Source organism: Tolypothrix sp. PCC 7601, from assembly GCF_025677855.1.
Taxonomy (GTDB): Bacteria; Cyanobacteriota; Cyanobacteriia; order Cyanobacteriales; family Nostocaceae; genus Aulosira; species Aulosira diplosiphon.
This window is the reverse complement of record NZ_CP064879.1, coordinates 7,843,323-7,900,993: the sequence shown is the minus strand read 5'-3', so window position 1 is coordinate 7,900,993 and position 57,671 is coordinate 7,843,323. Positions and strand designations below refer to the sequence as shown.

At 42.0% G+C, this 57,671-nt stretch carries 40 protein-coding genes and 1 pseudogene (2 of these 41 cut by a window edge); 11 read left to right on the top strand and 30 right to left on the bottom strand.

Features of this window, described 5'->3' with window-relative positions; all coding sequences use genetic code 11:
* On the top strand, positions 1 to 487 hold the end of the coding sequence (locus HG267_RS31970) for a DNA cytosine methyltransferase (protein ID WP_045873085.1). Its footprint begins 947 nt before the window's first position; the window shows 487 of its 1,434 coding nt (coding positions 948-1,434); the start codon falls outside the window, past its left edge; its stop codon occupies positions 485 to 487.
* A 14-nt stretch (positions 488 to 501) separates the two neighbouring features.
* Here HG267_RS31970 and HG267_RS31965 read toward each other — a convergent pair whose 3' ends face one another.
* A complete protein-coding gene (locus HG267_RS31965) occupies positions 502 to 1,191 on the bottom strand; it encodes a SinI family restriction endonuclease (RefSeq protein ID WP_071989461.1) in 690 nt (229 codons plus the stop codon).
* A gap of 595 nt (positions 1,192 to 1,786) precedes the next feature.
* Between HG267_RS31965 and HG267_RS31960 the strand changes: the two genes are divergently transcribed.
* Positions 1,787 to 3,343, top strand: coding sequence for a sensor histidine kinase (locus HG267_RS31960; protein ID WP_096621755.1), 1,557 nt, complete (start codon positions 1,787 to 1,789; stop codon positions 3,341 to 3,343).
* 796 nt (positions 3,344 to 4,139) lie between these two features.
* Here HG267_RS31960 and HG267_RS31955 read toward each other — a convergent pair.
* The 3 genes from HG267_RS31955 to cobU form a co-directional block, all read right to left on the bottom strand.
* The gene (locus HG267_RS31955) at positions 4,140 to 4,790 is read right to left on the bottom strand and encodes a response regulator transcription factor (RefSeq protein ID WP_045874231.1); all 651 of its coding nucleotides are present in this window, start codon (positions 4,788 to 4,790) and stop codon (positions 4,140 to 4,142) included.
* A gap of 272 nt (positions 4,791 to 5,062) precedes the next feature.
* Positions 5,063 to 5,500 carry a hypothetical protein gene (locus HG267_RS31950; protein ID WP_045874230.1) on the bottom strand — a complete coding sequence of 146 codons (438 nt, stop codon included), beginning with the start codon at positions 5,498 to 5,500 and terminating at the stop codon, positions 5,063 to 5,065.
* A 165-nt stretch (positions 5,501 to 5,665) separates the two neighbouring features.
* On the bottom strand, positions 5,666 to 6,214 hold the full coding sequence (gene cobU, locus HG267_RS31945) for a bifunctional adenosylcobinamide kinase/adenosylcobinamide-phosphate guanylyltransferase (RefSeq protein WP_045874229.1): 549 nt from the start codon (positions 6,212 to 6,214) through the stop codon (positions 5,666 to 5,668).
* A gap of 211 nt (positions 6,215 to 6,425) precedes the next feature.
* Between cobU and HG267_RS31940 the strand changes: the two genes are divergently transcribed.
* The 4 genes from HG267_RS31940 to hpsU all read left to right on the top strand — a co-directional run bounded on the left by HG267_RS31940 (position 6,426) and on the right by hpsU (position 10,051).
* A complete protein-coding gene (locus tag HG267_RS31940; protein WP_045874228.1) occupies positions 6,426 to 7,244 on the top strand; it encodes a hypothetical protein in 819 nt (272 codons plus the stop codon).
* A 217-nt stretch (positions 7,245 to 7,461) separates the two neighbouring features.
* Positions 7,462 to 8,394, top strand: a complete 933-nt coding sequence (locus HG267_RS31935) for a glycosyltransferase (protein ID WP_045874227.1) — start codon at positions 7,462 to 7,464, stop codon at positions 8,392 to 8,394.
* A 27-nt stretch (positions 8,395 to 8,421) separates the two neighbouring features.
* The gene (locus HG267_RS31930; RefSeq protein ID WP_045874226.1) at positions 8,422 to 9,312 is read left to right on the top strand and encodes a glycosyltransferase family 2 protein; all 891 of its coding nucleotides are present in this window, start codon (positions 8,422 to 8,424) and stop codon (positions 9,310 to 9,312) included.
* Between the two features lie 130 nt (positions 9,313 to 9,442).
* Positions 9,443 to 10,051, top strand: a complete 609-nt coding sequence (gene hpsU, locus HG267_RS31925) for a hormogonium polysaccharide biosynthesis acetyltransferase HpsU (protein WP_369792193.1) — start codon at positions 9,443 to 9,445, stop codon at positions 10,049 to 10,051.
* Between the two features lie 153 nt (positions 10,052 to 10,204).
* On the opposite strand, the gene HG267_RS31920 is transcribed toward hpsU, so the two are convergent.
* The 7 genes from HG267_RS31920 to petC form a co-directional block, all read right to left on the bottom strand.
* The gene (locus tag HG267_RS31920; protein ID WP_045874224.1) at positions 10,205 to 11,170 is read right to left on the bottom strand and encodes a 2-hydroxyacid dehydrogenase; all 966 of its coding nucleotides are present in this window, start codon (positions 11,168 to 11,170) and stop codon (positions 10,205 to 10,207) included.
* Between the two features lie 149 nt (positions 11,171 to 11,319).
* A complete protein-coding gene (locus HG267_RS31915; protein WP_045874223.1) occupies positions 11,320 to 12,516 on the bottom strand; it encodes a hypothetical protein in 1,197 nt (398 codons plus the stop codon).
* The gene (locus HG267_RS31910) at positions 12,429 to 18,236 is read right to left on the bottom strand and encodes a HEAT repeat domain-containing protein (RefSeq protein ID WP_081584153.1); all 5,808 of its coding nucleotides are present in this window, start codon (positions 18,234 to 18,236) and stop codon (positions 12,429 to 12,431) included. The genes HG267_RS31915 and HG267_RS31910 overlap by 88 nt, the downstream gene beginning before the upstream one ends.
* A gap of 125 nt (positions 18,237 to 18,361) precedes the next feature.
* Positions 18,362 to 18,571, bottom strand: coding sequence for a hypothetical protein (locus HG267_RS31905; protein ID WP_155539635.1), 210 nt, complete (start codon positions 18,569 to 18,571; stop codon positions 18,362 to 18,364).
* Between the two features lie 740 nt (positions 18,572 to 19,311).
* On the bottom strand, positions 19,312 to 29,982 hold the full coding sequence (locus tag HG267_RS31900) for a hybrid non-ribosomal peptide synthetase/type I polyketide synthase (protein WP_052335421.1): 10,671 nt from the start codon (positions 29,980 to 29,982) through the stop codon (positions 19,312 to 19,314).
* 1,203 nt (positions 29,983 to 31,185) lie between these two features.
* The gene (gene petA / locus HG267_RS31895; RefSeq protein ID WP_045874222.1) at positions 31,186 to 32,187 is read right to left on the bottom strand and encodes a cytochrome f; all 1,002 of its coding nucleotides are present in this window, start codon (positions 32,185 to 32,187) and stop codon (positions 31,186 to 31,188) included.
* Between the two features lie 113 nt (positions 32,188 to 32,300).
* On the bottom strand, positions 32,301 to 32,840 hold the full coding sequence (gene petC / locus HG267_RS31890) for a cytochrome b6-f complex iron-sulfur subunit (RefSeq protein ID WP_045874221.1): 540 nt from the start codon (positions 32,838 to 32,840) through the stop codon (positions 32,301 to 32,303).
* A 229-nt stretch (positions 32,841 to 33,069) separates the two neighbouring features.
* Here petC and HG267_RS31885 point away from each other — a divergent pair, with 229 nt between their 5' ends.
* Both HG267_RS31885 and HG267_RS31880 read left to right on the top strand, forming a co-directional pair.
* Positions 33,070 to 33,378 (top strand): DUF3067 family protein, encoded by a 309-nt coding sequence (locus HG267_RS31885; RefSeq protein WP_045874220.1) that lies wholly within the window; start codon positions 33,070 to 33,072, stop codon positions 33,376 to 33,378.
* Positions 33,379 to 33,567: 189 nt separating this feature from the next.
* Positions 33,568 to 34,179 carry a 2OG-Fe(II) oxygenase gene (locus HG267_RS31880; RefSeq protein WP_045874219.1) on the top strand — a complete coding sequence of 204 codons (612 nt, stop codon included), beginning with the start codon at positions 33,568 to 33,570 and terminating at the stop codon, positions 34,177 to 34,179.
* A gap of 249 nt (positions 34,180 to 34,428) precedes the next feature.
* Here the strand turns inward: HG267_RS31880 and HG267_RS31875 are convergent, their stop codons facing one another.
* The 8 genes from HG267_RS31875 to HG267_RS31840 all read right to left on the bottom strand — a co-directional run bounded on the left by HG267_RS31875 (position 34,429) and on the right by HG267_RS31840 (position 46,991).
* Positions 34,429 to 34,722, bottom strand: coding sequence for a hypothetical protein (locus HG267_RS31875; RefSeq protein WP_045874218.1), 294 nt, complete (start codon positions 34,720 to 34,722; stop codon positions 34,429 to 34,431).
* Between the two features lie 159 nt (positions 34,723 to 34,881).
* Complete coding sequence (locus HG267_RS31870; protein ID WP_052335420.1) at positions 34,882 to 35,670, bottom strand: GAF domain-containing protein; 789 nt, start codon at positions 35,668 to 35,670, stop codon at positions 34,882 to 34,884.
* A 956-nt stretch (positions 35,671 to 36,626) separates the two neighbouring features.
* A complete protein-coding gene (locus HG267_RS31865) occupies positions 36,627 to 39,155 on the bottom strand; it encodes an ATP-dependent helicase (RefSeq protein WP_045874217.1) in 2,529 nt (842 codons plus the stop codon).
* A 289-nt stretch (positions 39,156 to 39,444) separates the two neighbouring features.
* Positions 39,445 to 41,031 carry a DHA2 family efflux MFS transporter permease subunit gene (locus HG267_RS31860; protein WP_045874216.1) on the bottom strand — a complete coding sequence of 529 codons (1,587 nt, stop codon included), beginning with the start codon at positions 41,029 to 41,031 and terminating at the stop codon, positions 39,445 to 39,447.
* A 263-nt stretch (positions 41,032 to 41,294) separates the two neighbouring features.
* On the bottom strand, positions 41,295 to 42,566 hold the full coding sequence (locus HG267_RS31855) for an MFS transporter (RefSeq protein ID WP_045874215.1): 1,272 nt from the start codon (positions 42,564 to 42,566) through the stop codon (positions 41,295 to 41,297).
* Positions 42,567 to 42,799: 233 nt separating this feature from the next.
* A complete protein-coding gene (locus tag HG267_RS31850; RefSeq protein WP_045874214.1) occupies positions 42,800 to 44,314 on the bottom strand; it encodes an HlyD family secretion protein in 1,515 nt (504 codons plus the stop codon).
* Between the two features lie 330 nt (positions 44,315 to 44,644).
* Entirely contained in the window at positions 44,645 to 45,112 is a 468-nt protein-coding gene (locus tag HG267_RS31845; protein WP_045874213.1) for a MarR family winged helix-turn-helix transcriptional regulator, read from the bottom strand.
* Between the two features lie 79 nt (positions 45,113 to 45,191).
* Positions 45,192 to 46,991 (bottom strand): ArnT family glycosyltransferase, encoded by a 1,800-nt coding sequence (locus tag HG267_RS31840; RefSeq protein ID WP_045874212.1) that lies wholly within the window; start codon positions 46,989 to 46,991, stop codon positions 45,192 to 45,194.
* 153 nt (positions 46,992 to 47,144) lie between these two features.
* On the opposite strand from HG267_RS31840, the gene HG267_RS31835 reads away from it, so the two are divergent.
* Together HG267_RS31835 and HG267_RS31830 are read left to right on the top strand one after the other, a co-directional pair.
* The gene (locus tag HG267_RS31835) at positions 47,145 to 47,789 is read left to right on the top strand and encodes a class I SAM-dependent methyltransferase (protein WP_045874211.1); all 645 of its coding nucleotides are present in this window, start codon (positions 47,145 to 47,147) and stop codon (positions 47,787 to 47,789) included.
* Positions 47,790 to 47,799: 10 nt separating this feature from the next.
* Positions 47,800 to 47,970 (top strand): hypothetical protein, encoded by a 171-nt coding sequence (locus HG267_RS31830; protein ID WP_155539633.1) that lies wholly within the window; start codon positions 47,800 to 47,802, stop codon positions 47,968 to 47,970.
* Here HG267_RS31830 and HG267_RS31825 read toward each other — a convergent pair.
* The 6 genes from HG267_RS31825 to HG267_RS31800 all read right to left on the bottom strand — a co-directional run bounded on the left by HG267_RS31825 (position 47,930) and on the right by HG267_RS31800 (position 51,348).
* The gene (locus HG267_RS31825) at positions 47,930 to 48,301 is read right to left on the bottom strand and encodes a hypothetical protein (RefSeq protein ID WP_045874210.1); all 372 of its coding nucleotides are present in this window, start codon (positions 48,299 to 48,301) and stop codon (positions 47,930 to 47,932) included. The genes HG267_RS31830 and HG267_RS31825 overlap by 41 nt on opposite strands.
* Positions 48,294 to 49,295 (bottom strand): LLM class flavin-dependent oxidoreductase, encoded by a 1,002-nt coding sequence (locus HG267_RS31820; protein WP_045874209.1) that lies wholly within the window; start codon positions 49,293 to 49,295, stop codon positions 48,294 to 48,296. The genes HG267_RS31825 and HG267_RS31820 overlap by 8 nt, the downstream gene beginning before the upstream one ends.
* 56 nt (positions 49,296 to 49,351) lie before the next feature.
* A complete protein-coding gene (locus HG267_RS31815; RefSeq protein WP_045874208.1) occupies positions 49,352 to 49,717 on the bottom strand; it encodes a hypothetical protein in 366 nt (121 codons plus the stop codon).
* A gap of 569 nt (positions 49,718 to 50,286) precedes the next feature.
* On the bottom strand, positions 50,287 to 50,598 hold the full coding sequence (locus HG267_RS31810) for a hypothetical protein (protein ID WP_045874207.1): 312 nt from the start codon (positions 50,596 to 50,598) through the stop codon (positions 50,287 to 50,289).
* 2 nt (positions 50,599 to 50,600) lie between these two features.
* Positions 50,601 to 50,879, bottom strand: coding sequence for a hypothetical protein (locus tag HG267_RS31805; protein ID WP_045874206.1), 279 nt, complete (start codon positions 50,877 to 50,879; stop codon positions 50,601 to 50,603).
* Positions 50,880 to 50,919: 40 nt separating this feature from the next.
* Positions 50,920 to 51,348 carry a hypothetical protein gene (locus HG267_RS31800; protein WP_045874205.1) on the bottom strand — a complete coding sequence of 143 codons (429 nt, stop codon included), beginning with the start codon at positions 51,346 to 51,348 and terminating at the stop codon, positions 50,920 to 50,922.
* Positions 51,349 to 52,528: 1,180 nt separating this feature from the next.
* Here HG267_RS31800 and cysK point away from each other — a divergent pair.
* Positions 52,529 to 53,488, top strand: a complete 960-nt coding sequence (gene cysK / locus HG267_RS31795; protein ID WP_045874204.1) for a cysteine synthase A — start codon at positions 52,529 to 52,531, stop codon at positions 53,486 to 53,488.
* Positions 53,489 to 53,912: 424 nt separating this feature from the next.
* Here the strand turns inward: cysK and HG267_RS31790 are convergent.
* From HG267_RS31790 to HG267_RS31770, 5 genes and pseudogenes are all read right to left on the bottom strand, one after another.
* Positions 53,913 to 54,245, bottom strand: a pseudogene (locus tag HG267_RS31790) (IS4 family transposase); the annotation flags it as partial.
* A 47-nt stretch (positions 54,246 to 54,292) separates the two neighbouring features.
* Entirely contained in the window at positions 54,293 to 55,414 is a 1,122-nt protein-coding gene (locus HG267_RS31785) for a Gfo/Idh/MocA family protein (RefSeq protein WP_045874203.1), read from the bottom strand.
* A gap of 69 nt (positions 55,415 to 55,483) precedes the next feature.
* On the bottom strand, positions 55,484 to 55,951 hold the full coding sequence (locus HG267_RS31780) for a DUF4870 domain-containing protein (RefSeq protein ID WP_045874202.1): 468 nt from the start codon (positions 55,949 to 55,951) through the stop codon (positions 55,484 to 55,486).
* Positions 55,952 to 56,024: 73 nt separating this feature from the next.
* Positions 56,025 to 57,185, bottom strand: coding sequence for a DUF1822 family protein (locus HG267_RS31775; RefSeq protein ID WP_045874201.1), 1,161 nt, complete (start codon positions 57,183 to 57,185; stop codon positions 56,025 to 56,027).
* Between the two features lie 129 nt (positions 57,186 to 57,314).
* Positions 57,315 to 57,671: the 3' end of a sigma-70 family RNA polymerase sigma factor gene (locus HG267_RS31770; RefSeq protein ID WP_045874200.1), read on the bottom strand. Its footprint extends 810 nt past the window's final position; 357 of the gene's 1,167 nt are visible here — the last part of the coding sequence; the start codon falls outside the window, past its right edge; it ends in the stop codon at positions 57,315 to 57,317.

Sequence of the window (57,671 nt, the reverse complement as noted above, 5' to 3'; positions counted from 1 at the left end):
TCAAGAAGGACAGTACTGGAAACACCTTCCTCTTGAGATGCAGAAGAAAGCACTGGGAAAATCCTACTATGCTGGAGGAGGTAAAACTGGGTTTTTGAGAAGGCTTTCCTGGGACAAGCCGAGTTGTACCCTAGTCACCCATCCGGCTATGCCTGCAACAGATATTTGCCATCCAGTACTCAATCGACCTTTAAGCGTCCAAGAATATAAGCGTATTCAACAATTTCCTGATAACTGGATAGTATATGGCTCAATCATCGACCAATATCGGCAAATTGGTAACGCCGTTCCTGTGGGTTTAGGAGAAGCAATAGGTAAAACAATTCTCACTCATATGAGTGGGCAATTCCAGCATCCTCCACAAGACTTTCCATTTTCAAGATATAAAAATAATGATGATATCTCCTGGGAGAAAAAAACCTCTACCACCATCATCAAACATAATTTAGAGGATAAACCGTTGTCAGGCATCGAGTGTTTTAAATAAATTACATAAATCGTTCAATCGTTAGACATGATATTTTTCAGATTTTGCAAATAATTTTCGACAAACTTTTGGAAATTTTCTTCCGATAAGTTATGTGGTGTTGTTAATGGAAAATTTTTCCAATTGTCCCCTTGCTTTTTAGAAAACGTTCTATGCCATTTCTTGATAGGTGTTCCGTTTCTAATTGCTGATGATGAGGAGTTTTCAGAATTATCTCGGTTTTTTACTTGTAACGATTGCCATTGTCTTTGTTCGTCACGATAGATGAAATCTACAGATCTAACTACCGAACCTGAACACCATACCCAACCTTCATCTTCTAGAGTATGTGCTATGTATCTTTCCAGAAGGTCACCAACTAAATTTTCAGCACCCATAGAAAGGAGATGCCATTCTTTTGCTTTTTGAATTTCATCCGCAGGAACATTAAAATACTGATTTAATATAATTCCCACCATTTCATCAGGAATAGTTTTTGGTGGTTCGGGAGTTTTCTGCTCTCGACCTTTTTTAAAATTCCAAGCTTGCGCCTTTATATAATTAAGGGTTCCAATTTCGGAACTGTCTTTACTACGTCCAGCAGCAGCCATATTTGGGTTATCACAGAGAAATTCAATCACGGTTGCATACTTAACAGATAACCTTGGATCGATCTGATCCATGACTTCTTTGGCAGCAGAGTTTGCATTTTCAATGAAAGACACCGTACTAACCTCTATGACACAAGCATCCTTTCATATCATGTCTGATTAGACAAAATGCTACCAGTAATAAAAGATGTGATAGCCTGCCGCCACTAGCCTCATTGGTGTCAACTTAAGCTAAAAGCAATATAGGGCGGGCGTTGTACAAATACCTCGCGCCCTCATCCCCTAACCCCTTCTCCCGCAGGAGAAGGGGAACTAAATCTCTGGCTCCCCTCAACCTGTGGGAGAGGGGCTGGGGGTGAGGGCGAAACCTTGCACAAGAGCGGGTTTCACGTTAAGTTGACACCCACTAGCCTACACTCCTGCAAGCCTCTACATCAAGCAAAAGTTATCAAGGCAACAAATTGATTGACCTAACAATACTCAAAGTGCGATCGCCTGAACGCAAATCTATCTCCTCTGCGGCTGATGTCGGCAATAAATATTTACACTGAGTATATTTAAACCAATGTTTAATAATAGTATTTAGCTACTGCTTTTTGCATTCAGCAACGCTAAGTAAACAATAGTTACAGAAATCAGGAAAATGCGCTGTAGCCACTGATGCAAGTATGTAGCCTGTCACCATATATTATTGCAGTGGGTGGATACCGTGGTATCTGAGAATCATAGCGATATATCAATAGCCCGTGAGCAAATGCTGCAAAATCTCCTGCAAATAGAAGACTTAGCAGCAGTGCAAGAACGTAAACGCATTGCTCGTGAAATTCATGATTCCTTGGGGAACGCCCTGACAACTCTCAATGTGCAGCTACAAACAGCGCACAAACTTTGGAATATCGATCATACCCTAGCGGAAAAGTATTTACTAGAAGCTCAACGACTAGGTGCGATCGCTATTCAAGAAGTGCGCCAAACTGTCAAAAGTATGCGCGAGGTTGTACCTCTAGAACAGCCGTTAACCGAGCTGATCGATTCTTTAATTCAAAATTTTTATCACGTTACAGGTATTGTACCTGCTACCAATATTGACATACCTGCATCTTTAGCCCCAGAAGTAGCTAAAACTCTCTACAGAATCATCCAAGAAGCTTTGACAAATATTTGTAAATATGCAGAAGCCACAAAAGTAGAGATTAATCTCACTCACACCTGGGAAAATTTGTCCCTGATCATCCAAGACAACGGCAAAGGATTCAAAATTTCGCAAAACCGCAGTGGATTTGGACTGCAAGGAATGCAAGAACGGGTATCAGCTTTAAAAGGTAATTTTAATATTGATACAGAACCGGGATATGGCTGTTGGATTGTGGTTAATTTGCCTTTGGAACAGGAGAAAGTTCATAGACAGCCAAGCCCAGAACCAGAATATAGTTTACAAACTGCCAATCAAACTTCAATTGCAGAGGCTTACGTCACAGAAGAATTTAATTTACAAATCACTGAGACAACTCGAATTCAAGAACTTTCTGCATTAGAGTTTGATTTAAAATCACTGGATACAACTTTACTGCGAATAATTCCCCAACAAAATTTAAATTTAGAGTTACCTGATACAGTTCCCATTGCAGAGAATGAAGGACAGGAAAGCTTTGATTGGGAACAAAAAATCATGTTTCCATCTCCGTTGTCAATTGATGAGGCAGAAATTGAGCCGGAGCATTCACTCTGCAATCACAAATTTATTATTCAAGTTGTACAGGCTTTGGCTGAATTCATCGGCCCAATAGCTGATTTCTTAGTTCACAAGCTGTTGCAATCTTACCCTGATATTTCTCAAGAAGAACTTATCGAAATATTGGCATCAGAATTATCTGAAAATAATTCAATATTACCAATGTTTAATCATCAGGAAGTTATAGATAAACTATCTGTACATCGTGAGCCAGATAATTCAATTGAGTTAAACCAGCAACCAAACTTGGTAATCAAGAAATCTTGGGTTCAATCTGAAGTTCAATCCACACCAAAGAATTTACCTGTCAATTCTTCAGATACAGATGAACAATCTATTTCTGCAAGCTTTTTATGTCAATGCGAACATAAATTAGCTGAAATTATTGGGCCAATAGCTACTTTTATTGTGAAAAAAGTTGCCAAATCTTCTGAAAGAATTTCTCGTGCGGAACTCATAAAAATGTTAGCGGCAGAAATCCCCGAACCAAGCAAAGCCAAGCAATTTCAGCAGCGTCTACTGTCTCAAATTTGAGTATTACTTGTGATGTAATTTTGCAATGTAGGATGCGTTATTAACGCATCCTACCTTAGGGATTTACAAGAAATAAATTATTCCATCTTGTGGGGCGGGCATCTTGCCCGCCACATAATCTGGGCGGACAAGATGTCCACCCCACAATAAATACTGGGATATTTTTTGATTTGGAAGTCCCTTATACAAAAAATGTGAAAGATTGTAGGGGCAAGGCAATGCCCATTGGTGTCAACTTAACGTGAAACCCGCTCTTGTGCAAGGTTTCGCCCTCACCCCCAGCCCCTCTCCCACCAGGAGAGGGGAGCAAGAGATTTAGTTCCCCTTCTCCTGCGGGAGAAGGGGTTAGGGGATGAGGGCGCGAGGTATTTGTACAACACGCGCCGTATATAGCTTTTAGCTTAAGTTGATACGTATGGGCATTGCCTTGCCCTCTAGAATATATTGATGTGTCGCAAACATTATTTGATTTAGTATTTTCTTTGATTTTGCAATATGAAATGTAGTAGCGTGTCTAGACTAAAATAGTGCGTTAGATTAGAAAAAATTAACCGCAGATAAACAAGGCAGTGCGTTGGGCGGGTTTCCCGACTTGTACCCCTACGGGGAAGCAAGCTACGCGTAGCGTCTCCCCTTGGGAGAAGCAACTGCCGTGCGGATAAAATTAATCTTTAGTGCAACATTTAAGGTTAGACACGCCAGTAGGATGCGTTACGCTGGCGCTAACGCATCCTACAATTGAGATTTTTTGAGGATTCAAATCAGATTATTAAATATAAATCGCTATATATGAATATTATTTATTCAAAATAGAATTAGCATAAATTGCCAATTGTGAGCGATTTTTCACATTTAAACGATTAAATAAATTGGTGACGTGGGTTTTAACTGTACCTTCGGAAATATACAGTTTCTCGGCAATTTCGCGATTAGTTGCACCCATACCAATCAATTGCAAAACTTCTTGTTCTCGATTTGTGATTCCACCCAAATTCTGCTGTGGTGTTTTTTCTTGGCTAACTGGTTCTGAAGCTGGTGCTTTACCTAGCATTTTCTCAAATAACCCTGGTGCCATTTGGGTAAAACCTTTATACACAAACCGAATCGCCTGCGCTAGTTCCTCCGATCGCATATCTTTGAGTAAATAGCCTTTAGCCCCGGCGCGCATAGCCTCAGCGATATTTTCATCATCATCAAATGTTGTGAGGACTAATACTTTCATCCCAGGAAAGCGCTGACAAATAATGCGTGTGGCAGCTTTACCATCCATCACAGGCATTTGAATATCCATCAAAATCACATCAGGTTGCAAAACTGTAGCTTGCTCAATAGCCGTTTCACCGTTATCAGCAGTTCCCACTACTTCCAAGTCTGACTCTAAGTTGAGCATAACTTTAATTCCGTCTCGGATGAGAGATTGGTCTTCTACTAATAACAGCCGAATCATGATGAACACCTCTGAAAGTGCTACTGAGTGCTGAGTTGGAGAGACGCGATTAATCGCGTCTGTAAATGAGTGCTGAGTAAAAATTTTATTGTGACTTTTGTCAATGGTGGGGAAATTTTTTTATTGAGACTGCCTAAATGAAGGCTGATGAGACTTTGATTATAGTTAGGATACCAAAAACCGCGATCGCTTCTCTATAGCGACAACACCCAGCCCCCGAATTACTCCGTGGGATGATTAATTTAAATTAAGAATTATCTGTAGGGGTTGACTTAATCTGCAACAGTGCTTGATGAATGCACCTTCTGCCAAAGGCGATCGCGAATTATCTGAAGTTGCTCTTGGGTACTGATAGGGTTACGTGGTTGCGGTAGTTCGCTATTAGGCCAGTTTGGTAAAGTATTGCAGGGACAAGACAAAGCTGGCATACCAAGGTTCCGCATTGGTACTGGCATTTCGCAACGACTACAAGGCAGCATTTCCCATGCTGGTGTTAGCAGTTCCGCAATTGTTTCATCAGTTCCTTCTAGATGACACTCATCGGCTTGATGACAAATTTGTTGCCAGATGCCTTCAAATTCTTCACTATAGCGATCGCCTTGCAGCACTTGTTGAGGCAATAACTCTGCCTTGCCATTGCCAACCATAACCTTCCTGCCTAACTGAAACCAGTAGGCCAGATATCTTTTAACGTCTTGTTCGTTTGCCATATAACTAATTCTAGATTGTAAATTTGACACTTTGATTATTCAATGTTGAATAAACAATTAAGAGATTTAGTCAACACTTGTAGAGACGCGATTCATCGCGTCTGAGATTCATCGCATCTGCACTCAACAATGAACACTTAAGTATATTGCTTAATTGTAAATCGCTTATCTTTCTGGGGGCGGTAATGGCACACCAAGAATGCTGAGATTTAATACATGACCCCCAGTTACTAAATAAACACTATCGCAAATAACTCCTAATTGGCGGACTAACATACCCAAGCGATCGCGGAATTGACGGCCACTAGGATAAGCAGGTACAACTCCCCAACCCACTTCTTCTGCAACAAATAACATATCTGCCGCAACTAGTTGTACAGTCTCTAAAAATTCTGTTATTGTATTCTCCCAGCTAATTTCGTCTTGTTCAAGCAAATTAGCTACCCAAGTTCCTAACGAGTCAACTAAAAGGCAGGTGTTTGGTTTGGCATCAGCTAAAGTAGCAGTAAGTTCTATAGGTACTGATAAAGTTAACCAATCTTGAGGACGGCGTTGCTGATGTTTTTGAATGCGTTTTTGCCATTCTTCATCAGCTGGGTCTGACACAGCTGTTGCTACGTAAACAACAGTCTTTCCTGACTGCATCGCTAGAGTTTCTGCCCATTCACTTTTACCAGATCTCGCTGGCCCTGTGATTAAGATCACTTTACCCAAAGCCTTTTCCTTAATATTTTTAATTGATTCAGGTTAGAATTTCTGAACTGAATTTTCCCGTTAGGGCTGAGATTGTTGGTTTTAAATATCTCTAAAGAGATAAAATTAGCACCAGCATCATTGATGCACAAATGGCATAAGCCAAAAATCCCAACAACCCCATTGTGAATTATTCAACACTACTGGGGACAGCAAATTTCAGGATATCTTTATGAAAACAGGCTGGAAACGCATTGAGGCAACTCTACACGATTTAGGGAATAAAGGTAGCGCCGATACTCCAGAAACAGGTGATCCGCAAAAGCGGCCTTTCTCTTTTAGAATCAGCGTTGGGACAACTGAATCTACAGATAGTGTGCTGAATCCTTCACCAGAGGAACTAGAGAAAGAGGGAAAAACAATTGACCTCAGTCCCGATGCTGAAGGTAGCTTTTCTGACTCAGAGGAATTATTTGCCCACCATCCTGGTGTACAGGCTTTTTCGACACAAGATAGCGGTGGTAAAACACCTAGCCTACCGAAATTTAAAACACCCAGCTTCAGCAACCATCGCCACGGTGCAAATCCGGGATTGGCAATGAATTTGTTAAAGGATATTGAGGAAACCGTTGTAGGTTGGGAGAAGGAACTACATACGATCCTCAAGCAAATTCAAGATGTTTATTTAGAAGGGCCAATAGTCAATGGCTGGTTAGAATCCAACACCAAAGAACCAGACCAAGGCGGAAAAGCGACATTACGCCATGCAGAAGTTGAGCAGCTGATGGATTATGTAGAAGAAATTTGTGCGGCGGGTGCTAAAGTTTCTTATCAATCTTCCCGTACAGGCTACCGTCTATGCGGTGTAGATGCTTCCGGCCAAGTTTGGACACGTCCCTGTCCACCCGATCAGGTTCCATCGGTAAGTATGGCGATCGCACGTTATCAAAAATTACGCCAACTTTTAGGACGCAAACAATACCTGGAAACTCGCCTTAGTCAATTAGCTGAAACACTGGTAATATTACACAGCCACGTTCAGCAAGCTTAAAGTTCTCAAGATTATTTCCGAAGAAACTCGGTTGGTAGGAGTAAATTTTTGGTATAGATTAGCGGCATTAGGTTACGGTTGGATGTTGTCATGAGTCATTGGTCATTAGTCATTAGTTATTAGTCAAAGCTTTATAGACTTTGTATAACTTGCGACTGTTGGCTTGAGACTTTTGACCACAGACAACTAGTAACAATAAACACCATAACTAATGCCTATGCCAGATATCCAAATCTCTGCCATTATTTGTACTCACAATCGAGACACCTATTTAGGTGCGGCGATTGATAGTCTGTTGGCACAGAATTTTGCGGCTGAGTTTGAAGTTTTGGTAGTTGATAATAACTCCAGCGATCGCACTAAGGAAGTTGTAGCACAAAGAGCCAGCAATCCTAGGTTAAAGTATGTCTTTGAGCCAACTACTGGTTTATCTGTAGCGCGCAATACGGGTGCAAAACTAGCGAGTGGAGAGATTCTCGCTTATTTAGATGATGATGCAGTCGCAAGCGATCGCTGGCTTTCAGTATTTTATGATGCCTATAAAAATAACTCGCAACTAGCGATCGCTGGTGGTAAAGTTACTCTTTTATGGCCCCAAGATGTACAACAACCACGCTGGCTATCCCCTGGATTAGCCGCAAATTTGGGTGCATACGACTTGGGTGACAGCACAACTTATATTGATAAACCGAGTTTCACACCCAGAGGTTTAAATTACTGTATACGCCGTTCCTTCTTGGAAGAAATTGGCGGTTTTGATCCGCATCTTGGTCGAGTCGGCAAAAATTTATTATCCAATGAAGAACTACAAATGACAGAATTTGCCCTGCAAAAAGGTTGGCAAGTTGCTTATCTTCCCGCAGCTTTAGTGGCACACAACGTTGCACCAGAACGCCTAAAACGTTCTTGGTTTTTAAACCGCGGCTGGTGGCAAGGTATTAGTGAATGTTACCGCGAACAGCTAGCAGGGAAAGCCGGAATTAGCCAATTACAACGAGGTGGCGAACGCTTTATTCGCGGTTTATATAAAGCATTGCAATACTTTTCCGATCCAGCAGAACGCTTTGACAAGCTTGTTTATGCTTATGGTCAGATTGGTTATTTAAATGCTGCTATTCAAGGGCTGCTATCAACAGCAAATAAAAAATAATATCTAAAAATCTATTTTAAATCTTATATGTCATCTAAAATTCCTGTTTCTGTACTTATTCCCGCTAAAAATGAGCAAGCTAATTTACCAGCCTGTCTCACTAGCTTGCAAATGGCTGATGAAGTATTTCTAGTTGATTCTCAAAGTACAGATAACAGCGTCGCTATTGCAGAAAGCTTTGGCGCTCATATCGTCCAATTTAAATTTAATGGTAGCTGGCCGAAGAAGAAGAATTGGTCTTTAGAGAATCTGCCATTTCGCAATGAATGGGTGTTAATTGTCGATTGCGACGAGCGGATTACATCGGAATTATGGGCAGAAATTGCTCAAGTAATTGAAGATGATGAATATGCAGGTTATTATCTCAATCGTCGGGTCTTTTTCCTAGGAAAATGGATTCGCCACGGTGGTAAATATCCCGATTGGAATTTGCGGTTATTTAAGCATAAACAAGGGCGTTACGAAAACCTGCATACCGAAGATATTCCCAATACTGGCGACAATGAAGTTCACGAACATGTAGTTTTAGATGGTAAAGTCGGCTATCTCAAAAACGATATGTTGCATGAAGATTTCCGCGACCTTTACCACTGGTTAGAAAGACACAATCGTTATTCCAATTGGGAAGCCCGCGTTTATTACAATCTGCTCACCAATCAAGATGAAGGTGGCACAATTGGCGGACATTTATTTGGTGATGCAGTCCAACGCAAACGCTTCTTAAAAAAAGTCTGGGTACGTCTACCATTTAAACCTTTATTACGGTTTATTTTGTTCTACATTATTCAGCGCGGCTTTTTAGATGGCAAAGCTGGCTATGTTTATGCCTGTTTATTAAGCCAATACGAATATCAAATCGGAGCCAAACTCTACGAATTACGCGACTGCGGCGGAACGCTGAATACGGCGAAATCGTAGTGAGGGGGATGAGGGAGATGAGGGGGATGAGGGGGATGAGGGAGATGAGGGGGATAAGGAGGATGAGGGAGATGAAGAGAAATCCCAATTACCAATTACCCATTACCAATTACCAATTACCCATTACCAAATGACAAATAACAAATACCCAATGCCCAATGCCCCATGCCCCATGCCCCATGCCCCATTTGCCGATTTACGCAAGTATGACCAATCCTGGTTTGATAGAGGGCGACCGGGTTGGTATATTTTGTTGTGGTGGTTGGTGCAGGCGATCGCGTTTCCTTTGACTATACAACCGTTAAATCAGCTGCGTTGTATGTTGCTGCGCTTGTTTGGGGCGCGGATTGGTAAAGGTGTATTGATTCGCCCGACTGCACGCTTTACCTATCCTTGGAAAGTTACTATCGGTGACTATAGCTGGATTGGTGATGATGTCGTGTTCTATAGTCTGGATGAGATTCACGTCGGGGATCACTGCGTAATTTCCCATAAAAGTTATCTCTGTACTGGTAGCCATGATATGCGCGATCCGGCTTTTGGCTTGAAGACAGCGAAGATTACTATTAATAATGGCGTTTGGGTAGCAGCTGATTGTTTTGTCGCCCCTGGTGTGGAAATCGGCGCAAATGCTGTGATTGGTGCGCGTAGTAGTGTTTTTACTTCCATGCCATCTGGACAAGTTTGTTTAGGTAGTCCTTGCCGTCCGCAATATCCTAGGATAGTTGATAATTCGTAGTTCGTAATTGATGGAGTAAGGGACTTCCAAATAAAAAAATATCCCAGTATTTATTGTGGGGTGGACATCTTGTCCGCCCAGATTACGTGGCGGGCAAGATGCCCGCCCCACAAGATGGAATAATTTATTTCTTGTAAATCCCTAAGGATTGGTTTAGCGGTAGACTTCTGGGTTGACGCAATAGGGAAGACGATCGCCTTTTAAGCCGGCGATTAAGTTTGCGATCGCAATGTCTGCCATTTTTGCTCTTGTTTGACGGCTGGCGCTGCCGATGTGGGGTGTGATAATCAGGTTGTCTAAGGTTAGCAAGGGGCTATCCATTGGTAGCGGTTCGGGATCGGTGACATCTAAAGCGGCGGCGGCGATTTGCTTTTGGGAAAGTGCCCGATACAATGCCTCTTGGTCGATAATCGTTCCCCGTGCGGTATTAATTAAGATAGCCGATGGCTTCATTAAAGCAAATTGGCGATCGCTTAATAAATGATATGTCTCTTGATTCCCTGGGGTATGGATACTGATAAAGTCAGATGTTTGCAATAACGTGTCTAACGTTACAAACTCCGCACCATAACACTTTTCTACTTCTGGCTGACATTTACGGTTGCTGGTATATAGTATTCTCATATCAAAACCTTGGGCACGACGCGCTACAGCTTGTCCAATCCGTCCCCAGCCGATAATACCCAAGGTAGCACCTGCAACATTCGGCCCTAATAATAAATCTGGTTCCCAAGTGCGCCACAAACCTGCACGGGTAAATCTATCAGCCTCCACAACTCGCCGTGCAGTAGCCATGATTAATGCCCAAGTTAAATCTGCGGTGGCATCAGTTAATACACCGGGCGTATGTCCCACCGGAATTTTCTGTGCAGTCGCTGCGGCGATATCGATGTTATCGAACCCCACAGCCATTTGACTAATAACTTTCAGCGAGGAACTAGCAATTAACTGTTGGTCGATTCTATCAGTCAACAGACACAACAACCCATCTACAGCCTTCACCTTAGCCAGCAACACCTCATAAGGCGGCGGCTGACGTTCCGGCCAAACTTCCACAGATGCATAGGCATTGAGTGGTGCTAAATCAGTTGGTAGATTGCGAGTAATGAAGATTTTCATTTGTCATTAGTCAATTGGTAATGGGTAATGGGTAATGGGTAATGGGTAATTGGGATTTCTGCTCATCCCCCTCATCTCCCTCATCCCCCTCATCCCCCTCATCCCCCTCATCTCCCTCATCTCCCTCATCTCCCTCATCCCCAATCCCCTCACTGCTGCCTCACCCATTCCTCAAACAGGCGGGAGCCGACTGTATAATATTCATCATCACTGCTGCTAATTACACCAGTACCAGCGATGACTTCTAGGGCTTCTGTGACTTTGGCGCGGCTGAAGTTGGTATATTGTGCTAACTCTAGGGGTGTGGTTGTACGGGTATGGATGAGGGCAGAATAAACTGTGCGTTCGTCTTGGCTAAAACAGCCGGAGAGGTTTTCGTCGTTCCACCAGGCGGAAAAGTCTTTGTCGTGGTGCTGGAGTAATTTGTCGATGAGATAATCGCGGAAGTCTTGCTGGTTGGAGTCAAAAATCAGGTTGAGTGATTGTTGGGTGAGGTAGGGGTGACATCCTGACCATTCTAGGATTGCGGTGATGGTATCGTCATTTAAAGTGATGTTTTCTTGTTCGGCGCGATCGCCTATCAATTTTTTGGTATCTTCTGCAGTTAAAGCCCCTAACCATTCGATTTCGGCGATGTTTAATAATGGCGAACCAACGCGCTGCTGATATTCCTTTAAGTTGCGGTAACCGGAGAGTAATAAACCTAAGCTAGATTTGATGGCGGTGTCGGTATCTTTTAAGCCCCGCAGGTAAGCCCAAGCGTCATTCGCCCAATCTTCGTTGACAATGTACTCAGCGCCATCGATGAGGAAGCAAACGCCTTGAAACTTCAGCTTCCGCAGTTCTTCTGTGGTTTTTAAGAATGCTAACCGGAAGTTATCGTTATCTAAACGCTTTTCTGTATCGGCATTAGTAAAATTTAATTTAATATCTGCTTGGCTGAGGAACTTTAAGGTTACTTCTCCACCTGTGATTTTACCGAGAAAGTCGCGGTACATTTGGCGAATTTCGGTTAAAGGAACTTGTCGCCACCTTTCTATGGCTTCCCGCAGTCTGGCGATGAGGAGGTAACGCAGGTTGTCTAAGTCTTTGGGTTGTTCTAACTGGAGGTTAATTAATACGGGGAAGGCGCGCCGGGGATAACTGCTAGTAGGATTAAGTAAATTCCATTCCACAGCCCGTAAAGCGCTGGTTTTACCTAAACGCCTTCCGCCTAACAAAATCCGCACTTGAAAGGGGGATTTGAGCATGGTATTAATTAAGTCGCTGCGTCCGAAGAAGTGGGAGGGATCTGTAATGGCGACGCGGTAGTTATCGAAGGGACGTTCTCCACCAAAATCCGACATTGTTCGCTTTCCTCTACTGTCATTTGCATCTGTATCCAATGTGATAATAGAGGAATTCGGAGATGGTAGAAATCCTGATGCTCAATTTCCTCTTGATACAACAATCCAACATTTGTGAGCCAATTACAAGCATCTAGGCATTGGTTGGCGGTAAAGCGGCTTTGCAGGTGGTGGAGTAGGGCTGCTTGGGGGATTTTGTCGTGGAATGGTTCGTTACAGGCGATAACGCGCAAAATTGAGATTGCAACTTGAAAGTTGCGTTTTTCTAAGTCTTCCCAAATGCTTTTTTCCAGGTAATTCTTTAATTCGCCTTTCTGGGTTAAGGTTCTGGCTAAATAAGGTTCTACCATTGCCCAGGTAATTAGCAGATTACCATTTTGATTGAGCTTGGTATTATTATCTTTAATCTTCTCTGTTAAAAAGCGAGCTAATTGACGAGATACAAAGGGATGTCCGCCGCTTTGGTTGTGGATTTGTTGGGGCGTATCTGTGTCAAATTCTAAGCCCATTAACTTACCCAGATTCACCAGCATATCTTGGGTTTCATCGGTGGAGAAAGGAGCTAAAAAGATTTCTTTGAAGAAGCTATAGACTGGATTTGTGGCAACTCCTGGTTGTGACCAATAATTAATGCGATTACAATCGGGATGCACATCAGCAATGAGTAATGAGATTTGCCGTTGTTGTTGGCATAATACTCGCAACGCACCAAAAACAGCATTAAATTCTTCGGCTTTTTCGCGGCTGTCTGCTGGGGTGGGAATAATCCTTTCGACTTCATCTAAAAAGCAGAGAATCGGCAATTTATATTGATTATTTTTCTGAATGGCGCTTGCAAGTTGATTTACTCGTTGAATAAATTCACTCGCTAATTCGCTGGCTGGTTTATCGGTGGCGAAAGGTGGAAATTGGGGGAGTGGTTCGGCACTTTCTAGAGTTGAGAGACATTGGATAAACTTGTTAAATAAATTCGCACCGTAGCGAGAATTGCTATAACTTTGTAAATCGATGCGGACTATAGGATATTCCCGCAGCATAAAGTCTAATTGAAATAACACTGAGGTTTTACCTGACTTGCGTAAGCCAAATAAACCCACACCTTGATATCTGATTAATTCTTCGCCTAAGCGTTGTAGTAATTCTGTGCGCCCGAAAAATGATAAGGTATCGGTGATGGCGTTTCTATCATCAAAGAAATCAGCCCGTTGCAGGTATCTATCAGTATATTCTTCCAGCAAGCCGATACAGTCATATTTATTGCTTAATGCCTTTTCTACAGATGATAATGGCATGGGAATCAGCAGAAAAGCATCGCGTAACCGTACCTTAGCAATTTCCATTCTGGCTGTAGTATCTGGCGGGAGTTTGTAGATTAATAAGCCAGCTTTTTGGGTTTGTTCTGTAGGTAATTGCTGGGCAAGTTCTACCAATTGGATAATATCTTTATCGGTGGGGGTATCAACAGTAATTAAAACCGGGAAAGGGGCATAACTGCTGAGACTACTGGTAATAGATTCGATAATTAGATATTCTTTTTCCCGCTTTACCTGAGCATCAACTTGTTCTAAAAACTTGGCTACTAAATCTAAATATTCAGTTTTCTGTTCGTGTTGTTGTAGGAATTGCTTAAATGTCTCGGCTTGAGTCCATTGAGAAGGTAAGCGTAACTGTACTAACTGGAAAAACTTATCACTTAAAGTATGGTCTTTGCTGTTAGCTGCATATTCAATAATATGTTCTCGCAGTTCCACAGCCGCATCTAAAGGCAGTAAATTAGCTAATAACAGATAGACACCGCGAAATCTGGGATCGTTAATGTGTTGATTAACTCGTTCTTGAACTGCTTCACCTTCACCCAGAAAGTTTTGCACCAAGAAGAATTCCATGATTTTATCGTGGCGGAAATACCAGATTTTCTCGGCTTCGCCCTTGTCATTTTCCCATTGACGGCTGATGACCATTTTATATTTTTCATCTTCCAAGCTGGTTAATTCCCGTTGAAATTCCTGGGCGGGTATGATGGTTTGATCATTGAGCCGCATTTGGTAAACAGCTTGAGAGAATCGCTTTAAAGGGAATACCTGATGCCATTCTCGCTGGTATTCCGCCGACATTAGCTGATATTGCTGTTCTTGCAAGCGAAATAAATTAGGTTGCTGTCCCTGTGATAGCATCAACGCCACCAGCGTTAAATCCATCGGGTTAGAAAGAATGCGCTTGGCTGCGGCTAAATCTTCCGGCGATTGTTGTTCGTTAAAGGCTTCCGCGAGGTAGTTGGTACAAGCTTGCGCGTATTTACTCTGCGTAGGGTGCGTTATGGACGATAGTCCTAACGCACCAGAAGCGTCGCTGGGTACGCCAGCCTCGGATGGTGCGTTAGCCTGCGGCGTAACACACCCTACATCATTTTGCGTAGGGTGTGTTATGGACGATAGTCCTAACGCACCGGAAATCTCGCTGGGTACGTCAGTCTCCGATGGTGCGTTAGCCTGCGGCGTAACACACCCTACATCATTTTGTGTAGGGTGGGTTATGGATGATAGTCCTAACGCACCGGAAATCTCGCTGGGTACGTCAGTCTCCGATGGTGCGTTAGCCTGCGGCGTAACACACCCTACATTTTCCCCATTCCCCAATCCCCGTTCCCCAGTCCCCAGTCCCCAGTCCCCAATCCCCAGTCCCCTCGTCAGCAAAAACCGCTCAATCTGCTCTCGCTGCAATGGCTGCAATTCATATTTCTTCGCTGTGGAAGGGGGTACCCAATCTAGGGGCTGGGTGGTCATAATGATATTGCCACCAAAAAAGCTTTCGGCAAACTGGGAGACTTTCGCCCTGGTGTCGGCGGTGACTTCGTTGAGTCCGTCGATGCAGATATCTAAGGCTCGGTTGTAAATCAGGTTTTTGAGGAATTTGGTATCGTCTACCTGTCCCCGTAGCTTGGCATAAATTGCTTCTAGTACGCCTTTGTCACACTTTTGGGCGGGGAGGTAAACAAATAAGCGCTGGGAGTTGTTCGCTAAATGGCGGAGAAACATTGATTTACCTAAACCAGATTCGCCTTCTAAGACGATTTGCCCTTGCAGTGTGGGGATTGCTTGGGTAATTGGTTGAATTTCTGGTGTTATGTTGTCCGTGAAATCTGTCTTTGGCTGTACCCCTTTTCGCAAAATCCTACTTGTCATTGCGAACGGAGCGACAGCGTAGTGAAGCAATCGCAAGATCCGGAGATTGCTTCGCTCCACTGCGTTACGCTCGCAATGACGGCTGATAAATTTCGCTAGAAAATTTTGCTTTCTTCCCCATTCCCCCTTCCCCTGTCCCTTTCCCCCTCCCCCCCGTGGAACCTTGACAAAAGACTCACCAAAATAAGCTTGCTCAACGAAATTATCTAACCCCGCATCTGCTAGCAGCAAAGGTTGAAATGGTTCTAACAATCTTTGACGCAGCCAAGGAACCCAAGTTAAGAGTAAGCCAATGTAACCAAAACCGAGAATTCGCCTTGCCCAAGGATTCCAGAATAAAGGTGCGAGAATTTGGGTAAATTTAGGGTAGGCAAGGATGAGGGTAAGCCAAATGGCAAGGTGAATGAGGATGATGTTTCTGGCGAGGAAAAACCACTTCCAAAATGCTAGATTATCAATGACACGCTGCAAAGTATCAGCTTCGTTATATCCACCTTTTTTAAGGTTTTCATGGTGACGTTGAAGTAACGCGATATCCCATACTTGCCAATGAACTAGTTTAGCAACTACAGCAATTCGTTGTGCCAATTCAACCCGCAATTCTGGAAGATAATCACTAAGTTTCCAGGCTTGATCAAACAATTCCATGATTTCTCTACCCTTGTCAGGAGTCAAATCATTTGGTTTGGTCTTAGGCTTGCCAATCCATTGCATCAAAGTTTCTACATTTTCGTCGCCACCACCGATGAAATGCGCCAGAAATCTTAATTGACTTACGCCAGAAGGATATTTTTGCACTATATCCAGAACTTGCACTAAAACGGGCAAACCTTGCTTACCTAGTTTTAATAAAGCTTCCAGTGTCGCACTAAGGACATCGGAGTCAGAATCTTTGAGGAGTGCAGCGACGTTGGCGGCAAAGTCTTTGGCTTGTATCTGCCCCAGTGCAGAAGCTGCGGCACTACGGACATATGATTGAGAATCTTTGAGGAGTGTGGCGACATTGGCAGCAATATCTTTGGCTTGCATCTGCCCCAGTGCCGAGGCTGCGGCACTACGGACATATGATTCAGAATCTTTGAGGAGTGCGGCGACATTCGCGGCAAAGTCTTTGGCTTGCATCTGCCCCAGTGCAGAGGCTGCGGCACTACGGACATATGATTCAGAATCTTTGAGGAGTGCGGCGACATTCGCGGCAAAGTCTTTGGCTTGCATCTGCCCCAGTACAGAGGCTGCGGCACTACGAGCATCAGAGTCAGAATCTTTGAGGAGTGCGGCAACGTTGGCGGCAAAGTCTTTGGCTTGCATCTGCCCCAGTGCCGAGGCTGCGGCACTACGGACATATGATTGAGAATCTTTGAGGAGTGCGGCAACGTTGGCGGCAAAGTCTTTGGCTTGCATCTGCCCCAGTGCAGAGGCTGCGGCACTACGAGCATCAGAGTCAGAATCTTTGAGGAGTGCGGCGACGTTGGCGGCAAAGTCTTTGGCTTGCATCTGCCCCAGTGCCGAGGCTGCGGCACTACGAGCATCAGAGTCAGAATCTTTGAGGAGTGTGGCGACATTGGCAGCAATATCTTTGGCTTGTATCTGCCCCAGTGCCGAGGCTGCGGCACTACGAGCATCAGAGTCAGAATCTTTGAGGAGTGCGGCGACCTTGGCGGCAATGTCTTTGGCTTGCATCTGCCCCAGTGCTTTGGCTGCGGCACTACGGACATATGATTCAGAATCTTTGAGGAGTGCGGCGACGTTGGGGGCAAAGTCTTTGGCTTGCATCTGCCCCAGTGCTTTGGCTGCGGCACTACGGACATTCCAGTTAGAATCTTTGAGGAGTGCGGCGACGTTGGCGGCAAAGTCTTTGGCTTGCATCTGCGCCAATGCATCGGCTGCGGCACTACGAGCATCAGAGTCAGAATCTTTGAGGAGTGCGGCGACGTTGGCGGCAAAGTCTTTGGCTTGCATCTGCGCCAATGCATCGGCTGCGGCTCTACGAGCATCAGAGTCAGAATCTTTGAGGAGTGCGGCGATGTTGGCGGCATAGTCTTTAGCTTGCAGCTGCCCCAGTGCCGAGGCTGCGGCTCTACGAACATATGATTCAGAATCTTTGAGGAGTGCGGCGACGTTGGCGGCAAAGTCTTTGGCTTGCATCTGCCCCAGTGCCGAGGCTGCGGCTCTACGAGAAAGGCTCTTTTCTTCTTTTTCTTCTGTGTCTGGTGGCAATAGCTGCTTAACAAGCAGATTTACAACATCTTGATAGTTGGGAATTTGCTTTTTGGGATTATCTAGCTTGTATTCTCCCAATTTATTTACCGCTTCTAGCCTCACTCCAGCATAGGGGTCTGCCAGGGCTGCGAGAATGCCTTTAATTTCCCAATCTTGAGGCTTGGGTTTGGGTTCTTCTTCGGCATTTACCCAACTCAGGGAAAAGATAACAGTTAGTACACAAGTAAAAATAAACAGGAAAATCCGCGATAACCTGCGACGGTTGCCGGCATTTTTGGGCATGATGGGGAGACAGAACAAAAGGCTCTTAGTTGTCATTTGTTCTTGGTCATTTGTCCTTTGTCCAATTAAGTTAGTGTAGCAGTGGGATTGGCTGGGTGGGAAGAAGGGGGAAAGGGGAAGGGGGAAGGGGGAAGGGGGAAAATTAAGGGATTCACAACCAATTAGATCTGGTTGTTTACCAATGAGCGCTCATCCATAGAGAACATCGGTTCCTTCATGACCAACGTGATCGGGTTGTCTATCAATGAGCGCTCATCCATAGAGAACATCGGTTCCTTCACAACCAACGTGATCGGGTTGTCTATCAATGAGCGCTCATCCATAGAGAACATCGGTTCCTTCACAACCAACGTGATCGGGTTGTCTATCAATGAGCGCTCCTTCGTTCACAACCAGCGCTCATTCACAACCAATGAGGTCTCATTTATTGAAAAGGCGATCGCTTTGTCTATGAATAAGGGATTTCCAAGAAATAAATTATTCCATCTTGTGGGGCGGGCATCTTGCCCGCGACATAATCTGGGCGGACAAGATGTCCACCCCACAATAAATACTGGGATATTTTTTTATTTGGAAGTCCCTAAGGGATTTCCAAGAAATAAATTATTCTATCTTGTGGGGCGGGCATCTTGCCAGTGGTGTCAACTTAAGGTGAAACCCGCTTGGGTACTAGGTTTCGCCCTCACCCCCAGCCCCTCTCCCAGAGAGCTACGGTGTACACACAAGTCTTAAAATTCCCCCTAGTACTTGGTTTCGTCATCTAACTAATGGTTGTGCGATCGCTCTGGAAGCCTGTCATTGCGTTCGCGTAGCGTCTCGTAGAGAGGAGGAACGACGTTCGCGGAGCGTTCTCGAAGAGTAGCAATCGCAAAAACCACGGGATTATGTGATTACTTCGCTCCGCTATCGCTGCGCTCGTAATGACATTTTAAGGGGACTATAACGCCTGAAACCCTTGTAGATAGTACTTGTGTGTACACCATAGCTCCCAGAGAGAGAAGGGAGCAAGAGATTTAATTCCCCTTCTCCCGCAGGAGAAGGGGTTAGGGGATGAGGGCGCGAGGTATTTGTACAAGGCAGTGCCTTGCCCTTAATTCCTCTACCTCACAAATTAATTTGCTTGCTTTAGACAACGCTGCAGAATTTCCGCCAAAATTTGCACCCGAGGTTCTCTTAACATCCCATAGTGTTCACCAGGAATATCAAGAATTTCTACATTCCCAGCTACTAAATTGCTCCAACCGAAATCAGCCGAGAGCGTTTCTTGTGGACGTTGAATTTTACAACGGTAAAGAGAGACGTTACCTGGATAAATTCCCTGAGGTTTGTAATCTTCGGCTGCTTGTTCGTTACAGTCAATCAAATTTAAGTATTGGGGAGTGAGAGTTTGTAGTTCAGATAATCCCTCTAGTAATCCTTGCTTATAATTTACTTGACCAGAGCGGTAGAGTACCCGAGCTTTGATGTAATTCCACCTGTCTTTATGCTCAAGTTGCCAGATATTATTTAAATGAATCTGGATACATTGAAGCAAAGATGGACGAATACTGACAAAATTGGGAGCGCTACGATCAAACAATGCTAAGTGTGCAACATTCTGTCCTTGAGCATTTAATTGTCGTGCCATTTCAAAAGCAACTAGTCCACCAAAAGAATAACCAGCTAGAAAATAAGGGCCATTGGGCTGAACAGAGCGAATGGCTTCGACATAGTGTTGAGCCATATCTTCAACCCGTCGTAGCGGCTGTTGTTTCCCATCTAAGCCTACAGCTTGTATGCCATAAACTGGCTGATCTGGGTCAAGATAACGTGCCACCGCCTGATACTCTAAAATGTTGCCACCAACAGGATGAACACAGAATAAAGGTGGTTTTTGTTCGCCGGGTTTAATTAGTACTAAAGATGACCAAGGTGCTGACCAGCCGGATTCGCGGAGCACACCAGCTAGCTGCTCAATTGTCTGTGCCTGGAAGAGAGTAGCCAAAGGCAATTTTTGATCGCACATCTTCTCTATTTCGGCAAACAAGCGTACAGCTAATAGCGAATGACCACCTAATTCAAAAAAGTTATCTTTAATGCCGATAGGTCGCACATTTAGAATATCTTCCCAAATTTTCGTCAGCCGCACTTCTAATTCTTCTTGGGGAGCGACAAAAGTAGCTTCTGTCCCTTGTCTTATGTTGTCTATTGCAGGTAAGGCGCGGCGATCCACTTTGCCACTGGGAGTTAGTGGTAAAGACTCTAGCATCACAAAAGCAGCAGGCAGCATATAATCTGGTAATTTTTGCTGTAAGAAGTGCCGTAATTCGCTGCTAGTAGGCGCAGGTTCTTGATGAGGAACAAAATAAGCTACTAAGCGTTTATCACCAGGAATATCTTCACGCACAATGATGCTTACCTGAGCTATGGCTGGGTGTTGGCTCAGTAAAGCTTCTATCTCTCCCAATTCGATGCGGAAGCCGCGGACTTTGACTTGATTATCTATGCGTCCCAGATATTCAATGTTGCCGTCATTCAAATAACGGCACAAGTCCCCAGTTTTATAAAGCCGTGCATTTGGATCATTGCTCAAGGGATTGGGAATAAATCTTGCTGATGTTAAATCGTCGCGATTGAGATAACCTCTAGCTAGACAATCACCGCCAATATACAACTCCCCAGCTACACCGATGGGCACTGGTTGCATACGAGAGTCAAGAATATATATCTGAGTATTGGCGATCGCTTTCCCAATTGGTGGTAATTTTGGCCAATTCTGGACTGAATTATCTAAGGTAAAAGTAGTGACTACATGGCTTTCCGATGGGCCATAGTGATTGTGTAAAGTGCAATTTGTGACCTGCGTAAAAAATTCCTGAATGGCAGGGGTAATCTGCAATTGTTCACCAGCAGTAATCACTTCTCGCAGATGTTGGGGGAATAATTTAGCTGTAACTGCTACTTCTGCTAGTTGTTGTAAGGCTACAAAGGGGAGAAATAGTCTATTAACAGCTTTTTGGTTGAGTAAGTTTAATAAAGCTAATGGATCGCGGCGTAATTCCTCTGCAATCAATACTAATGTTCCGCCTGAACACCAAGTAGAGAACATTTCTTGGAAGGAAACATCAAAGCTGATGGGCGAAAATTGCAGAGTTTTTGCTTCACCTAGAACGGTGGTATTTTCTAGTTGCCACAAGATGAGATTACAAAGGGCCATTTGAGTCATCGCTACCCCTTTTGGCATCCCTGTGGAACCTGATGTATGGATTACATAAGCGAGATTTTCTGGTTTAACCCCAGTGACTAAATTCTCGTGACTTTCTTGGTTAATATCACTCCAGTTACTATCTAAACAAACAACTTTTGTTTCATCTGCTGGCAATTCTGCCACTAAATTTTTTGTCGTCACCAGCACCATTGCTTGCGAGTTTTTGAGCATAAAACTCAATCTATCTTTGGGATAAGCCGGATCTAAAGGTACATAAGCTCCCCCGGCTTTGAGAATGCCTAATAATCCGACTACCATCTCTAAGGAGCGTTCTACACATATACCTACTCCTACATCTGGTTGCACTCCCAGCTTGCTCAAATAATGTGCTAGTTGATTTGCCCGATTATTTAACTCTCGATAGGTAAGTTTTTGCTCTTCAAAGACGACTGCTACTGCATTTGGAGTGCGCTCTACTTGCTCTGCAAATAACTGAGGCAAACATTTATCTTGGGGATAATCTATCTGAGTGTCGTTCCAGTCTACCAATAACTTTTGTTTTTCTGGTGCTGTTAGTAGCGGTAACTCAGAAATTGCTTGTTGGGGATTAGCTACGATTGCTGTCAGCAACACTTCAAAATTTGCTGCCATGCGGCTAATTGTGTCGCTATCAAACAAATCGGTATTATATTCCCATTCACACCGCAAGCCTTCTTCGTTCTTGGATGTGATTAAGAATAAAGTCAAATCAAACTGTGCTGTGTTCTTTTCTACAGAATACTCACTTAACTTTAAACCAGGAAGCTCTTGATTTTGTAAGAAAGGATTATCAGCAAAGACTAAAAGTACTTGAAATAATGGTGAATAACTTAAGTCTCGTTGCGGATGTAATTCTGCTACAAGTTTCTCAAAGGGCAAGTCAGAATGAGTATAAGCTCCCAAAGTCACTTCTTTGACCCGACCCAATAATTCCTGAACACTCAGTTCCCCAGACAAAGGAGTCCGCATCGCTAAAGTATTCACAAAAAAGCCTACTAAGCCGCTTATTTCCTGGCGATTTCTGTTAGCAAAAGGTACACCTACTACAATATCTTCGCTATTTGTATAGCGATAAAGCAAGATGTCAAATGCTGCTAACAGAGTCATGAATAAGGTCACCCCTTCCTTCTGACTCAATAAACTCAAACCTTGGATGAGTTCATGGGATAGCGTAAAATAGTGCGAACTACCTCGGTATGTTTGGACTGCTGGTCTTGGTCTATCTGTCGGTAATGGTAATAAGGCTGGTGCGCCTACCATTTGTTTTTGCCAATACCCCAGTAAGGATTCTAAAACTTCTCCCTGCAACCATTCTTGCTGCCACACAGCAAAGTCCCCATACTGGATAGGTAACTCTGCTAATTTTGGCGACTCTCCGTTACAAAATGCCGTATACAGTGCTTTCAATTCTTTGGAGATTACCGCCATTGATTCGCCATCTGTGGCTATGTGCTGCGTGACTAACAGCAGGATATGCTCCTCTGCGGCTATTTTCAGCAAGCAACCCCGCAGCATTAAGTCTTCTGATAAGTGGAAAATTCGCTGAGTTTCCTGGTTTAAATACTCTTTTACTGCGGTTTCTTGCTCTGATGGCGGATAGTTTTGTAAGTCAATGATTTGTAATTCTACTGGTCTTGGAGGACTAATTACCTGAATAGGTTCGCCATTTTCACTGATATAGTTTGTTCTTAATACTTCATGACGAGCGACTATGGCATCTAGAGATTGTTGTAATGCTTCTACATTCAATCTCCCAGTGAGGTGTACGGCTTGGAAAATATGATAATCTGACCTATTTGGTTCTAATTGGTGCAAAAACCACAAACTTTGTTGGGGATAAGATAACAAAGCTGAGTCTCTATTTGCTCTAGGGCGAATTGTCAACGCTTGAGAGTCTGTAGAAGCTGGTTCATCAGTTTTGGCAATGCTTAGAGTTCCCAGAAGTTCAGCTATGGTTGGTGTTTTAAATAGCTGATCTAAAGATAGTTCTAGTCCAGAATATGCTTTGAGGTCAATATTTTTTCTGAGCTTAGACAGCAGTTGAACTGCAACTAAAGAATCACCGCCTAATTCAAAGAAATTATCATCAAGTCCAATGTTATCAACGCCCAAAACCTGTTGCCAGATGTTGATAATAGTCTTCTCTAGCTGTTTTTGGGGTGTTTGAATTAGTTCAGTTTGGGATGATAATTGCTCAGAGACAGTCTCAGCTTCATCAAAAATATCTAGTGCTTTTGTTGCTGAGAGTTGAATTTTTTGTGTTGGCTTTGATGGTTCAACCCAATAGCGTTTCCTTTCAAAAGGATAAGTAGGTAAAGGAAGACGATAATGTGGCTGTTCACTATAAAAAGCTGACCAATTTATTTCTAAACCAGCTAACCACATTTGACCGAGATTATTTAGCAAGAAACTCACATCAGAATATTCATCTTGAGGATGACGAACTGAAGTCAGAGTAATTTGCTCTTTTGGTTTATCGGGATGGCGTTGAGCTAAAGTACTTAATGTCCTTCCTGGCCCGACTTCTAATAAAATTTGCTCTGGGTTATCAAAGAATTGTTTGATACCATCAGCAAAACGTACAGCTTGACGCAGATGTTGAGCGTAATAATTGGGGTTGGTAGCATCTTCAACCGTTATCCAAGTTCCAGTTACATTAGAAACAAAGGGAATGTTTGGCACATTCAGGCGAATTTGTTTCACCTTATCTGTAAACGGTTCTAATATTTCTGCCATCATTTGCGAATGGAAGGCATGGGAAGTATGCAAAAACCGTCCTTCAATTTCTTTTTCTGCTAACTGTTTAGCTAATGCTTCTATTGCTGCTGTGGTTCCTGAAACTACACAATTAGAAGGACTGTTAATCACTGCAATTTGTAGCGAAGTTCCTGCTAATAATGGTTGGACTTCATGTTCAGGTAGAGGCACAGCTAACATTGAACCAGGAGGCATAGACTCCATGAGTTGACCTCTGGTTGCAACTAAGGCTAAAGCATCTTCTAAAGTAAAGACTCCGGCTAATGTTGCTGCTACATATTCGCCAATACTATGACCAATCATGGCTACAGGGATGATTCCCCATTTCATCCATAATTTAGCAATGGCATATTCAATTACAAATAATGCAGGTTGGGTAGTAGCTGTTTGAGTTAGTTTGGCTGTGGCGGTGGCAATTTCTGCTACATTGGGATACAAAACATCGCGTAAATTAAAACCTAAATGTGGTTGTAAAATTTCACAACACAAGTCAACTTGTTCTTGGAAATAAGCTTCTGTTTCATAGAGTTCCCGTGCCATATTTACATATTGAGAACCCTGTCCAGAGAACATGAAGACTACAGAACGCGGTTTAATTTTACCGGAATTAGTAAAAACTCGTTTTTTGTCTCTATTATTTAGAGCATTAACAGCATCTTCAATATCACTAACCGCAACGATGCGCCTGTGGTTAAAGCCTACACGACCAATACTTAAAGTATAGGCAACATCAGCTAAATTTACTTCTGGGTTTTGTTGTAAGTAATTAGCTAAATTGAGAGTTGCTGTATCTAAAGCCGAAGCAGTCTTAGCTGATAAAACTAATAATTCTTGGGAGTTTTTCGCTTTGACTTTGGACTTGCTTGTAGTGTGATCCCACTCTTCCAACACTACATGAGCATTTGTCCCACCAAAACCAAAGGCACTGACTCCTGCACGACGGGGAGAACCATTGCGTTCCCATGCAGAAAGTTTAGTGTTGACATAGAAAGGACTATGAGCAAAATCAATCTCCGGGTTAGGTTTTTCAAAGTTGAGGCTAGGCGGTATCTGTTGATGTTTCAGTGCCAAAGCTGTTTTGATAAAACCAGCCACACCTGCGGCTGTGTTCAAATGTCCAACATTAGTTTTGACTGAACCGATAGCACAGTAGCCTGTTTTATCTGTTTTAAGACGAAAGGCTTGAGTCAGTCCAGCCACTTCAATGGGGTCTCCCAATGGAGTACCAGTACCATGCGTTTCTATGTAAGTAATAGTTTCCGGTTCAATTCTGGCATCTCTGTGTGCAGCCGCAATTACTGTAGCTTGACCATCAACACCAGGAGCAGTAAAGCCAACTTTTAAGTTACCATCATTATTGATGGCACTACCTTTGATGGTGGCGTAAATATGATCTCCATCTGCGATCGCCTGTTGTAATGGTTTAAGGACGACAATCCCCACACCATCGCCAGCAACCATACCTTGAGCCGACGCATCAAATGCATGACAATGACCGTCGGGAGAGAAAACCATCCCTTGTTCATATACATAACCAGTCTTTTGCTGTAGGGAAACACCACCAGCTAGCGCTATGTCACATTCTCCCCTTAATAAGCTTTGACAAGCCATGTGGATAGCCACTAAGGAAGTAGAACAGCCTGTTTGCAGATTAATTGCTGGCCCTGTGAGATTCAGTTTATAAGCTACCCGCGTGTTGAGAAAATCTGTACTATTGCCGATAAATGCTTGTAACCATGAGGCTGACTCTACCAAACGACCTTCGGCCAGATCGTCATTCTGTAAAATATTATTTAATAAATAAGTGCTGGGAGCTACACCTCCATAAATACCGATGGTGTAACGATGACTATCTGGTTGATAACCAGCATCTTCTAGCGCTGACCAAGCACACTCTAGGTAAATTCTTTGCTGAGGATCTATAACTTGGGCTTCTCTAGGAGAATAACCAAAGAAAGCAGCATCAAATTCTGCAATTTTAGGAATAATCGCTGCGGCTCTGATATAGTTCGGATTGTTTAATAAGCTAGAATCTACCCCTAAAGCTCTTAACTCCTCATCTGACAATTGAGCAATAGATTCCACTCCATCCCGAAGATTTTGCCAAAATTCATTGATATTGGTAGCACCAGGGAAACGACCAGCCATACCGATAATTGCAATATCTTTGTGCAACTTTGTTGATACTACTGGCTCTATTACGTCAGAGTTAGACTTGTGTTGATTCTCTTGTGCCGTGCTTGGTGTTGAAGCTTGAGTCCGCTCTAATAGACATTGGGCTAAACTGCGGATAGTTGAATATTGAAATACATCAACGATAGAGATTTGGATTCCTAATACTTCTACTATTTTGTTTCTCAATTTAGCTATGAGTAAAGAATGACCTCCTAGCTCAAAGAAATTATCATCAATGCCAATTTCATCAATGGTTAAAACTTCTTGCCAGATAGTAGTGAGGGTTTTCTCAATTTCATTTTGGGGTTTTGGACTGACTGGAAGAAATTGCGATCGCTCACTTGTGGGAGTAGTGTGATCTTGACGTTCTATCTTTCTATTGGGTGCAGGTAAAGCTTTGCGGTCAACTTTGCCGTTGGATGTGAGTGGTAGAGTCTCCAGCATGACAAAAGCTGAAGGAATCATATAATCTGGCAATTGTTGGGAAAGGAAATCCCGCAGGTCATTAATTGTTGGTTGTTGCTCCTGATTAGGAACTAGGTAAGCTACTAAGCGCTTATCTCCTGGCCTATCTTCATAAACTGTAACTACTGTTTGATTGATAGCAGGGTGTTGGCTTAATGCAGACTCTATTTCTCCCAACTCAATCCGAAATCCCCGAATTTTGACTTGATTATCTATGCGCCCAATGTACTCAAGGCTACCATCACTCAAATAACGCGCTAAATCTCCAGTTTTATAAAGACGGGCATGAGAGTCATCACTAAAGGGATGTTTGATGAATCTTTCTTTAGTTAATTCATCGCGCTGCCAATATCCTTGTGCTACTCCCGCACCACCAACATACATTTCTGCCCACACACCAATAGGTACAGGTTGGAGATATTGATCCAAAAGGTAAACTTGTAAATCAGGAATCGGACGACCAATTAAACTACTTGTGGCTTGAGCATCCGCTAAAGTTAAAGGACGATAGGTAACATGAACGGTAGTTTCTGTAATTCCGTACATATTCACTAACTGGGGAGATTGATCTCCATGTCGCTCAAACCAAGGCTGCAAGTTAGACAAGTTGAGTGCTTCACCACCAAAAATCACAAACCGTAAACTCAATTCATCTCTGGATTTGGCAAGTTTATCGGCTTCAATTAACTGATAAAAAGCTGATGGTGTTTGGTTAAGGACAGTAACTTGTTCAGAAACTAATAAATTGTAGAATGCTTCTGTGTCTCTACTTACTAAATAGGGAACAACGACAACACGCCCTCCATAGAGTAAAGCGCCCCATATTTCCCACACAGAAAAATCAAAGGCGAAGGAGTGAAATAGAGTCCATACATCCCTTTCATTAAAGTGATACCAAGATTCTGTGGCTGTGAATAAACGCACCACATTGTAATGGCTGACTAATACCCCTTTGGGCTTGCCTGTAGAGCCAGAAGTATAAATAATGTAAGCGATATTATGACTCTGGACACTGACGATAGGGTTGTTGTCAGAATATTGAGCAATTTTCTCGTTGTCAGTATCTAAGCAAATCATCTGTTCGCAAACAGGAAAAATATTTACTAGCGCTGACTGCGTTACTAAGATTTGCACTTGGGCATTAGTCAAAATATATTCCAAGCGGTCTTGGGGATTTTTGGGATCTAAAGGTACATAAGCCCCACCTGCCTTTAAGATGCCTAAAATCCCTACCATCATATCTAGGGAACGCTCTACACAGATGCCGACAAAAGTATCTGCTTTGACTCCCAAAGTAATTAAATAATTTGCTAATCGATTAGCCTGGCTATTTAATTGCCGATAGGTCAGTTGCTGTTGTTCAAATACTACTGCAACTGCATCAGGTGTACGTTCAACTTGTTCCTCAAACCAGCGATGAATACATTTATCTTGGGGATATACTATTTGAGTATTGTTCCATTCAAATAATAATTTTTGTCGCTCCTTCTCTGCCAGTATATTTAACTCATAAATAGGCTTTTGGGGATTAGCAACAATGCTCTCCAGTAAATTTTGGAAATGCACGTTTATTCTTTCAATGGTATTGCTATCAAATAAATCTGTGTTATATACCCACTTCCCTGCTAATCCATTGTTGGTTGGTTTTAAAAATAAAATTAAATCAAACTTTCCAGCATTATTTTCTAATACCCAAGGACAGGCAGTTAAGCTAGAAAGCTCAATCTTTTCTAAGGAAACATCTTCCTGAATAATAAACAGTACCTGGAATAAGGGTGAGTAGCTTAAGTCTGATTGGGGCTGCAATTCCTCTACCAGGATCTCAAAAGGCACTTCTTGATGTTTTTGAGCTAACAAAGCTACTTCTCTGACTCGTTGCAGTAATTCTAGAAATTTGGGTTTTCCAGATATATCAGTGCGGAGGGGTAAAGCGTTAACAAAGATTTCTGAATTAACGCGGCCAGTAATTGGGGAACCTACTACTATGTCCTCTGTCCCCGTGTAGCGGTATAGCAAGCTCTTAAAGGCTGTTAAGAGGGTCACAAATAAGGTGACATTTTGCTGTTGACTTAATGAGCTGAGTGCTGCTGTTAATTCATGGGAGATTACAAAGGATTGTTCAGAACCTTGAAAGTTTTGCTCTGCTGGTCGTGGTCGGTCGGTTGGTAGTGATAATAAAGGTGCTACTCCTGCTAGTTGTTGTTTCCAGTAAGCTAGGGAGGATTCAATAGTTACTTTTTGTAATTGTGAGCGCAGAGATTGATATGCTAATTTGTAAATTTCTTGATCAATAAGTTTTAATTGAGGATCGTAATTTAATATCAATCGTAAATAGCCTAAAGCCTCAAGCCACTGCCCAGCTTGAGCATATCTCATGATTTCATAGGGCATTCTTTCTATGAAAAGCTTAATCCAAGCTTGCTTGCCCTGTTCATAAGCTACTGCATATTCTTTATTCCCAGATTGTTCAATGTAGCTCCATTGCAAACTATGGACGCGTATTACATTGATAATATAAGTCGGATTTCCTGACATATTACCGCTATTATAGCGATATTCAAGAACTGTTTGGCCGTGGAAGTGGATAGGAAATTGACGAGCAACTCGTAGAAATAAATTATAATCTTCCCCTCCTTTTGAATTTGGGTCAAACGCTCCTACAGACTCAACAGCAGTACGTCGAAAAAGAACACTAGCAACTTGGAGTTTTAGTTTGCCAGCTAGAATATTTTCATAGTTAGCTGCTACCTTTTGATTGTCATATATTTCTTCTGTTGTATATGAGCCATCAGGGTTCATTAATTGAAAAACATAATTACCAAAGACAAAGCCTGCTTCTGGATAGGCATTTATGCAATTCACTCCGGCTTCTACAGCGTTAGGTAAAAGGCAGTCATCACTATCAAAAAAGAGGATATATTCTCCTTTACTGGCGTAAAATCCCGTATTACGCGCTCCAATGAGTCCTTGATTGCTTTGGTAAATATATTTTATGGTTGGGTAGCGATCGCAAACTTGTTTCGTCTCATCAGTTGAACCATCATCTACTACGATGATCTCGAACACAGGGTAAGTTTGTTTGAGTACACTCTCAATTGCTTCTGGTAAAAAATTAGCGCTGTTGTATGAAGGGATGATGACTGATACGCGGTTTAACATTTGATTGTTGGAAATTATTGGTTAATTTAATATGTTGGCAAAAAGGAAATTGTTGACCTGGGACGAAATATATAAATCCGTTTTGATGACTGAAATTATTTGCGTAGAAGAAGACAAGGAAGCAAGAAAAAACTTCATGATTTTTTTATATGAATCTAATACATCCAAAAAAATCATGATGTATTGAGACAAAGTGTCAAACCCTTGTCTTAATTCATCCAAACAGCATCAATATCTGGAATAAAAACTCCAAATATATAGGAATTTGTGCTTGCATTTTTCCTACAAGGAAGAGACAAGCGTATATTATGCTTATTCAGTTAATTCCAGAATAGATTTTTAGCTCAAAATTTATAGGTAATGCTAGGCAAATTTCTGCGCTAAAACATAGACGTTATAAAATAACGCCTATGATGATTTACAATAAGCTTTTAAAATTTAATTTACAGCCATTGTAGTCATCAGTACAGAAAAGCCTAAATTATATCTGTTTTTCCTCAGATACTCTGCGGAAATTGGTTAATTTAAAATGCTATCTTTCGCCAATAATTAAGTATTTGGTTCAATCAGGTTTAGCAGAATTTAGCAATCTTATTTTCGTTGTGAAAAATATCAGTTTTGAATGTTGACTGTCAACGGTTAACAAACCTATCTGTTAAGATTTCACAAATCATTTATGATTCCTATATATTTCTACCAGTTAACTGAAAAACACAGTATTGCTTTCTCTATGTAAAGTACAATAAAAACCAAAGAAATCATCTTTGAGTTCTCAGTATTTACACTAAATTTACTCAAAATTTATAATTTCCCTGATACTTATAAAAATTAGATGAAAATCTCCATCCCCTTGTGGGTGGAGATTTTGGGCATTGGGCATGGGGAAGAGATCACCAATGCAATACTTGTCGGTTAAGGGCAAAAGGGGCAAGAAAAAACCTTTAACCGTTCGGCTGACGCTCACGGCGAAGCCCTTACCCTTTCTCCTGCAAAGACGCTACGCGTAGCTTGCTGAAGCGCAGGGGTACACCTTTTCGCCAAACCAAATTTCAACTTGAAAATCCTTAACCGAGCAAATGCCCTATGCCTCAAGCGGCGGGGCGCTCACCCTACGCACCTTCAAGGGTATGGAATTATCCCGTCGCTTTAAATAAAAAAGACAGGCAAATTGCCTGTCTTTAAATAAGTAAGTTAGCAAAGAATTTAGAAATTCATTTCTGCGGCTTGGACTTTCTCAACCTGCTTCTTCTTCAACACGAGCATAACTTGAGCCAACATCACAAGCGCGATGAATGCAATCAACCACTTGACGCGACTAGCATCTTGTAATACGATTTCTGCATCTTTTTGACCAAATCCACCAACGTTGGGATTATTGGTTAAAGCATCACCAGCTTTTACAGTTTGCCCTTCAGAAACAATGAGTTCGGGGCCTAAAGGAATCGTATCAGAGACAACTTCACCAGCGTCGGTTTTGATGCTCAATACATATTTGACGTTGCCGTCTCCATCTTCTTCTTTGGCAATCTTGGTGATTGTACCAGCAGCAGAAGCATTGTAAACAGAGTTGTTGCTCTTTTCACCAGTTGGGTAAACTTGTCCGCGTCCCCGGTTACCACCTACGTGAACTGAATATTTACCAAAGTGGATGTTTTTATCAGTTGCGGGGTTGGGAGACAGAACTGGGAAGATTATTTCCTGATACTGTTCACCAGGGAGAGGGCCAACGATGACGACGTTTTCTTGATCTTCGCTGTAAGTTTGGAAGTAAGTATCGCCGACTTCTTCTTTGAGTTCTTCAGAAATGCGGTCTTCAGGAGCAATCTTGAAGCCTTCGGGTAGCATCAATACAGCGCCAACATTCAAACCGGTTTTAGAGCCATCAGCACCTACTTGCTGCACGCTAGTATCGTAGGGGATTTTCACCACGGCTTTAAACACGGTGTCAGGTAGCACTGATTGCGGAACTTCCACTTCTGTCGGCTTTGCAGCTAAGTGACAGTTGGCGCAAACAATCCGCCCTGTTGGTTCGCGGGGGGTTTCTGGATAGGTTTGCTGTGCCCAAAAAGGGTAGGCAGCAGCCGATTGTGGCAGAGCTAAATCGCTGGTGAAGTAGAATGTCACCGTAGCGATCGCTATGAGCAATGTTTTGACGATTGCTCTAGTACTGCGAGTGAACCTCGCTGTTATCGAAGCATTTCTCATCTCTATAAGGGCAACGATTCTCTCGTGAATTAGTCATTGGTCATTTGTCATTCGTCATTTGTCTGTGGAAAGTAAATAACTGACCACTGATCGCTGACTGCTGACAAAGATAATTAAGCCCACCAAGGTTCTTCGCCGGTACGGAAATCGGTTTCAGTCCAAGGAGTAACTACAACTTTGTCGTCTTCTACTTTGGTATGGGCCAAAGCCAAAGAAAGCGGCGCGGGGCCACGAACAACCTTACCAGTTGCGTCGTATTGGGAACCATGACAAGGACATTTAAACTTGTTCTCAGCCACGTTCCAGGGCACAACACAACCCAGGTGGGTGCAGATGGCATTAATGCCGTAATCGCCAATCGCCTCTTTGCTTTCTACTACAAGATAAGTTGGGTCGCCCTTGAGTCCCTGAACGAGGGAGCGATCGCCTACATTATGGCTTGCTAGAAACTTGCTGACGCTAACATCGTTGCCCAGCTCATCTTTTGCCGTTGCACCGCCACCAGCGCCACCTGCAGCAGGTGGAATAAAATAATTGACAACGGGATACAATGCACCCAGAGCCACTCCAGTGACGGTTCCAAAAGTGAGCAGATTCATGAATTGACGACGCCCCATATCGGGCACGTCTGCTGATTCAGAAAATTGAGCCATAATCTACGCGCTCTTTGTGTATTTTGTTAAGCATTTTGATAAGAGTACTAGTAGGTGAGCAACTCTTATCTAAGTCGAAATGCTAACGCCCACAAAAATGCCATACTTCTTTGTTCCAAGATATATCTAGCATCTTTTCTGTTAGCATTACATTTCTTTATATCCTTATCATACTTGAGTTACGGAACTTAACATCATAACTAAATGTAAAATCTAATTGAGACAACCTATGACAGGACAGCAATTACGTCAACTGTTGCTTGAAAAGTGGGGACGCTCTTACGATGTGCAGCTGCGGCGATCCCAGGGAAAAATTTTTTTGCAAGTCATGTGGAAGTATGTTGAGCAAGCTTCTTTTCCCTTAAGCGAAGAGGAATATCAAGCCCATCTTGATAGCATTGCCAATTATCTTAATGCTTTAGGTGGAACGACTCAAGTCCAAACATTTATCACTCAAACACGCGATCGCCCTCGTTTGGGCAAAGCTGTGAGTATTCCCCTCGATTTGGGCGAGCGTTCTTCGGAATGGATCTTATGATCTATCTTGACAATTTGCTCTTTTAAAGATATGTGCAGTCATTTATGAAATGACTTGTAAACAGAGGTAACAGGAAAGAAAAAGTGTAGAGATGCATAAACTGGGAAAAATCAAACAGGAATCTCATAAACCGGGAAGTATTGTAACTAACCCTACAGTTAAAAATTTGGTAAATCCCCTCGCCGTACTGTGAAAAACTATCAACAACAATCAAACGCTTTCCCCAGTGATTATCTCAATAAATTATGGGGAGAAATCCATGCTTGTCCTTACTTTTCTGTTAATAACCTCAACCGCGATTTTGTTGGTACGAAGGGATTTTCTGTAGTGTTTCAAAAATCATACATAGCACAAGTAGAGCAACAATTTCCCTATTTCAAGCCTTATTTAGATTTAGCTCTTTTACCTAACTGTAATGCTTTTTACCTTAATCCTTTATTGCTCAAAGAAGGCTCTCGTGTCGATCCGCATATCGATCGTTCTTTGCGTTCATACTGTAAAACTATAGAACCGCCTTTAGTTGTTAGCGTTCTGTATGTGCGCGTACCTCCCGATATGCAGGGGGGAGAATTGGTACTGCGATCGCACAAACGCCAACTTGGGCAAATTAAGCCACAAATGAATACTTTAGTTCACTTTCAAGGCGATTTAACACATTCTGTCAATGCAGTCCAAACTCCTGGAAACCGTCTGAGTTTAGTTTGCGAACAGTATAGTTTGAATGAGGTAGAACTCGCAGAAATACCAGAATTTACTATTGAGTCGAGAGTGGCTAAATCTACACAGAAAAAGCGGAAGTAATGGGTAATTGGTAATTGGTAATGGGTAATTGGTAATTGGGGTTTGGTGTTGGTAATTTCTCCCTAGGACTTACGCAAGTGTCATATTTTTTTCGTTTGGGTTTGTCCAGGGTCAAAGGTCAAGAGTCCAAAAAACCTAAATTTTTGACCCTTGACTCTTGACTCTTGACTCTTATCCCAGAGGATCACTGTGCCAGTTGCGTAAGTCCTGCTCCCTTATCCCCAATCCCCAGTCCCTTATCCCCAATCCCTAACTCCCAATCGCTACATCATAAAGAAACTGCTCGACTATTTCCCCTGCAAAATTCCGGGTTAAAAGTCTGCATTGTTGAATTTGGAAATCTTGTGCGATTTTACATAAAACTCCACAAGTCCAATCTTTAGGGTGAGTTTGCCATTCCAAAGTTATCCAAACTTCTCTACAACCATCAGCTAATATTGGAGATATTTGCCAAAAGTATTGTTTTTCTGGGTATTTTTCCCCTGATATCCCCAATTTAGATATTTGTACCAAACAGGTATGAATTATTATTTCTTCATGCATTTATTATTTAATTTTTCCATTTAAATACACCGAATATACTTAGTTTCGGTTTATGGGGAATTTATATTTATTCAATATTTTATATAACCTATTTTTTCTTCCCTCCGCCTTGTCTATAAGAATATTTTCAGAATCAATTTTGATGCTTAGATGAGATATCTACTTTTTATCCCAAGTAATGATTCCTTGATAAGCTTTATCTAAACTTTCTTCTACTATTGCTGGCAAGTTTTCCCAACAAATATCTTCTCGTTGCAGCAGAAGTTGGAGTTTTTGGAGAGCATTTATAGCTGAATTTTCTTGTGGATTACCATTAACACTATAATGTTGTACTTGAGCTTGCAGCTGTTCATAAAGATGTGCCTGTTGAATTGCGATCGCTAATTGAACACTCAGCTGCTTAAGTAGCTCAATCTCCCACTCTTCCCATTTTCTAGGGTTCTGGCAATGATGAGCAATTAAAAGACCCCATAAAAAATCTTGACGGATCACCGGAATTACTAAATTTGCTTTTACTTGTATTTCAGCTAGTAATTGAACATGACAACCAGCTAATCCTTCTAGATAAATATTGTTAATTGCTCTAATTCGACCATCGCGGTAGAGGACTGCATGTTCTTTGGAAAAGCAGGTATCATTAATGTTCATGTCTAAAATAGACATATAATCTGGGTTAACAGATTCTACTACTACTGAACCACTCAAATCATTGGCAAACTGATATAAAACTACTCTATCTGTTGCTAGTAATTGCCTAACTTCTTCTACAGATGTTTGCAGTACTTCTTCTAATTTTAATGTTTCCCGAATCTTCAGCGATATTCTACTGAGTAACTTTTCTTGACGCAATTTTTGTCGTAGTAAATATTCATAATTACTAGCATCATATAAGCTTAATTGCTTGGTCTGAGAGATATTGCTATCGGCTTCATCTTGACGATATGACATTAGTGTATAACCACCTTTTCTTCTGGGATATGGATGAATTAAAACTAAATATTTTTAATAACAAAATACAAGATTTTTACATTGACTTTGACTTAGCGATAGTGCCAGTAAGAAGTAGGCATAAAATATAGCGTATTTCATAAGTCGGTAGGGACATGGCAGTGTCATGCCCTTACAATTATCTGTACTTAACCAGCAATTTGCTGTACATGTATCGTTATTTAAGACATAGAATAAATCTCTAAAATAATAGAATGCCCTAAATTGATATTAAATACAAACCGTGACAATACTTAATATCGCTATGAGAAATTCCATAAAGGAAATTTATAAATTGAAGCTTAAATGTAGTTTGTCATAAGAAAGTTATCAGGCAGCGCCAGGTAGTGTGTTGAGTCAGGCAATGCCCTCGTTTTTAGTAAACATATCATAATGGACAATATACACCTATAACACACTGATGTAATTAATTTTTAACTTTATAAATAAGCGACAATCTGGTTTGTTGCAGGTTTCATCATGTGTAGATTGGGCTGGCGACCATTGTTAAGCAATTTTCAATAAAAATGTTAACTAAATATGTAATATATATCACTCAAATACTTTAAACCGAATTAATCAAGAGAGTCATATTGTAATTGTTTATGAAAATGGGATTAAAGTTGTTTAAACAAATGCAGTTATATTTGAAATCTATTAATAATCCTGGAAATAGCACTTAATTCAGCAAAATTTGTTGGACAAATCCCCAACTTTTCAAAAAGTCAGGGATCTAAATCTTGCTCAAGTAAGTGACATTCAACCGTATTGTGCTTTAACTACTCAATAGACCTCTTGCACGAATGCAAAACTTGTCCTCATCCCCTAACCCCTTCTCCCAATATTGGGAGAAGGGGAGCAACTTTCAAAGTCCCTCACCCATGCATGGGTGAGGGCTTTTGATTTATGCAAGAAGTCTAATGAACCATCGTTGCTAAAGAAAGCACATAATCAGGAAATTGACGTTTTAAAGCAGGAAATACAGGACAAGGTGATTGTTCTTGCAAATTCTCTGGTTTACTCCAAGTAAATGGGGCTTTCTGCGCTGCAGACATCCACAATAAGCGCTTGGCTCTGGTCATGGCAACATAGAGTAAGCGATACTCTTCCGCAGTTTTCAGATGTTTTGCTACTTCCCAAGCTTGGGAGACATCGGGTATCTGTGATTCATTATGCAAAGCAGCACGTACTTGGGCGCGGGCGACTTCTGATAAGGTGAAGTCGCCTAAAAATTGGCTTTGAGGTGGAACCCAAAAGCGACCGGGAATTAAATTTTCGTGGAGAAAGGGAATAAAAACATAGTCCCAATCTAGCCCTTTGGCTTTGTGCATGGTAATAATTGTCAGTTGACCGTTACGGGTGTAACGTGCTTCCAAATCTTCTGTTTCTACGGCTTCAAAGCGTTCGGAACTGACAATTTCACTTAAGGCTGACAGCATTGCGCCCATGGAACTATTACCAGAAATTTGCTGATTTACTCGTTCTGCGAGTTTGTCAGCCGTTGCGAGTTCGGCTTGGTCGTAATTCAAAGCCAAAGCTAAAAAGGAAATTAGCTGATATATTGGCAGTTCTAAGCGGGCGCGTAGTAAACTCCGACACAAGTGTGAAGCTTTTTGGACTGTTTCTGATTGCGGTGCGGCTAAGGGGCCAGGATATAAAAAATCTTCTGGTAAACTTGCTAGTGCGTTCAAGTCTTGGGTGGGTATTAGTTGGCGTTCCACTAATACTTCTAAAGCCGCTTTTAGGTAATCTGGGGAATGGGGGCGATCGCAAAATTGGAGTAAGGCTAAAATTTCTTGGGGAATTTGGGAACGGCGATCGCGTTCTCCCACATCATAAAGTGTAATTTTATGCTCTTTACATATTGGTTCTAGGGCTTCAGCTAGCCATCTTCCTTGGCGGTTTTCCCGCACTAACACCGCAGCACTAATTTTGCTAGGGTCATCAGCAAATAATTCAATAACTCGCTGGGAAAGCAATTCAACAGTGTGATGAATATCACGTGGAGTATATAGTTCTAATCCCCTTCCTACTGGTGCTGGGTTCGCATCTGCTTGCGGGTCGCCAGTATCCACAGCCCGAATTTTCTGGGAACGGAAGGGAAGAGAAATCACGGAGTCATGCGACGATTGTTGCATCTTCACTCCGTAAAAACTATTAATCCATTCCAGCGCAAAGTTAGCCGCTTCAATGATAATTCTCGTACTGCGCCCAGCTTGATCCATTGTCGCCAATCGGCTCATGCGATCGCACTCAATACAAAATTCTCGAAAGTAAATCGGATCGGCTGGGGTAAAAGTTGAGTTAATTGCTTGGTTGGGGTCGCCTACGCGGACTAGGTTGATTGGGGATTGGGGGTTGGGGATTGGGGACTGGGGACTGGGGAACTCGGGGCCCCCTCTGGGGATAAGGGGTAATGGGGACTGGGTAATTGGTAATTGGTAATTGGTAATGGGATTAATTCCATCATCTCCCTTATCTCCCTTATCTCCCTCATCTCCCTTATCCCCCTCCGCATTACTCGCCAAAATTTCCAGCAACTTCGTCTGTAATGGGCTGGAATCTTGGGCTTCGTCTTCAAAGACGGCAAAAACTTGATTTTGCTCGATGCGGCGGGCACTTTCGTTTTCGAGGACGCGCAGGGCGGCTAAAATCATGTCGTCGTAGTCAATGAATTCACGCGATCGCATTAACTTCTGATATTGCTCGTACAAACCTGCGGCTATATTTAAAATGGCGTAGGGGTCTGTGGTGTGTTTACTCCACTGGCGTAAGTCTTCGGGGGATAAACCAGAACTTTTGGCTTCGTGAATAACTGTTGTTGCTAAGTCTGGTAAAACTTCCGTTCGCAGCACTGATTGACGACGTAATCTTTCTGTTTCTTCGCCGTCAAATTGGCTACCTTCGAGTAAGCGTAAATAAAGGCTGGGATGATTCGCAATCCACTGTTCTACAGCAGTTCGGATGAAGCGGTGGCTTTGATTTGGGGTAATTAATGTGACGTTTTCTAACTGCAACCCCGATAATTCAGGATGGCGGCTGGCGATATTTAATGCCAAACCATGCAAGGTATAAACCACAAAACCTGTCTGAGGCAAAGATAAATCATCGCGTAAATATTTGCGGATTTTCGCTTTAATATTAGCCGCCGCAGAACGGGTAAAGGTAACCACTACCAACTGACGACGAGAAGCAGGGCGCGACTGGGCTGCAAGTTCATATTGACGCGCAACTGCGATCGCCGCCGCCGCCGCCATCCCGGTAGATTTCCCCGCACCAGGTACAGCCGACACAGCCAAAGGGCCTGAGTTCCAATCAGCCATTTGCTGTTGTCCAGGGCGTAGGCTATTCCGGATGCGTGCGATCGCTTCTGCCCGTAGAGTAGAAAGAGGAGATTTATCAGATAATTCTTGCGTCACAGTATCAATAAAATTAACGTCTGACATTACAGGAATTTAAATTTGGAATTTGGGATGAGATTCTCAAATCGCAGACTTTATAAATTATTAGTGTATCTCTCTGGTTGAGAAATTTTCCATCACAAATCAATTAACTAATATTTATATAATGACAAATTACAGGCTCTCTTATGGGATTGGGTGAACGGGAAAAGGGAAAAGGGGAACAGGGAAGGTGAGAATTTACCTTTACCGCCTACATCCTTGGCGAAAAAATAGATCCCCGACTTCTTTGAGAAGTCAGGGATCTGGCTTTAATTACGAACTACGAATTATTTTAATGTGCCACAGCCCCACCAGTTGCCTTGACTTTTTTAATGAAGATAATCGCCAATCCGCTTAATAGTAAAGCGATGCCAATAAAGTAAAAACAATCATTAAATGCCATCACAAAAGCTTCGCGACGCACAATATTAGATATCGATGCGATCGCCTGATTTTGGGCGCTACTTAAATCGGCTCCTCGACTAATAAAATATTGCGTCATCTGGTCGATTCGTTGTTGAGTTTCGGGACTATATAGTGATATGCTATCACCTAATCTATTAGAGTGAAATTGCTCTCTATTTGTTAATAAAGTTGCTAAGGCTGCAATTCCTAGAGAACCACCCAGATTCCGCATCATATTAAATAAACCACTTGCCGAACCTGCTTCTTTAGGACTCAATCCTGCAGTGGCGATACTACTCAATGGAACCATAATTAATGGTTGTCCCATTGCACGGACAAGCTGCGACCATCTTAATTGATCTAAACCTGTTTGATAAGTCATTCCGGCGTTCATAAATGCACTTATAGCAAACAAAGAAACCCCTACACCCACCATTAACCGCACATCAATGCGTTGCATTAATTTAGGGATAAAGGGAATAATAAATAGTTGCGGAATACCTGCCCAAATTAATACTTCACCAATTTGTAATGCGTTATATTTTTGAATTTGGGCAAGATATAATGGCAAGACATAAATTGAACCATATAACCCTACACCCAAAGAAACATTAACTATACTGGCTAAACCAAAATTCCGCCGCAGCACCAATCTTAAATTAATAAATGGTTGCTTGCGAGTTAATTCTATGATCAAAAATAACGCTATGAAAATTACCGCTATCACAGTTAAGCGGACGATTAAAGCCGAGCCGAACCAATCTTTACGGCTACCTTCTTCTAATACAACTTGTAGGGAACCTAAGCCAATGGCCATAGAAAGAATTCCCCACCAGTCGCCTTGCTTCAGCAAATCCAACTGCAGTTTATCTTGTTTAATGCCATACCATACTCCGGCAAGCATTAACACACCAGGAAATACATTTATATAAAAGTTATACTGCCAACTAAAATTTTCTGTTAACCAACCTCCTAATGTCGGGCCAATTGAGGGCGCAAAAACTGCAGTAATCGCAAAGGCTGCTAATCCTACTGATTGCTTAGATGGTGGTAAAGTCGTCAATACAACAGTCATCGCAGAAGGAATTAATATCCCACCACTGAAGCCTTGTAAAGCACGGAAGACAATCATAGAATTGAGATTCCATGACCAAGCACAGCAAATAGAAAAGAAAATGAATAGTATGGTATTTACTAATAAATAACGCCGCAGGGAAAACACCCGCGATAGCCATCCTGTTAAGGGAATTACTACAATTTCTGCTACCAAATAAGCAGTAGAAATCCAGGAACCTTCTTCTAAGGTTGCACCTAAACTTGCTTGAATTTCTTGTAATGATGCGTTAGTAATTTGAATATCTAAAACTGCCATGAATGCACCTAGCATACTGGCTAATACACCAATCCAGGTTCTTAGCGGTATATGATCTGGCGGTAAGGTAGGTTGTTGTTGGATAGCACCTGTCTGAGCCATAGAATTGCTCCAGTGTTCAAAAAATTCGTAATACCCTACGGGAAGCGCAAAGCGCTACGTAATTCGTAATTCGTAATTCGTAATTAAAGAGATTTTAGGTTGAGGAGCCACTGCGTTGGACGGGTTTCCCGGCTTAAAGCAAGTGGCGTTTGAGGAACGCAAACCAACATTTTTGTGAATCTGTTGGTTTTCATTAGTTTACAGTTTTACGTTTACCCAACCTAGGAAATTTTATGTTTTATATCTAACTAAAGCATATTAATTTACCTAGCAGCCCCTAAAGGTTTGACAATGCCTTTTTCTTCATAAATGGGTATAACAAGCTTTTTCAAAGCTGGTAATTGTTTAAAGAACAATATAGAGCCGATAATACAAGCTATACCATCAAGAATTAAGGTGTTAGGAGCGCCGATGCGACTTGCTAAGAAACCTCCTAATAAATTACCTACAGGTATCATGCCTAAAAATGACATGGTATACAAGCTCATTAATCTACCGCGTTTGTCCTCTTCCACAATTGTTTGTAAAAACGTGTTACTTGCGGCAATCTGGAGAATTGTTCCTAAGCCTACAAACAACATTGTGAATAGAGAAAGTGGTAAATATCGGGAGCAAGCAAAAGCTATTAAACCTACTCCTAAAATTGCCGGAGCTATGGCAATTAATTTGCCAATTCCTAATATTGTACGTCGGGTAGCTAAATAAATCCCACCTGATAAAGCTCCTACTCCCGAAGCTGCCATTAAAAAGCCTAGTGCTTCTGCACCACCTTTAAGAATTTCTTCAGCAAATATGGGTACAAGAATAGTATTTTGTAGTCCCATTAGGCTAACTAAAGTTGATAGTAATAAAATAGCTCTGATTGGTGGAAAGCTAAAAGCATAGACAAATCCCTCTTTAACTTTTTGCAGAGCATTTCCGTGACTTACTGTCACTTTCCAAGGTTTAACTGTCATTGCTAATAAAGCAGCAATCACAGCAATATAGCTTAAACCATCAATCAAAAAACAGTAAGCAGCACCAATTCTCGCAATAATTAAACCGCCAACTGCTGGGCCAATTAATCGCGCCCCATTAATCATGGTGGAATTAATAGCGATCGCATTGGCTAAATCTTCTCTTTTTTCCACTAATTCTGGTACGAAAGCTTGTCTAGCTGGCGCATCCAAGGCGTTAATAAATCCTTGAAATAAGCTTAAAGCAATGATGTGCCATACCTGAATTACACCAGTGAGCGCCAGTACCGCCAATGCTAGGGACTGAATCATCGCCATGATTTGCGTACCAATTAAGGTACGATAGCGCGAAAAGCGGTCTACAAAAACACCCCCAAAGGGAGCCAGAAAAAAGCTAGGAATTTGACTGGTAAAGCCGACAACCCCTAACATTAATGCGGAGTTGGTTAAGCTATAAACTAGCCAAACTGTAGCTAGTTGTGTCATCCAAGTTCCAATTAAAGATATCCCTTGTCCGGCAAAAAATAGGCGATAGTTTCTGGATTTTAATGCAGGTAGAATTAGTTGGTTTTTGGTCATTTGTTATTTGTCATTTGTTATTTGTAATAGCTAAAAAGCTAGCAAATAAACATAATAAAATTTACCCACCTTCTAACCATAATTGCTGAGACAAAAAGCATAGCTTTGGTGGGGTGGGGTTTAAAGTAAATTCAGAATAATTTATCGGTTATACTATGATTTTCTGGTGTCAATAGTCATCGGTCATTGGTTATAAATAAGTACCAATTAACAAATGACTAATGACAAAATAATTACTTAACCTCTACATCAACTTCCGCAGACATCCCTGGTGTAATTCGTGACTCATATCCTTGGATACTGTTTTGGTCTAAAGTTACTTTGACTGGAATACGTTGGACAATTTTGGTGAAGTTACCAGTGGCGTTATCTGGTGGTAGTAAAGCGAATTGAGCGCCGGAGGCTGGTGATATGCTGTCAACACGTCCTCTAAAGGGGTGGTTGGGAAAAGCATCCAGCTTGATTTCAACTGGTTCTCCAGGTCGCATTTTATTTAATTGGGTTTCTTTAAAGTTCGCTACTACCCAATAGCCGTTATCAACGATCGCCATTAATGGTGTACCAACTTGCACCCGGTTACCAACTTCCACGTTTTTTCTACCTACTCGTCCGGCACTAGGAGCGGTAATGTTGGTGTAAGAAAGCTGCAATTGTGCGTCTTTGAGCGATGCTTCCGCTTGGGCGATCGCAGCTTTTGCGGCTTCATATTGACTTTGTTTCACAGCTGTATCTTGTCCGGTGGCGGTGGCTTGTTGCAATCCACCCCTTGATGCTGCGAGTTTTGCTTGGGCGCTGGTAACACCTTCTTGTGCTTGTGCAAGTTGCGATTGCGCTTTGGCTACACCTACTCTCGCAGAGGCTAACCTAGCTTGTGCTTGTTCTACTCCCTGAACCGCAGCATTCTTCTGCGCTACAGCCACATCATAAGCGGCTCTGGCTGTATCTAACTGCTGGCGAGCAATTGCGCCTTCTTTAAACAAGCTGTTGTAACGGTTGTAGTCTGCTTGGGCTTTTGCCAAATTCGCGTTAGCCTGCGCTACTTGCGCTTGGGCTGCGGGTATCCCAGCTTGAGCTAATTGCACTTCCGCTTGAGCTGCGGGTATCCCGGCTTGGGCTTCTTTAACTGCGGCTTGGGCTGTGGAAATCGCCGCCAGCGCACTGTTAACATCTCCTTGCGCTTGAGCAGTTTTACCGCTAGAAGTTTGAGAAGTTAAAGCGATGTTTGCTTGGGCTGCTTGCGCCTGTCCACGAGCATTTTCTAACGCTGCTTGTGCTTGCAGTACTTTACTTTGGTAATCTCTGGGATCGAGTATGACTAATAACTGTCCAGGTTGCACCAGTTGGTTATCATTCACTAGTACCTGACTGACAGTCCCAGGAATCCGGCTAGCAACTTGGTGAATGTTTCCCACTACTGTAGCGTTATCTGTTGATTCGTGGGTAGAAGCATATTGCCAATAGTGATAACCAAAACCACCAGCCGCGATCGCACCAACACCCACGCCAGCTAAAATCAAACCAATCGGTTTTTTCCGCTTCTTCTCAGCCTTTTTCTCTGTCTGTGCTTCCGGCTGAGGATGAACCTCAGTTTCCGGTACTGGAGGAGCTTCGGGAGTTACAACAGGTGCTTCTGCACTGACGAAAGGCTCTCTTGTAACAGCCTCTAAACTCTCTACATCAGTAATTAGTCGTTTGTCTATAACAGAGATATTGCCTTTTTTGTGTCCGTTTTCAGTATTAGCGCCCATGATTGTTGATTCCCCTAACTCATAAATCAAATTTAGTTTTTATTTAGTACACGTAATATTTAATTACTTGCCTTCATCTAACGTTCCCTTCGCGTGCGTAGTATTATTATGCCAAAACAAAACTTCACAGTACTTCACCCAAATGGGTGATGGTGGCTTTGACTACAGATAGAAATTCTGGAAAGGTGGCGCTGCAGAGACGCGATTCATCGCGTCTGTACAAGAGTTGGAGAGACGCGATTAATCCTGCCTGTACTACAATTATTGCTTCCTTTCTTTCTTTGTCCCAATTACCCAGTCAACAGTCAACAGTCAACAGTCAACAATCCCTCAAGACAAATTCGCGATCGCCCGATTTAACAACTGGGAAAATAATTCGCGCTCTTGGTAGGCAATACCAGACATGGCTTGATCGCGTAATTCTGCAGCTAATGGCGGTAATATTGTTTCTAGCTCTTTACCTGCATCGGTTAGCCAAATTCTCCAGATGCGGCGATCATGTGCATCCCGTTCGCGACGGACTAAACCGCGTTCTTCCATCCGATCTAAAACGCCAGTTAAAGTCCCGCCTACCTGTTTGAGCCTGTCGCCAATGCTGGAAGTTGGTAAACCATCTTCCTCCCACAAACAACACAACACTAACCAATGAAACGGTGTCAATCCGAAAGGCTCTAGCCTTTCTGTAAACTTGCGAGTTAGCAGTTGTGAGAGCAACTTGATTCTATAGCCAATACTGTTGGGGGCCAGAACTTGCTGCCAGGACTCCAAAACTTCAAACTCTTTAGATGTAGACACCATTTCACTATAATTATTTAGTGTACGTAATATTATTCTAACTAACCTAGTATTTGCTTGCAACAGTAGATTGCCATCTATCTTAAGGAAGGACTTGAATCAGCTGATACTCTTGTAGTGTAGCAAGAATACGATAAGACGTGGATAATTGAGGATTTTGTGATTTGTAAATCCACGCATAGCTAGAAGCAGGTAATTGGCTAATAGAATCTACTACTTGCCCTGGAATCGGCGTGTAGAAATGCAGCAAGACAGAGTTTTTATCGTAAACTTGCACAAAAGACACGGGATGAGTTTGCAGAATCGAGGCGATCGCAGGTTCTTGGAAAAAGGCTTTTACAGTTGGGTTATAGTCGCTTAATAGCCCTAAGCTACCAGCCGTAGCCAAAGTCAGCCAGCAGGGAATTAACCAACTAGCGAACCAATAATTTTCAGTCAAAAACTTTTGCCCAAAGCGGTGACGCGCAATCCACACCACAGGCACAATCAGCCAACCTAAGCCTAAAATGAAACCAAGATTTGTGCGATCGCGAATATAAGCATCTTGGGAAATTAACGCAAATATACTGACTGCTATCAGTAAAATTCCCAGTATGCCGATAGCATAACTAAGGTTACGCGGCAAATTGTTCTCAGTCTTCCTCATCCATGACAATAATTTATTACTTCCATCGGAGGTAAAAGCGAAAGATTGAGCTATATTGCGCTTATCTGGTAGCAGCCTCACTCCTCTAGGCTGAATTTTGGTGATTCCCTCACCATCCTCTAGGAAATTGTTATTTTTTATCAATAATTTTTCGCTTGTAGAGACGCGATTCATCGCGTCTGTTTGTGTATATTCATAAATTTTGCCCAACCAATCTAAACCTACAGCCGCCAGCAACGCGATAAACGGATAAAGCCCAAGCGCATAGTGAGACAGACGAGTAGAGAAAATACTCAATTCAGTAAATAAAATCAGGGGAAATCCGACTAATATTAACTGATAATTCGCAATCGGACGACGCAGCGCTACAATCAAGCCTAAAATTGCGAAAAAGAACCAGGGAAATGATTTTAAAGGAATATTCCAGAAATAAAATAATATACCATTATGGTTGCGGTCTTCAGAACCGAGTTCTACCACAAACCCTAACAACTGCCCAAAACTCTCAGCACCATAGCGCAACCAGCTTAACCACAGCCAAGCTAATGTTGGCATTAAACCCACTACCAACCCCAAATACAACCTTGGGTTAGCAAGATGATGATGACGGCGATGTTCCTTAATTAAATAAGGTAATAAAGCCACCATCGGCAACAAAATCATAAAGCTGCGCGTCAAGAAGCCCAAACCAAAACACAAGCCAGCAATAAATAGCAAAAAATCGCTATATTTAGGATTTAATTCCGCCTTTAGTAAAGATAAAATCGCTAAAAGTACCAATAAAATCATTGGTATATCAGGTGCAGCTAAACGGCTAGACTGTAGCCAGAGAAATTCCACGCTCAAAATTGTCGCTGCTAGCCAAGCTACCTTTTTACCGACAATAATTTTGCCAATTTCATATAAAATAAACAGAGCTAAAATACTAGCGATCGCACTCGGAAGCCGCGCACTAAATTCACTTACACCAAACAAATTATAAGCAGTAGCAATTAACCAATAAGGGCCAGGGGTTTTATGATGAGCATTTCCCCAAGGAGCTATCCAATCACCAGATTCAAACATCTGGCGCGCTCGTCCTGCATAATAGCCTTCATCATGAGCCATTAAGCTACTCTGCCCAGAATTACATATTAACAAAGGCAGTAGCCAAATTAACAAACTTATATAAGGCAATCTAGCCAAAAGATAGATTTGCCGCCAAATACTAGGGAATAATCGGATTTTGTAGGACATTAATTAGTACGAATTGAATGCAGCGTCGGAGATTTCATATATTTGTGATCTGACTTTAAAATATGTAAAGCAGCATACAAAATATTCGATCCAAATCCTAGCTGAAATAAATTCAGTTGTGGAAGAAATCCTTCTAAATAGACATTTAAGATGATGATTCTCAGACCTGATCAACGCCTGAAGCTAGATGACACAAATGACAAACTGTTTTATGACTATCCACGTTTTGTCACCCATGTTGATGAAGCGTTCATTAAACAGTTAACAGATGTATACCGCGATCGTCTTAAATCTAACACACGCATCTTAGATATGATGAGCAGTTGGGTGTCTCATCTGCCAGAAGAAATGCAATTTGCCCATGTAGAGGGACATGGACTCAATGCTGAAGAATTAGCACGTAATCCCCGTTTAAATCATTACTTTGTGCAAGACATCAATGCCAATCCGCAGTTACCCTTGCAGGATGCAGACTTTGATGCGGTTGTCAACTGTGTTTCTGTACAGTACATCCAATATCCCGAGGCCATATTTACAGAAATCCACCGCATTCTTAAACCCGGTGGTGTAGCAATTATCAGTTTTTCTAACCGCATGTTCTTCCAAAAAGCCATCCAAGCTTGGCGGGATGTCTCCGAAGAAGCGAGAGTAGAGTTAGTCAAAAGCTATTTCGCCTCAGTCCCAGGATTTTCTACCCCAGAGGTGATTGTGCATAAGTCAAACATCCCCGCTGTGCTTCAGTGGTTAGGCGCACCTGGGGGCGATCCGTTTTATGCTGTCGTAGCTTATAAGGGTTAGGGATTGGGGATTGGGGACTGGGGAAAAGGGAGATGAGGAGGATGAGGAAGATGAGGGGAAGAAAGGGAAAAAGCAATTACCAATTACCCATTACCCATTACCAAACACCCAATGCCCCATGCCCCATGCCCCATGCCCTTTTATAACCAATCTCGAAAGGCAGAGATTTCACCGACGCTGATTTCAAAGGGCCCGCCTTTGCCAAATGGTGGGTAGACGCGGATTTTGGCGTTAGTAGTCAACCTTTCTAATCTGTTTCCTAGTTGGGGTACATTGCTGACTATATGCCAGTAGGAAACGATGTCAGGGCAGTCAATGACTAGCATTAAGGTAGTAGCGTTGCTGGTGAGATACCATTGGCAATTAGCTAACAATGTTTGCGTAATGCGATCGCAAGCTTGATAAAAGCATCTGCCAATCGATTGTTCTAGTTCCAGATGTAACATCCCATCCATTTTGCTGATTTCCTTGGGAGGTAAATCATCTGGAGGCAACAAAGGTAACTTAGACATAATTCCGCACCTCTTGGTTATAGCGCGTCAAACTCTCCAGGTTTTTTTGCAAATCGCAAGCTGAGGGTTTGATTGCCAGCGTGCCTAGATTTAATTCATCCTGAAATTTTTTGATTCTGTCTCGGCAGGTTTGCACGTCACCAATAATTGAATTTTCAATCAAAAAGTCTTCATCAAAACAAATATTGGTGCGGTCAAATGCCTGATGACCAGTAGAACTTTTCTGCATGACAACAGCTGCATTTGCTGTCATTTTTTTGCTGAATTTACGGATGAAAGGCAACGCCTCTGTTACTGCTTCGTCGTATGTCCTGGCAACATAAAAGAAACGAGTCAGTACTAGGTTTTCACAACCACTAGAATTTAAGGCACGGTATTTAGCAACAGTATTCCGCAATCTGTGCAGAGAAAAAGGCGGCCCCCCCATTAAGCCAAAGGAATGTTTGGCGGCAAACCCTACACCGTCATCATCGCCAGTGGCTACATATACGGGAATTTGTGCTTGCAAAGGTTTGGGGTAAATTGTCAGGCGATCGCATTGATAATATTGCCCATTAAATGATACTTCTGTTTCATATAAAAGCTTTTGAATCAATGCCATTGCCTCTAGCATCTGGGCACGAGATTCTCCCATTGGTGTGGCAAAATGCTTATTTTGTTCGGGAAATGGCCCACCTTTGGCAATCCCAAATAACAATCTGCCATTGCATAAATTATCTAAAGTCGCAATGTCTTCCGCTACCCTAATTGGGTTATAAAACGGTAACAACACTGCTGCTGTTCCTAGTTTAATTGTTGAAGTTAACGCCGCTAAATGACCCATTAACACCAACATTGAAGGGCTAAGATTGGATTCACTAAAATGATGCTCACTTACCCAGGCTTCTTCAAAACCTAAGCTTTCCGCTTGTTTCACCAATGCAACTTGTTCAAAAATGGCACGGTGGGCATCCTGATGATGATTATCGTAATTGCAGAAAAGTCCTGTTTTCATTTATTTGCTGGTATGGGCAGTTTGTGCCTACCTGAGATACTCGTTCTCGTAATTTTCTAAGATGCAGCAACCCAATGTAATTCCAACCACAGGCGGGGATTATTTTGCTTTAACGTTGACAATGGATCGCGGAGCAATCTATCAGCATTCATACAAACTACCTGAACTAATCCCATATTATCTGCTATTTCTCTGAGTACATCTTTTTGAGATTGCACTTGGGGAAGCATTTCATCAGAACAATAAATCCCTATATATTGCAACCGTCTAGCAGGTCTTCCCCAAAAACAGGTAATGACCTTCACATAACAATTTTGCAGTAATTCTCCAACGCTAGGGTAATAGTGATTTACTACTCTAGTAAATTCTTTGGCTAGGATATCTTCGGCAATCATAGCAATTGATATTTCTGTAGCGTTCATCACGCTATTAATATAACATACATTTGTCATTCAAATATGACATTTATTATTACTTCTTTAGAAGTAAATGTTAATTATTAAGAACATCAAACACAATAAAAAAGAGGTAAAAATAAAGTTTTTACCTCCCTTGATTGATGTTTATTTTTTTGTCAAAAATTGTAGAGACGCGATGAATCGCGTCTGCATTCAAAAGTCAAAAATTCAAACCTTTTAGGTTGTAATACCAATTTGAAAAAAGAATGCGACAGATTGTAGGGGCAAGGCACTGCCCAGTGGTGTCAACTTAAGCTAAAAGCTATATAGGGCGGGCGTTGTACAAATACCTCGCACCCTCATCCCCTAACCCCTTCTCCCCCTGGAGAAGGGGAACTAAATTTCCTGCTCCCCTCTCCCTGTGGGAGAGGGGCTGGGGGTGAGGGCGAAACCTTCCAACCAAGCGGGTTTCGCGTTAAGTTGACACAGGTGGGTACTGCCTTGCCCTCTAGAATATAATGATGTGTCGCAAACATTATTTGATTTGGTATAACTCTCAACAAAATTATTTGGATGAATTTCTCCCCTTTCCTCTAACGCGCATTGCGTTCTGACACTAGAACCTCAGCAACAAGTTGTGGTAAATCTACAAGGTCAACATATCCGTCTGAACCCTTGATGGGTGACATAAATGTATAATTGGGGTCACAAGCTCCTGTATCGTAAACTTGAATAAACCAGCGATCAGGAAATCCTGCTAGACCCAATTCTACAACGTACCAACTCTCACCAACCAGACGAGAATTGTTAATTGTAAACCACTCTCTGTCCTGTTCTGAGATGTTCCAATCAGCCATGAGAAACTCAAAAGCTATTTGTCCAGCGTCAGTTTCAGTCAATAGCATTGCTACTCCTCAGTTGAAACTTCGGTTTCCAAATTGGCAGCTTCAGTTTCAGGATACAAACCCAATTGTTTTGCTAATTGACGACCTAGAAAAAATAAGAATTGGGCACCATCTTGATTACCTTCATGTGCAAACACAGTTGCCACTTTTAGCACTGCATACACAAAATCCGAATCAATTAATTCTGGATTTGCTTCTAATACTTCTGGTTCTTGGCCATTAGGGCATCTGAGTAGCTGATCGATTAAATCAAAATACAGGAGTTGGCGTTCTTCTGTCATGGTGCTTTGGTTGATGGAAAATGAATAAATTGGAATTTGCTTACTGTTCGATACTTTGCTGCCACAGCCGTTCTAGCATTTCAACTTGTTCTTGAAAAACAGCATTACGATAAACAAGATATCTGTCGTAAGCAATAATCCCTAACCCGACACAAATAGGTGTTAGCAAGAAAAACCATTGCATAATTGTTGCTAGTTGATATTGCTCTACAACAGTTAAATTATGGGATTGGAGGTTTTGCTTAGAGAGGTTTATGCTTGGCTGAGATTGAGAGGAGGATACACCCCCCGACTGAGTAACCAAGAAGCTATCGGCTCTCATATTATTGTTTACTTCACAGGTGAGATTCTGTGCTTTTACTAACTCTAAATGCTTGCCCCAAACCATACTAAATACTAATAAAGCTGGAGATAGCACAGCCAAGAAAACTACACAGACTGTGAGAACATTTAAAAGCTTGACTTTCATCTTGGTTCTCCCTTCCCAGGCAGTATGCACCCAGTAAGACAATAATTTCTGTTATTTACCGACAAAAATATTGCTGATAATCAAAAAGTTATCAGTTAACAATTAGCTTATTTTCCATTGTTTATCATGAACTAATTACTAAAAAAGGGGATGATTTGATGCAACCCTTGAGCTAATATCTGAAATATATGATTAAATTTATCCGCAATTGCAAATTAGTATTCAGTCATACTGAAATAATTTATTCTTGGGACTATAAATCACGCTCTCTCACCCTAAAACTGAGTTTAATGCAGTTAAGAATAGGGGGTTAAGAAGTCCCCCCTTCATCTCCAGACAGTTGCCTGGGAATGTTGGGGGGTAGAGGGGAATCTCTGCGTAAATCCTATAGGTTTTATATCAGGAGGGTTGCTCAATAGCAGTTTATCGGAGCCGGATCAGAATTATTAAAGTTATTAAATTTGTACTCAAAGGCTGGAAATTTTAGCCGAGCAGGATAATAAAAAATATTTGGGGTATGGGGACTAGTATTTTTTGAGTGGCGTTCTAGTGTTTTTAAAGTTGGGTTCGGGAGGGTTTGTACTCAACCTGAAATACTTTGAAATAGCTGATTGCAGAATATTTTAAGTGAGTGATTTAGTGAATAAAATTTGTACTCAAAAAAATATTCTTGCCTGATAATATCTTACGTTAATAAGAAAATCGATTAAATTTCAGCAAATAGCTATTTTGTTCTAGATAAACTAAAAAATATCCAACTTAAATATAAACTCTGGGAGATATATAGGTATCTTAAGAGATTGTCAAAAGTCAAGATTTAACTGGAAAATGGGCATGGGGCATTGGGCATTGGGCATGGGAAAGACAGATTTTCATGCTTGGTTGTGCCAAGACCTGGCGTGAATAGCTGACTGGAAAATTTTTAATTTTAAAGATAGGTATCAATAAGCAATTACCAGTTTTCTATCACAATTAGCGGGATAAGAAGACAAAATGGTTTAAAAGTCAATAGGAAGATTTGCCAGAATTGCTATTTAAATCATTGCAATTTTGTGGTTGAGTTAGAGTACAAAAATTATGTACTCAGTGACACTTAAATCTAGATTAAAATACAAGATTACCGTTATCAGTAAAAAATACCTGGCGTTGTTAATGAATTTAGGATTTTAGGAGTTAACGAATGCGAATTGCTAAAGATGTCACAGAACTTATTGGAAGAACTCCTTTAGTTGAACTGAACAAGATTCCGCAAGCAGAGGGAGCAGTAGCGCGGATAGTTGCTAAACTCGAAGGCATGAACCCAGCAGCTTCGGTTAAAGACCGGATTGGCTTAAATATGGTACTCTCGGCGGAAGCAGATGGTTTTATTGAGCCAGGAAAAACTATTTTAGTAGAGCCTACTTCCGGTAATACAGGGATTGCCTTAGCAATGGTAGCAGCCGCACGGGGCTACAATTTGATTTTGACAATGCCGGAAACCATGAGCAACGAGAGACGAGCAATGTTACGTGCTTATGGTGCCAAGTTAGAGTTAACACCAGGCCCCGAAGGAATGCGGGGAGCAATTCGCAAAGCGGAAGAAATTGTGGCTAACACTCCCAACGCATATATGCTGCAACAGTTCCGCAACCCAGCTAATCCCAAAATTCACCGCGAAACCACAGCCGAAGAAATTTGGGCGGATACTGATGGTGAAGTAGATATTGTAATTGCTGGTGTCGGTACTGGTGGGACAATTACCGGGATTGCGGAAGTATTGAAAGAACGTAAGCCAACTTTTCAGGCGATCGCAGTTGAACCGAGCAATAGTCCTGTATTATCTGGTGGGGAAGCAGGGCCGCATAAAATTCAAGGGATTGGCGCTGGCTTTGTCCCCGATGTTCTCAAGCTGGAGTTGGTTGACGAAGTCATTCGCGTCAGCGATGAACAGGCGATGTCTTATGGACGGCGTTTAGCAAAAGAAGAAGGCTTATTATCTGGGATATCTTCTGGTGCGGCTTTGTGTGCAGCATTGCAAGTTGCGAAGCGTCCCGAAAATGCCGGAAAGTTGATTGTGATGATTCAGCCTTCCTTCGGCGAACGTTATCTCAGCACCTTGATGTTCCAAGATTTGACTTTGGAATCTGCGGCTGTGCGTTAGGCTACGGTGTACAGGTAGCTGTGTAGAAAAAAGCTTTAGAGATTCCCCTAAATCTACGCCACTTGCGACAAGTCGGGAAAGCCGCCTAAAGCAGTGGTGTTGTACAAATACCTCGCGCCCTCATCCCCTAACCCCTTCTCCCGCAGGAGAAGGGGAATTAAATCTCTTGCTCCCCTCTCTCTCTGGGAGCTACGGTGTACACACAAGTACTCTCCGCATACGTTTCAGGGATTTCAACCCCCTTAAATTGTCATTGCGTTCGCGTAGCGTCTCGTAGAGAGGAGGAACGACGAAGCAATCGCTTGGTGCTGGGATTGCTTCGCTTCGCTCGCAATGACAGGTTTTGAGCGATTTTTATCTGAGTTTAAAACTCCCTTCAAGGTAGGATTTCAAGACTTATGTGTACACCGTAGCTCTCTGGGAGCTACGGTGTACACATAAGTGGTTCTAGAGCGAGTTTCCAAGCAAAAAAGGTGGATTCAAATTGATAAAGTCCGCGAATTAAAGTAGTAATTCCTGGAGGTTTTTGAGACCTGTAACCAGACCAACCACCCAGCCCTTGCATAATCCAAGTTGCCCAAGGAAAGGAATGAGGAGGAAAGGGATTTTGTTGCAATTGAGTTTTGCCTTCAAAGGTAGGTGCAATCTTCAACAAACATTGCTGTTGCTCATCGGAAAAGGCTAAATTTGCAGACAACTCAGGATTATCCCGTCCCTGAATCATTTGTAAAATGCCAACAGCAACTGACAAGCGAAGATAGTCAGTCGCTGTATCGGAAATCACTATGTATTGAAAAGGGTGCTTTAGTTGAGTAAACTTTCCCAATTGGGAACATCTACCCAACTTCCGGTTTGATGAGATTGATGGGATAAATCCATTAATAGTTGCGAATAAACTCCTTCTCGCAGTGATGGAACTAGTTGTTGCTGGCGGTCAATTCCCTGTACCCATTGGTCTACAACACGGATAAATGCGGAAATGCGTCCATCGGTGTGGTTGTGGGGAAACAGTAAATTTGATGGAATCTCGATTTCGGTTAAGGCTGTACCTAGTTGGGAACCCCAAACCCGGAAACCGTGGATATAGTCTTTTTGATTTTCGCTGCCTAAAACTAAAGTACCGCGATCGCCATACACTTCTACCCAATGTGTTCTTGGTGCGTGAACAACTGCACTAATGGTAAGTTGGCAAGGTGTACCATCAGCTAATTCTAAGGACAGCACACAAGTATCATCTGTCTCCACGGGCTTACTTTCGCCGCTAGCAGGGTCAATACGTGTGGGAATAGCTGTGCTTAAATGGGCGCTTAATCGGCGTACTGGGCCAAATAGCCAGTAAATATAATCAAAGGCGTGAGAACCTAATGAACCTAATGCACCGCCTCCTTTATCTTCAGCAGAATACCAATTCCAAGGGCGGGACGCATCTGCACGTGAGGAACCTAGCCAATCAATTCTAATCAGGCGTTTGTTGCCTACATAATCTGCTGATAATAGTTGTGAAAATCTTTGCCATCCAGGGACAAAACGAAATTCAAAATCTACAGTTGCAATTACGCCTTTTTGCTGCGCTAATTGATATAGTTCTTGGGCTTCAGCTACGTTTAAAGTCGTTGGTTTTTCTAGTAATAAATGTTTGCCTGCTTGCAGTACCTCTTTTGCCATTTCATAATGTAAAAATGGTGGGGTAGCAATACTAACTGCTTGCACTTCTGGCAAGTTGACAATGTCTGTAATGTTATCACTGGCATGGGGGATATCATGAGCTTGGGCAATCGCTTTGGCTTTATTGATATCGCGATGGTAAATAGCTACTACTTCAGTGCGATGATGTGCTTTTAACCCAGGAATATGGACTTTTTGCCCAAATCCTGTACCCACAATTGCCACGCCAATCTTTTTTTGAGGATGTAATGTAGAAACCATGTTGAAATTTGAAATTCAATATTTAATATTCAATTTTAATTTTTTATAGATGAAATTTGTAATTGCCGCCTACTTTAATAATCTCATCGTCAAAGGATAGCGATAATGCTTACCTTTATAAGCTTTAATTGCGGCAAAATTAACCAAGAACAATTGTAATATTATCATGAATGCAGTTAATCCCAGCCATAATAATAATAAAATATTTAAAACAGTTTGAATTTCTTGTCCAGTACTATTATTAATTAATGCTATAGCAAACATTGTTAACATAATCAATAAGGATAAGATAATCACAATCAGAATATAAATTGTGAGTGAGATTTGAAAATTTAAAGCTTCTTTTCCCTGAAAATCAATCCAAGAAGATTTCAATTTATTGAAGCGCCAAATTATCAGGGGAAACAAAATATTTAAAGGTAAATATAAAGGAATTCCGAGAAAGACCAAAAAAAATAATAGCATCCAAGCGAATAAAGCCGAGAGATGACAAAACATTGCCCAGATGCGTATTTGCTGCTTTGGTTTTTCTCTCATGGCTTTTTATTTATCAGTAAATTGAGGAAATAATTCTCCATCCTAGTATCTATAAAAAAAGCCAAACCAAAGTTTAAAATTTGAGTATTTCTCGGTCATAGTTTTCTGGGAGAGGTTCTATTTCCCAGACTATACCTTCACCTGGTTCTAGAGCAACTTCTACAAAGAGTTGTTCTACAGCAGTTGTGGCGATATCTTCGTTGTTAGGGAAGTGTTGTAAATCTTCGGTGAGTAGTCGCAATTTAAAACCGCCAGGGATAACTGCACCTACTGTAGCGTTACGCAATTCAAACCGCCAAATAACTTGATCTCTTTCGCCTTGGGGTATAACTAAAAGTTCATAAGTTTGACCTGCGATCGCTAACTGACGAGACAAGATAGAATCTGCTTGTCCTCCTTGTGCACCTCTACCACCAAAACTCAATTGCAAATTCAATCGTCCCCAACCGATAGTTTCCGCAGCTTGGGAAACGCCACTTTGCAACCATTGCAATATTGACCATTGTTCTGGTAATCCCAAACGTTGTTGATATAAGCTTTGTCGCCAACCGCCATGTTCAATTAACCCACCCCAGAGTGGAAACGGAATAGCTAACCGGGGTGTCAAGACTTCCGGCTTTCCCAGGCGAGTAATCAGGTTTTGGGCTTGTGGTTGTGGTAGGGTGGGCAAGGGTGAAATAGCAGCGCGTGTAATTGCTTGCGGGCAAAGTTCTTGGGTAAGCGCTAACACGCTAATATCATGGATAATTTCAGTCGCATCTACAGCATAAGTGCGATCGCCTGCATCATAATTACCCCGATTCTTAAGTTGTTCGTGGGTACAGTAACCCCAAAGCCTAACGTAGTCTTCCTCTGGTTCTACTTGTACAGCTAAATAGTAATCACCAGCCCAACTAGATAAATCCACCCATTCTTGGGGAACCCGTAATTCGCTGTCATCAATATTTTCACTGGGAACCAGAATAAACCTCGTTACGTCTACTACAATAGCGGTTCCATTTACCAGTTCCCAAAAACTGGGTAAAACAGTGGTAGTTGGCCAGACCTTTGCCTGTGATGTAAATTCCTCTTGTATCCAAGGCAATACTGCACTCAGGCAAAGTTCATTAATATAACCTTGATAGCGTGAAGTGGGGTTAGAAAAGTATGAACTCCGAAGATCCGCCAAATTTTGATTTTTAGCCGGAACTTCTAGAAATAAATCAGTGGAATTGGCAAAGGTAAATGTTGTCATGGCGGTTTCTTTGAAAGGTTGTTATGTGCTCATTGGTGTTTGTGAGAGGGAACAGGGAACAGGGAACGGGGAACAAGGTATTCTTTTGAATTTTGAATTTTGAATTTTGAATTGATTTGTCCCCAATCTCTAAACACCGTAATAACTTTGTAACCATTCCTCCATTAATGTACTCATACTTTTGAGTAGGTCGGGCGTAATGGAAATATGCAAGGTTTCTTGACTCCAATTTGCTAGAGATTTAAGCAAATTTTCTCTAGCCTTTGTCAATCGCCGTGATACTGTATATTGCTTCATTTCTAGCTGCTTGGCGATTTTATCTTGATTGAGTCCTTGAGCATAATATAGTTGCACAATCTGTTGTGCTTCTGGTTCTAATTGCGCGATCGCAGTCACTAAAATCTGATTAATTTCGCTTTGTTGAGAAGTTCTGGTTTGTTCTTCTTCTTGGCTAATAATTTCTTCAATTAAGGAGGGTTGTTGATT

What these genes read in the sequence shown, in the direction of transcription:
- HG267_RS31875 (WP_045874218.1), bottom strand. Translation starts at nt 34,722, where the DNA reads ATGCATGAAGAAATAATAATTCATACCTGTTTGGTACAAATATCTAAA.
- HG267_RS31835 (WP_045874211.1), top strand. Translation starts at nt 47,145, where the DNA reads ATGATTCTCAGACCTGATCAACGCCTGAAGCTAGATGACACAAATGAC.
- cysK (WP_045874204.1), top strand. Translation starts at nt 52,529, where the DNA reads ATGCGAATTGCTAAAGATGTCACAGAACTTATTGGAAGAACTCCTTTA.
- HG267_RS31785 (WP_045874203.1), bottom strand. Translation starts at nt 55,414, where the DNA reads ATGGTTTCTACATTACATCCTCAAAAAAAGATTGGCGTGGCAATTGTG.
- HG267_RS31885 (WP_045874220.1), top strand. Translation starts at nt 33,070, where the DNA reads ATGACAGGACAGCAATTACGTCAACTGTTGCTTGAAAAGTGGGGACGC.
- HG267_RS31900 (WP_052335421.1), bottom strand. Translation starts at nt 29,982, where the DNA reads ATGTTAAACCGCGTATCAGTCATCATCCCTTCATACAACAGCGCTAAT.
- HG267_RS31815 (WP_045874208.1), bottom strand. Translation starts at nt 49,717, where the DNA reads ATGAACGCTACAGAAATATCAATTGCTATGATTGCCGAAGATATCCTA.
- hpsU (WP_369792193.1), top strand. Translation starts at nt 9,443, where the DNA reads ATGACAAATAACAAATACCCAATGCCCAATGCCCCATGCCCCATGCCC.
- HG267_RS31820 (WP_045874209.1), bottom strand. Translation starts at nt 49,295, where the DNA reads ATGAAAACAGGACTTTTCTGCAATTACGATAATCATCATCAGGATGCC.
- HG267_RS31865 (WP_045874217.1), bottom strand. Translation starts at nt 39,155, where the DNA reads ATGTCAGACGTTAATTTTATTGATACTGTGACGCAAGAATTATCTGAT.
- petA (WP_045874222.1), bottom strand. Translation starts at nt 32,187, where the DNA reads ATGAGAAATGCTTCGATAACAGCGAGGTTCACTCGCAGTACTAGAGCA.
- HG267_RS31840 (WP_045874212.1), bottom strand. Translation starts at nt 46,991, where the DNA reads ATGTCCTACAAAATCCGATTATTCCCTAGTATTTGGCGGCAAATCTAT.
- petC (WP_045874221.1), bottom strand. Translation starts at nt 32,840, where the DNA reads ATGGCTCAATTTTCTGAATCAGCAGACGTGCCCGATATGGGGCGTCGT.
- HG267_RS31870 (WP_052335420.1), bottom strand. Translation starts at nt 35,670, where the DNA reads ATGTCATATCGTCAAGATGAAGCCGATAGCAATATCTCTCAGACCAAG.
- HG267_RS31805 (WP_045874206.1), bottom strand. Translation starts at nt 50,879, where the DNA reads ATGACAGAAGAACGCCAACTCCTGTATTTTGATTTAATCGATCAGCTA.
- HG267_RS31955 (WP_045874231.1), bottom strand. Translation starts at nt 4,790, where the DNA reads ATGATTCGGCTGTTATTAGTAGAAGACCAATCTCTCATCCGAGACGGA.
- HG267_RS31950 (WP_045874230.1), bottom strand. Translation starts at nt 5,500, where the DNA reads ATGGCAAACGAACAAGACGTTAAAAGATATCTGGCCTACTGGTTTCAG.
- HG267_RS31845 (WP_045874213.1), bottom strand. Translation starts at nt 45,112, where the DNA reads ATGGTGTCTACATCTAAAGAGTTTGAAGTTTTGGAGTCCTGGCAGCAA.
- HG267_RS31855 (WP_045874215.1), bottom strand. Translation starts at nt 42,566, where the DNA reads ATGACCAAAAACCAACTAATTCTACCTGCATTAAAATCCAGAAACTAT.
- HG267_RS31775 (WP_045874201.1), bottom strand. Translation starts at nt 57,185, where the DNA reads ATGACAACATTTACCTTTGCCAATTCCACTGATTTATTTCTAGAAGTT.
- HG267_RS31850 (WP_045874214.1), bottom strand. Translation starts at nt 44,314, where the DNA reads ATGGGCGCTAATACTGAAAACGGACACAAAAAAGGCAATATCTCTGTT.
- HG267_RS31935 (WP_045874227.1), top strand. Translation starts at nt 7,462, where the DNA reads ATGCCAGATATCCAAATCTCTGCCATTATTTGTACTCACAATCGAGAC.
- HG267_RS31810 (WP_045874207.1), bottom strand. Translation starts at nt 50,598, where the DNA reads ATGCTATTGACTGAAACTGACGCTGGACAAATAGCTTTTGAGTTTCTC.
- HG267_RS31920 (WP_045874224.1), bottom strand. Translation starts at nt 11,170, where the DNA reads ATGAAAATCTTCATTACTCGCAATCTACCAACTGATTTAGCACCACTC.
- HG267_RS31940 (WP_045874228.1), top strand. Translation starts at nt 6,426, where the DNA reads ATGAAAACAGGCTGGAAACGCATTGAGGCAACTCTACACGATTTAGGG.
- HG267_RS31860 (WP_045874216.1), bottom strand. Translation starts at nt 41,031, where the DNA reads ATGGCTCAGACAGGTGCTATCCAACAACAACCTACCTTACCGCCAGAT.
- HG267_RS31780 (WP_045874202.1), bottom strand. Translation starts at nt 55,951, where the DNA reads ATGAGAGAAAAACCAAAGCAGCAAATACGCATCTGGGCAATGTTTTGT.
- HG267_RS31915 (WP_045874223.1), bottom strand. Translation starts at nt 12,516, where the DNA reads ATGTCGGATTTTGGTGGAGAACGTCCCTTCGATAACTACCGCGTCGCC.
- HG267_RS31825 (WP_045874210.1), bottom strand. Translation starts at nt 48,301, where the DNA reads ATGTCTAAGTTACCTTTGTTGCCTCCAGATGATTTACCTCCCAAGGAA.
- HG267_RS31910 (WP_081584153.1), bottom strand. Translation starts at nt 18,236, where the DNA reads ATGACAACTAAGAGCCTTTTGTTCTGTCTCCCCATCATGCCCAAAAAT.
- HG267_RS31800 (WP_045874205.1), bottom strand. Translation starts at nt 51,348, where the DNA reads ATGAAAGTCAAGCTTTTAAATGTTCTCACAGTCTGTGTAGTTTTCTTG.
- HG267_RS31930 (WP_045874226.1), top strand. Translation starts at nt 8,422, where the DNA reads ATGTCATCTAAAATTCCTGTTTCTGTACTTATTCCCGCTAAAAATGAG.